General features: G+C 42.8%; 39 protein-coding genes, 5 tRNA genes, 3 rRNA genes and 2 pseudogenes (2 of these 49 only partly in view). 35 read left to right on the top strand and 14 right to left on the bottom strand.

Translation table 11 applies throughout. The features are described 5' to 3' along the window. From ACP8HI_RS20805 to ACP8HI_RS20745, 13 genes are all read left to right on the top strand, one after another. Window positions 1–2,651, top strand: partial view of an SNF2 helicase associated domain-containing protein gene (locus tag ACP8HI_RS20805; protein ID WP_438348058.1) — the 3' portion only. The gene continues 565 nt to the left of window position 1, outside the view; only the last 2,651 of its 3,216 coding nucleotides appear in the window; the start codon falls outside the window, past its left edge; the stop codon is at window positions 2,649–2,651. 220 nt (window positions 2,652–2,871) lie between these two features. Further along, window positions 2,872–3,885: a LacI family DNA-binding transcriptional regulator gene (locus ACP8HI_RS20800; RefSeq protein ID WP_438348057.1), complete on the top strand. Its 1,014-nt coding sequence runs from the start codon at window positions 2,872–2,874 to the stop codon at window positions 3,883–3,885. Between the two features lie 205 nt (window positions 3,886–4,090). Beyond that, on the top strand, window positions 4,091–5,494 hold the full coding sequence (locus ACP8HI_RS20795) for an ABC transporter substrate-binding protein (protein ID WP_438348056.1): 1,404 nt from the start codon (window positions 4,091–4,093) through the stop codon (window positions 5,492–5,494). A gap of 81 nt (window positions 5,495–5,575) precedes the next feature. After that, window positions 5,576–8,548: an extracellular solute-binding protein gene (locus ACP8HI_RS20790; protein ID WP_438348055.1), complete on the top strand. Its 2,973-nt coding sequence runs from the start codon at window positions 5,576–5,578 to the stop codon at window positions 8,546–8,548. Continuing rightward, complete coding sequence (locus tag ACP8HI_RS20785; protein WP_438348054.1) at window positions 8,545–9,432, top strand: carbohydrate ABC transporter permease; 888 nt, start codon at window positions 8,545–8,547, stop codon at window positions 9,430–9,432. The genes ACP8HI_RS20790 and ACP8HI_RS20785 overlap by 4 nt, the downstream gene beginning before the upstream one ends. Before the next feature lie 16 nt (window positions 9,433–9,448). Further along, complete coding sequence (locus ACP8HI_RS20780) at window positions 9,449–10,321, top strand: carbohydrate ABC transporter permease (protein WP_438348053.1); 873 nt, start codon at window positions 9,449–9,451, stop codon at window positions 10,319–10,321. A gap of 11 nt (window positions 10,322–10,332) precedes the next feature. Beyond that, on the top strand, window positions 10,333–12,372 hold the full coding sequence (locus ACP8HI_RS20775; RefSeq protein WP_438348052.1) for a YIP1 family protein: 2,040 nt from the start codon (window positions 10,333–10,335) through the stop codon (window positions 12,370–12,372). Continuing rightward, the gene (locus tag ACP8HI_RS20770; protein WP_438348051.1) at window positions 12,359–14,611 is read left to right on the top strand and encodes a DUF5696 domain-containing protein; all 2,253 of its coding nucleotides are present in this window, start codon (window positions 12,359–12,361) and stop codon (window positions 14,609–14,611) included. Before ACP8HI_RS20775 ends, ACP8HI_RS20770 begins: the two co-directional genes overlap by 14 nt. Next, window positions 14,611–15,471, top strand: a complete 861-nt coding sequence (locus ACP8HI_RS20765; RefSeq protein WP_438348050.1) for a carbohydrate ABC transporter permease — start codon at window positions 14,611–14,613, stop codon at window positions 15,469–15,471. The genes ACP8HI_RS20770 and ACP8HI_RS20765 overlap by 1 nt, the downstream gene beginning before the upstream one ends. A gap of 13 nt (window positions 15,472–15,484) precedes the next feature. Beyond that, window positions 15,485–16,420, top strand: coding sequence for a carbohydrate ABC transporter permease (locus ACP8HI_RS20760; RefSeq protein WP_438348049.1), 936 nt, complete (start codon window positions 15,485–15,487; stop codon window positions 16,418–16,420). Window positions 16,421–16,433: 13 nt separating this feature from the next. Beyond that, a complete protein-coding gene (locus ACP8HI_RS20755; RefSeq protein WP_438348048.1) occupies window positions 16,434–17,306 on the top strand; it encodes a glycoside hydrolase family 16 protein in 873 nt (290 codons plus the stop codon). 20 nt (window positions 17,307–17,326) lie between these two features. Continuing rightward, entirely contained in the window at window positions 17,327–19,309 is a 1,983-nt protein-coding gene (locus ACP8HI_RS20750; RefSeq protein WP_438348047.1) for a glycoside hydrolase family 2 TIM barrel-domain containing protein, read from the top strand. Window positions 19,310–19,376: 67 nt separating this feature from the next. Continuing rightward, complete coding sequence (locus tag ACP8HI_RS20745) at window positions 19,377–20,348, top strand: acetylxylan esterase (protein WP_438348046.1); 972 nt, start codon at window positions 19,377–19,379, stop codon at window positions 20,346–20,348. A gap of 233 nt (window positions 20,349–20,581) precedes the next feature. Here the strand turns inward: ACP8HI_RS20745 and ACP8HI_RS20740 are convergent, their stop codons facing one another. Genes ACP8HI_RS20740 through ACP8HI_RS20725 form a run of 4 tightly spaced genes read right to left on the bottom strand, consistent with a single transcriptional unit; the run spans window position 20,582 to window position 22,491 of the window. Continuing rightward, a complete protein-coding gene (locus ACP8HI_RS20740; RefSeq protein WP_438348045.1) occupies window positions 20,582–20,887 on the bottom strand; it encodes an MGMT family protein in 306 nt (101 codons plus the stop codon). A gap of 17 nt (window positions 20,888–20,904) precedes the next feature. After that, window positions 20,905–21,471 carry a DUF4825 domain-containing protein gene (locus ACP8HI_RS20735; RefSeq protein ID WP_438348044.1) on the bottom strand — a complete coding sequence of 189 codons (567 nt, stop codon included), beginning with the start codon at window positions 21,469–21,471 and terminating at the stop codon, window positions 20,905–20,907. Next, window positions 21,461–22,144 carry a permease prefix domain 1-containing protein gene (locus ACP8HI_RS20730; RefSeq protein ID WP_438348043.1) on the bottom strand — a complete coding sequence of 228 codons (684 nt, stop codon included), beginning with the start codon at window positions 22,142–22,144 and terminating at the stop codon, window positions 21,461–21,463. The genes ACP8HI_RS20735 and ACP8HI_RS20730 overlap by 11 nt, the downstream gene beginning before the upstream one ends. Window positions 22,145–22,158: 14 nt before the next feature. Next, a complete protein-coding gene (locus tag ACP8HI_RS20725) occupies window positions 22,159–22,491 on the bottom strand; it encodes a PadR family transcriptional regulator (RefSeq protein ID WP_438348042.1) in 333 nt (110 codons plus the stop codon). A 251-nt stretch (window positions 22,492–22,742) separates the two neighbouring features. Between ACP8HI_RS20725 and ACP8HI_RS20720 the strand changes: the two genes are divergently transcribed. The 5 genes from ACP8HI_RS20720 to rnhA all read left to right on the top strand — a co-directional run bounded on the left by ACP8HI_RS20720 (window position 22,743) and on the right by rnhA (window position 30,280). Beyond that, the gene (locus ACP8HI_RS20720) at window positions 22,743–24,401 is read left to right on the top strand and encodes an ATP-binding protein (RefSeq protein WP_438348041.1); all 1,659 of its coding nucleotides are present in this window, start codon (window positions 22,743–22,745) and stop codon (window positions 24,399–24,401) included. Between the two features lie 222 nt (window positions 24,402–24,623). Beyond that, window positions 24,624–26,384, top strand: coding sequence for a CHASE2 domain-containing protein (locus tag ACP8HI_RS20715; protein ID WP_438348040.1), 1,761 nt, complete (start codon window positions 24,624–24,626; stop codon window positions 26,382–26,384). Continuing rightward, a complete protein-coding gene (locus tag ACP8HI_RS20710; RefSeq protein ID WP_438348039.1) occupies window positions 26,381–27,997 on the top strand; it encodes a FecR family protein in 1,617 nt (538 codons plus the stop codon). The genes ACP8HI_RS20715 and ACP8HI_RS20710 overlap by 4 nt, the downstream gene beginning before the upstream one ends. 51 nt (window positions 27,998–28,048) lie before the next feature. Further along, entirely contained in the window at window positions 28,049–29,539 is a 1,491-nt protein-coding gene (locus ACP8HI_RS20705; protein ID WP_438348038.1) for a stalk domain-containing protein, read from the top strand. A gap of 75 nt (window positions 29,540–29,614) precedes the next feature. After that, window positions 29,615–30,280 (top strand): ribonuclease H, encoded by a 666-nt coding sequence (gene rnhA, locus ACP8HI_RS20700; RefSeq protein WP_438351926.1) that lies wholly within the window; start codon window positions 29,615–29,617, stop codon window positions 30,278–30,280. A 117-nt stretch (window positions 30,281–30,397) separates the two neighbouring features. On the opposite strand, the gene ACP8HI_RS20695 is transcribed toward rnhA, so the two are convergent. Both ACP8HI_RS20695 and ACP8HI_RS20690 read right to left on the bottom strand, forming a co-directional pair. Then, entirely contained in the window at window positions 30,398–30,775 is a 378-nt protein-coding gene (locus tag ACP8HI_RS20695; protein ID WP_438348037.1) for a hypothetical protein, read from the bottom strand. A 133-nt stretch (window positions 30,776–30,908) separates the two neighbouring features. Beyond that, window positions 30,909–31,784 carry a cation diffusion facilitator family transporter gene (locus ACP8HI_RS20690; protein ID WP_438348036.1) on the bottom strand — a complete coding sequence of 292 codons (876 nt, stop codon included), beginning with the start codon at window positions 31,782–31,784 and terminating at the stop codon, window positions 30,909–30,911. Window positions 31,785–32,382: 598 nt separating this feature from the next. Here ACP8HI_RS20690 and ACP8HI_RS20685 point away from each other — a divergent pair. The 8 genes from ACP8HI_RS20685 to ACP8HI_RS20650 all read left to right on the top strand — a co-directional run bounded on the left by ACP8HI_RS20685 (window position 32,383) and on the right by ACP8HI_RS20650 (window position 38,209). Next, window positions 32,383–33,940: ribosomal RNA gene (locus tag ACP8HI_RS20685) — 16S ribosomal RNA — on the top strand. A gap of 395 nt (window positions 33,941–34,335) precedes the next feature. Next, window positions 34,336–37,266, top strand: a 23S ribosomal RNA gene (locus ACP8HI_RS20680). A gap of 210 nt (window positions 37,267–37,476) precedes the next feature. Continuing rightward, window positions 37,477–37,593 (top strand): 5S ribosomal RNA (rrf, locus tag ACP8HI_RS20675). Together the 16S, 23S and 5S rRNA genes with 5 tRNA genes alongside form the textbook arrangement of a ribosomal RNA operon. 120 nt (window positions 37,594–37,713) lie before the next feature. Beyond that, window positions 37,714–37,788 (top strand) — tRNA-Glu (locus tag ACP8HI_RS20670). A gap of 18 nt (window positions 37,789–37,806) precedes the next feature. Further along, window positions 37,807–37,883: transfer RNA gene (locus tag ACP8HI_RS20665), tRNA-Met, on the top strand. 39 nt (window positions 37,884–37,922) lie between these two features. Beyond that, window positions 37,923–37,998, top strand: a tRNA-Phe gene (locus ACP8HI_RS20660). Between the two features lie 30 nt (window positions 37,999–38,028). Continuing rightward, window positions 38,029–38,104: transfer RNA gene (locus tag ACP8HI_RS20655), tRNA-Thr, on the top strand. Window positions 38,105–38,136: 32 nt separating this feature from the next. Next, a tRNA-Lys gene (locus ACP8HI_RS20650) sits at window positions 38,137–38,209 on the top strand. Window positions 38,210–38,378: 169 nt separating this feature from the next. On the opposite strand, the gene ACP8HI_RS20645 is transcribed toward ACP8HI_RS20650, so the two are convergent. Genes ACP8HI_RS20645 through ACP8HI_RS20635 form a run of 3 tightly spaced genes read right to left on the bottom strand, consistent with a single transcriptional unit; the run spans window position 38,379 to window position 41,565 of the window. Beyond that, the gene (locus tag ACP8HI_RS20645; RefSeq protein WP_438348035.1) at window positions 38,379–39,341 is read right to left on the bottom strand and encodes a 2,3-diaminopropionate biosynthesis protein SbnB; all 963 of its coding nucleotides are present in this window, start codon (window positions 39,339–39,341) and stop codon (window positions 38,379–38,381) included. Beyond that, complete coding sequence (gene sbnA / locus ACP8HI_RS20640; protein WP_438351925.1) at window positions 39,338–40,321, bottom strand: 2,3-diaminopropionate biosynthesis protein SbnA; 984 nt, start codon at window positions 40,319–40,321, stop codon at window positions 39,338–39,340. The genes ACP8HI_RS20645 and sbnA overlap by 4 nt, the downstream gene beginning before the upstream one ends. Further along, the gene (locus tag ACP8HI_RS20635; RefSeq protein WP_438348034.1) at window positions 40,321–41,565 is read right to left on the bottom strand and encodes an AMP-binding protein; all 1,245 of its coding nucleotides are present in this window, start codon (window positions 41,563–41,565) and stop codon (window positions 40,321–40,323) included. The genes sbnA and ACP8HI_RS20635 overlap by 1 nt, the downstream gene beginning before the upstream one ends. Before the next feature lie 157 nt (window positions 41,566–41,722). Here ACP8HI_RS20635 and ACP8HI_RS20630 point away from each other — a divergent pair, with 157 nt between their 5' ends. The 5 genes from ACP8HI_RS20630 to ACP8HI_RS20610 all read left to right on the top strand — a co-directional run bounded on the left by ACP8HI_RS20630 (window position 41,723) and on the right by ACP8HI_RS20610 (window position 47,534). Next, window positions 41,723–42,523, top strand: a complete 801-nt coding sequence (locus tag ACP8HI_RS20630; RefSeq protein ID WP_438348033.1) for a YheC/YheD family protein — start codon at window positions 41,723–41,725, stop codon at window positions 42,521–42,523. 263 nt (window positions 42,524–42,786) lie between these two features. Then, a complete protein-coding gene (locus tag ACP8HI_RS20625) occupies window positions 42,787–44,277 on the top strand; it encodes a glycoside hydrolase family 43 protein (protein ID WP_438348032.1) in 1,491 nt (496 codons plus the stop codon). Window positions 44,278–44,349: 72 nt separating this feature from the next. Beyond that, on the top strand, window positions 44,350–44,643 hold the full coding sequence (locus ACP8HI_RS20620) for a zf-TFIIB domain-containing protein (protein WP_438348031.1): 294 nt from the start codon (window positions 44,350–44,352) through the stop codon (window positions 44,641–44,643). 210 nt (window positions 44,644–44,853) lie between these two features. Further along, the gene (locus ACP8HI_RS20615; protein ID WP_438348030.1) at window positions 44,854–45,081 is read left to right on the top strand and encodes a DNA-binding protein; all 228 of its coding nucleotides are present in this window, start codon (window positions 44,854–44,856) and stop codon (window positions 45,079–45,081) included. 149 nt (window positions 45,082–45,230) lie between these two features. Further along, a complete protein-coding gene (locus ACP8HI_RS20610) occupies window positions 45,231–47,534 on the top strand; it encodes a stalk domain-containing protein (protein WP_438348029.1) in 2,304 nt (767 codons plus the stop codon). Window positions 47,535–47,645: 111 nt separating this feature from the next. Here the strand turns inward: ACP8HI_RS20610 and ACP8HI_RS20605 are convergent, their stop codons facing one another. From ACP8HI_RS20605 to ACP8HI_RS20585, 5 genes and pseudogenes are all read right to left on the bottom strand, one after another. Beyond that, window positions 47,646–49,160: a sensor histidine kinase gene (locus ACP8HI_RS20605; RefSeq protein ID WP_438348028.1), complete on the bottom strand. Its 1,515-nt coding sequence runs from the start codon at window positions 49,158–49,160 to the stop codon at window positions 47,646–47,648. Then, entirely contained in the window at window positions 49,157–49,843 is a 687-nt protein-coding gene (locus ACP8HI_RS20600) for a response regulator transcription factor (RefSeq protein ID WP_438351924.1), read from the bottom strand. The genes ACP8HI_RS20605 and ACP8HI_RS20600 overlap by 4 nt, the downstream gene beginning before the upstream one ends. A 136-nt stretch (window positions 49,844–49,979) precedes the next feature. Further along, entirely contained in the window at window positions 49,980–50,801 is an 822-nt protein-coding gene (locus ACP8HI_RS20595) for a hypothetical protein (RefSeq protein ID WP_438348027.1), read from the bottom strand. A gap of 305 nt (window positions 50,802–51,106) precedes the next feature. Next, a pseudogene (locus ACP8HI_RS20590) lies at window positions 51,107–52,270 on the bottom strand (right-handed parallel beta-helix repeat-containing protein); the annotation flags it as partial. An 84-nt stretch (window positions 52,271–52,354) separates the two neighbouring features. Continuing rightward, window positions 52,355–52,969: pseudogene (locus tag ACP8HI_RS20585) on the bottom strand (family 16 glycoside hydrolase); the annotation flags it as partial. Between the two features lie 365 nt (window positions 52,970–53,334). On the opposite strand from ACP8HI_RS20585, the gene ACP8HI_RS20580 reads away from it, so the two are divergent. The 4 genes from ACP8HI_RS20580 to ACP8HI_RS20565 all read left to right on the top strand — a co-directional run. Beyond that, the gene (locus ACP8HI_RS20580) at window positions 53,335–54,135 is read left to right on the top strand and encodes an HAD-IIA family hydrolase (RefSeq protein WP_438348026.1); all 801 of its coding nucleotides are present in this window, start codon (window positions 53,335–53,337) and stop codon (window positions 54,133–54,135) included. A gap of 42 nt (window positions 54,136–54,177) precedes the next feature. Further along, window positions 54,178–55,377 carry a sn-glycerol-1-phosphate dehydrogenase gene (locus ACP8HI_RS20575; RefSeq protein WP_438348025.1) on the top strand — a complete coding sequence of 400 codons (1,200 nt, stop codon included), beginning with the start codon at window positions 54,178–54,180 and terminating at the stop codon, window positions 55,375–55,377. A 46-nt stretch (window positions 55,378–55,423) separates the two neighbouring features. Further along, window positions 55,424–56,602 (top strand): acyl-CoA dehydrogenase family protein, encoded by a 1,179-nt coding sequence (locus ACP8HI_RS20570; RefSeq protein WP_438348024.1) that lies wholly within the window; start codon window positions 55,424–55,426, stop codon window positions 56,600–56,602. Between the two features lie 126 nt (window positions 56,603–56,728). Beyond that, window positions 56,729–57,671, top strand: partial view of an Ig-like domain-containing protein gene (locus ACP8HI_RS20565; RefSeq protein WP_438348023.1) — the 5' portion only. The gene runs 1,433 nt beyond the window's last position; the window shows 943 of its 2,376 coding nt (coding positions 1–943); the start codon lies at window positions 56,729–56,731; its stop codon lies beyond the right edge, outside the window.

The following is a 57,671-nucleotide window of genomic DNA, read 5'->3' as shown; positions in this document are numbered from 1 at the left end:
ATGTATTCTCCAACAACTTTACGTATGATCCGGAGATCCACAGCTTTACCAAAGAGAATGATGAAGTGATTCAACAGCTCCTTCTTATGGATAACAGTGAAGAGATGTATCGTCAATCTTCAACCTATAGTGATCGGATCGTGATGATACCTCCATTGTACTGGGACAAGTTGTTGCAACTATTATGTGAGGCTCCTAAGGTGAAAATGGCACAGGGTGATAGAGTGGTCGATGGGATACATATATCCGAGGGGGGAATTCCGCTTCAGTTCGAATTTAACCATTCTCGAATGGATGGGTATCACTTGGATGTTGAAGGGTTGGATAGCATTACTGTCATGGAATCTTACGGAGTCATCCTGTTCCAAGGAAGGTTAGTGAAGCTGCCTTTGGACGAATGTAAGCGACTTGCTGAACTCAAGCATATGATTGGGAAATCCCACAAGCAGATCATCCAGATCCCACAGGAGCAACTTGATCCTTTTATGGAAAAGGTCATCCCTGGACTAATGAAGCTTGGGAGCGTGCATATTGCAAAGACTGTTTCCGAACGGATGGTACGGACTCCTCTTAAGGCTAAGCTGTACTTGGACCGCGTGAAGGATCGATTGCTGGCAGGATTGGAGTTTCAATATGGCAGAGTCGTGATTAATCCTCTGGATGAGGAGAATCGCCAACCGCAAGGGGATCATATTATCCTTATACGGGATGGCGAACTTGAGATAAGAATCCTCGAACTTATGGAGAAAGGCACATTTGCGAAGACGGAAAAAGGCTATTTCTTGGCTGATGAGGATGCCGAATACGAATTTCTATATCATATCGTTCCGCAACTGGAGAAAATGCTCGAAGTATATGCTACCACCGCTGTGAAATCGAGAATTCACACAGGTCTTACGGCTCCAAAGATCGTTGTAGATATGGATTCAAGACATGATTGGTTAGAATTCAAGTTTGATATCGAAGGGATTCCTGAGACGGAAATCCGTAACCTATTGAAGTCGTTGGAGGAAAAGCGGAGATATTATCGTTTGCCGAATGGTGCTTTAGCTCCACTAGAGGGTGAGAAGTTTCAAGAGATTCTTCATTTCATGAATGAAATGGGTATCGGTACAGGGAAAATGGTAGGCTCTGAGATCCAGATACCTGTCGTTCGTGGGCTTCATATGATGGATGACCAGAATAAAGGTAAAGCCGTTAGATTGGGAAAATCATTTCGTAGACTGCTTGAGAATATGCGTAATCCAGATCTGCTGGACTTTCCCGTTCCTGAAACACTGAGTAAGGTACTTCGGGATTATCAGCAATATGGTTATCAGTGGATGAAGACGCTGGCTCACTATCGATTCGGGGGGATATTAGCAGATGACATGGGGCTTGGAAAGACATTGCAAAGTATTGCATTCATCGTCTCCGTACTGCCTGAGATTAGAAAGGACAAGATCCCAGCAATCATTATCGCTCCTGCTTCCCTTGTCTACAATTGGAGGAATGAACTGAAGAAATTCGCGCCAGAAGTTCTCACAACCATCGTTGATGGTACGCAAGAAGAACGCAGTCGTGTGTTAAATGATGTGTCAGGAGTAGATGTGATTATTACCTCATATCCGCTGTTACGTAGAGATTTGGCGCAGTATATTGGAGCTACGTTCCACACGCTGATTTTGGACGAGGCACAGACCTTTAAGAACCATAATACCCAGATCGCTCAGACAGTTAGAAGAATTAAGGCGCGACATCGTTTTGCACTTACGGGAACGCCCGTGGAGAATTCGATTGATGAGCTGTGGTCAATCTTTGATGTTGTCTTCCCGGAATTATTCTCAAATAAAAAAAGCTTCGCTAACTTAACCCGCGACAGCATAGCGAAGCGAATTCGCCCGTTTATACTGCGACGTCTAAAGAGCGATGTATTGAAGGAACTGCCAGATAAGATCGAGTCTGTACAGATTTCTGAACTGCTACCGGATCAGAAGAAACTATATGTAGCTTATCTGGCTGAGCTGAAGCATGAGACAGTGAAGCATCTGAACGAGAATAGCTTCCAGAAGAATCGGATCAAGATTCTAGCTGGTTTGACGAGGCTTCGCCAGTTGTGTTGTCATCCCGCTCTGTTTGTCCAAGACTATGCGGGTAGCTCGGCTAAATTCGAGCAACTCATGGAGACGATCGAGGAATGTCGGAGTGCGGGCAAGCGGATATTAGTATTCTCACAATTCACGGAAATGCTAGGTTTGATCAGTCGTGAACTAAGTAATCAGGAAGTATCCTATTTGTACTTGGACGGTAAAACTCCAGCTTTCGAGCGGGTAGAGCTGTGCAACCGATTCAACGAGGGTGAGCAAGACGTGTTCCTGATCTCATTAAAGGCAGGCGGTACAGGTCTGAACTTGACTGGAGCAGATACAGTGATCCTCTACGATCTTTGGTGGAATCCTGCCGTGGAAGAACAGGCCACAGATCGTGCACATCGTATGGGACAGACGAAGGTCGTGCAAGTCATTCGTCTTGTGACTCAGGGGACTGTGGAAGAGAAGATGTATGAACTTCAGCAGAAAAAGAAGAACTTGATTGATGAAGTTATTCAGCCAGGTCAACAAGCGTTGTCCGCTTTCTCTGAGCAAGAAATTCGGGAAATCTTGATGATATAACGATAAAGTGAATATCTGGCAGAAGGCTTTTTGAGGAATGCCTTCTGTCAGCTAAAAACTAATCTATAAAATAGTTCTTGTAGATGAACATCAGAACAGAAAAATAATAATTTCCAAAAAAGAGTATTGAAATCGATTTCATTTCATGATATATTTCAAATGAGGTAAATGAAAGCGCTTTTGAATTAGACTAAAAATGAAATGCAGGGGTCGAATTGTAATGGATATTAAAATTATTGATGTAGCAAAAGCAGCAAATGTTTCTCCGACGACCGTCTCTAGGGTATTGAACGATAATCCGCTAGTCAAAGCTAAAACTAGGGAAAAGGTGTTAAAGGTTATCGGAGAATTGAACTATGTACCTCATGCGGCGGCTAAAAACTTACGCCAACAAAAGACGTTGACTCTGGGTGTCATTGTGCCAGATATTATGGTTTCTTACTACACTAATTTAGTTAAAGGCATTCAAAATAAGGCGTACGCTGAGAAGTTCAAGGTAGTCATTTGCGACACACAAAACAACAAGGATATTGAATTGGATTATCTTCAATTGCTATCCAACAGGAGTATCGATGCTATGATCTTGACAGCGTCTATGTTATCCAATCAAGAGGTAATGGAATTTGTCGATCGGGGGTATCTGATCGGTTCAATTGGGCGGGGTATCGTGCTACCAAACACATGTAACGTTCAAACGAATACGGTGCAAAGTGCGAAGCAAGCGGTTGAGCATCTCATTGAGCAGGGGCACACAGATATTACATTTATTAGCGGCTATACGAACGCGATAGATAGTTTAGATCGTCTCGAAGGATATAAGATGGCGTTAAAGGAGCATGGCATTCCATTCCGTGAGGAAAGTGTAGAAAATGGCGACTTCAATAAAAAAGGAGGCTATGCGGCTATTAAGCGTCTTTGGGCCAAAGGTCTTCATTTTACAGCCGTATTCTCAGCGAATGATGAGATGGCGTTAGGTATTTACGAGGCCTGTTTGGAAGCGAATATATCTATCCCTCAGGATCTTGCTGTATTTGGTGTAGATAATGAGAGAGTTTCAAGGTATCTAACGCCACAGTTAAGCACCATTAATCAATTAAAGATTGAAATGGGCTATGCCATTGCGGATATGATGATACAACAAATTAAAGGTGAACTTCCGATAGATCATAATCGTATAATCGTGATCGACTCTCAATTACAGATTCGTGGTTCTTCTAATTATAAGAGAGTGTAATTTTTAAATTCTACATATATTTCACTGCGAAACGAGCTAATGCTACCTAAGGGCGTGTAAGCCGTTTACAGTTTGATTAGATAGCATCCAAATTGACTTCATAGAATGTTTGTTTAAGACATTTATGAAATCGATACCAATCTATACCTGACTCCGGGTACATGTAAGTGTATCAATATAAAAATGAGGCAAAGGGGATACCAAAATGAGAAACAGAAAAATGTTCATTGTATCACTGGTATTGTTATTGGTCGTATCTGTATTAGCTGCTTGCTCAGGTGGCAATACGCCGGCAAATGAAGGTGCGGCACAACAGCCGGCAACAGAAACGAAGGAACAAGAAAAAGAGCCTTCCTGGAAAGATGAAAAGATTACACTGAAATTTGCAAGCTGGGAAGATAAAAGCTTGGAAGCCAAGTTGCTAGAGGCCTTCACAGAGAAATACCCTAATATTACTGTCGTAAAAGATGAAACCATTAACTGGCCATGGACCGACGCTTTAACAGCTGCCGCTAGCGCTGGCAATTTACCAGACGTCTTTTGGCTGGAGAATGTGCCGGTGGGTGTAGAAAATGAATGGCTTCTCGATCTGACACCTTATTGGGATGCTGATGAGGAAACGCAAGCCATCTATTCGAATGTTTCGAAACAAGCTGTTTATGGAGGCAAGCGGATGGCATCACCTACATTCCAGTTCATCATGGGCGTCTATTTAAACAAGACGTTGTTGGAGAAGAACAACATTCCACTGCCAAGCTACGATTGGAAAATTACGGATATGATCGACATTGCTAAGAAAGTTTCAAATCCATCAGAGCATATTTATGGAATTGGAGGACCATGGGGCAACTTGTCTTTTGATGAGCATTGGCCAATGGCTAATGTTGAGTCCCTAGGTTATAACACGTTTGACGGAGAGAAATTCCATTTCACCGACCAACAATGGATCGATGGCTATAATCAAAAAATAGAACTTCGTAATTTAAAGGTCGAAGAGCGGATGACCAAAGAAGAGAAAATAAAGGTGTTTGGAGATGAAGGTGCATGGCCGCTTCAGAAAGGTCATGTTGCAATGGGGATCGACGGTTCATGGAATATGGAATCGCTACCAGCAGAAATGGAGAAATCCGGGGCTGGATTGATGGACTTCTATCCGTACCCTGGTGGTGATGCGGGACAAAGAATGCCGGTTGTGCTTGACTATATCGGTGTATCATCCACAACAGAGCACCCAGAAGCCGCTTATGAACTAATGAAGTTCATGTCTTGGAGCAAAGACGGATGGTTGAAGCGTCTTGAGATGTACAAAGAATTGGGAGTAAGTGTTGATAAATTCCCGATTGCTGATTTTCCAGAAGTCTGGGCAGTCATTGACGGAGAAATAAAGCTAGAAGGAATGAAAGCAGCACTTAAACTGCTTGATAATGCAGTTCCAGACTACAATAAGACGCTACCAGGATTTAGGGAGTACAATGTCTGGGCGAATGATGAGCAGAAAATTGCGGAGAAATTCACAAATGGTGAATTGAAGCCAGCGGATAAAGCGAAGGAACTGGAAGATAAGGCGAATGAGTTTGTTAGCAAAGCGATGGAACGATTAAACCAATAATCTTCTGACTGTAGGTGCGTGGGATCAATCAACTTCTTCGCACCTACAGCATTACTAAGAAGTATAGGCAGGGAAGAGACAATGAGAAAAAACTATCAAAGATTGCTAATAGCTATAATGATCACAACTCTTCTTGTCAGTGGGCAGATCGTCCCGCTGGTACAAGCGGATTCGGTTCAAGCGGACTCGTCTCAGCCAACATCAACAGCAGGCTCGTTTCAGCTTCTTGAACAAAGTTATACGAAGAAATTGCAGGAATGGTCAGATGTCCCCATCATTCAAGAAACACAAATGGTAGTTTCACCTAGCAAAGATAAGGATAATGTTGACCTGAAGGTTCTTCAAAAGGATAGCTTTGGATACAATGCAGAAACAGTGCGTTTAGATAAGAATACTAAAACTGAATTAGAAGTCTATGTCGATGAAACTGGATTATATCAGTTAGCCTTTGATTATTACATTATGGATGACAGTATATTGCCTACTGAAGGATATATACAAATTAATGGAGAGTATCCGTTCTATGAGAGTCGACGAATTCTGTTCCCAAGTCTGTGGGAGAACAAATCGATATCAGAACAATGGGATAGGTACGGTAATGAACTGCTACCAGGCTCGCAGAAGGTGAAGAAATGGCAAACAGTGTACGCCATGGATGCAAGCTACTTTCATATGGAGCCTCTTAAATTTAAGCTTGATCGAGGGAAAAATTCGATTACGATCGTCAACACCAAGGGAGAAATGCTGCTTGGTAATGTGACAATAGAAGCCCCTACTGAGGTAGAGGCGTATCGTAACTATGTAGAATCTCAACCAGTAGTAGATGGAAGTTCGAAGAAGGTGGAGGAACTACTAATCATCGAAGCGGAACAACCGCTGTACAAGAATGATTCATCTATTCGGGCTGCATCCGCAAGAGAGAGTAGACTCACCCCCTATGAAACAGGGAAACTTCTACTTAATATCATTGACCCAATATCCTTCAAACAAGGGGGGCAGTCATTGAGCTGGGAGTTAGATGTACCGCAGGACGGGTATTATCACATTTCCTTTAAATACATGCAAGATTCGTTATATGATTTACCCGTTTTTCGTCGGATTGAGCTTGATGGAGCTGTACCTTTCCTTGAAATGGACAATTATGCCTTCCACTTCACGAAGAAGTGGAGAAATGAGACATTGGGAGACGGAAAGACACCCTATCAATTTTATTTGAAAAAAGGTAAACATACTATTGCTATGACGACTAATCTATCCAATATGCGTCCACTAGCTGAAGATATCGTTTCTAAGATGAAAGAAATTAGTCGTATAACACTAGAGATTAAGAAGCTTACAGGTAATAAAAGCGATCGGAATCGGGACTGGAACCTTCTCGAATATATGCCCGAACTAGATCAGCAACTCTTGAGTTGGGCAGACGATCTAGATCAAAGATATGCTGAAATAGGCTTACTTAACCCGAAGGTTGAAGAGATTGGTGAGATTGTTAATCTTAAGCTAGCTGCTAAACAGCTACGTTCACTAGCGAAAGAGCCTGATAAACTTCCAAATAGGCTAAATTTATTTTCCGAAGGAACAGCTTCAGCATCCCAGCTACTCGGTACACTGTTGCAAAGTATTTCGGAGTCACCGCTTGCCTTGGATCGTATTTATGTAGCTCAGGAATTAAAGTTACCATCTTCTAATGCGGGATTGTTCGAGAAGTTGTGGGAAATGGTTAAACGATTCTTTCTTTCATTCGCCAATCAATCCTATTCAAGCTCTTCGAAATCTGAAGGTGAGTTAGAGGTTTGGGTGAATCGACCAAGACCCTTCGTGGAGCTTATGCAGAAAATGATTGATGAGAAGTTTACTCCCAATTCGGGTGTTGCCGTGAAGCTATCTATTATGCCAGATGAGAATAAGCTCATCCTCGCTAATGCATCGGGAACACAGCCAGACGTTGCTCTAGGTGTTAGTAATTGGATTCCTTACGATCTTGCTATTCGTGGAGCGGCATTAGATCTACGCCAATTCGAGGGTTATTCGGAAAGCATCAAGCAATTCTCCAAAGGAGCTATCATTCCGTTTTCCTTCGAGGACGGTGTATATGCGCTTCCCGAAACGCAAAACTTCTGGGTGCTATTCTATCGACAAGATATTCTAGACTCGTTGCAACTAAGCCCGCCAGATACTTGGGATGATGTCGTCGAAATGTTACCCGAGTTGCAACGGCTTGGCATGAACTTCTATGAACCGTTAGCACTTTATAAAGGTTTCAAGCCATTTAATGCGACAACGCCATTTATCTATCAATTTGATGGAGAGTTGTTTGATGATAGTGGCATGAGCACCAGTATTGATAGTGAACAAGCGCTTGAAGGCATGAAATTTATGACGGATTTATTTACAATCTATAATTTGCCACAGGATGTACCTAATTTTTATCATCATTTCCGATATGCGACCATGCCAGTCGGCATATCCGACTTCAATACTTACATTCAATTGAAAGCGGCTGCGCCAGAAATTGCAGGTGCGTGGAAGATTGCGCCACATCCTGGTGTGGAGAAGGCTGATGGGACAGTTGCACGCTGGGCACCAGCAGGTGGGCAGACAGGTATGATTTTTGAAGGAACAAAGTATGCGGAAGAGTCTTGGGAATTCCTTGATTGGTGGTTATCAACACCGATACAGGTTGAATTTGCGAATCTCATGCAGACGAATTTCGGCATGACCTTTATGTGGAATACGGCTAATCTTGAAGCACTCGAGCAGATGTCTTGGCCGGAAGAAGACAAAGAGGTAATCGCAGAGCAATTCAAGTGGGTTCGAGAAGCGTCTCGTGTTCCAGGAGCTTATATGGTTGAACGAGAAATTAGTAATGTGTGGAATAGGGTTGTGTTCAACGGAGACAATCCGCGGACAGCTATTGATGATGCGGTAGTACGTACAAATCGCGAGATTCTTCGCAAAATGGAAGAGTTCGGATATTATGCGAATGGTCAAATGATTAAGAAATATCCGGTTCCAACCATAACAACGATAGACAAGTGGGTTGAGAAGAGATGAAGACACGTAAATGGAATGAAGCTTACCTGTTTCTAACACCTTATATTTTATTGTTCGGTACATTTATCGTTATTCCCGTTATGGTGGCGATGGGGCTTTCCCTGACGTATTTCAATACCGTGGGAATGCCAGAATGGATCGGATTCAAAAACTATATTGATCTATTGACGCATGATGAGATCTTTATGCAATATGTACTGCCTAACACAATTAAGTTCGCATTAATTGTAGGTCCGGGCGGATATATTATCGCGTTTCTGCTTGCGTGGATGCTGTCACAAATTCCTAGCAAGTCACGGACAATACTTGCACTGATCATCTATTCCCCATCCATGACGATGGGGGTCGCGATGTCAGTTGTATGGACGATTATATTCAGTGGTGATCAAGCGGGATATGTCAACTCTCTATTGCTCAATATGGGGCTCATTAATGCACCTATTCAATGGCTGCAATCGCCCGATTATTTAATGACAATTATGATTATCGTATCCTTATGGAGCAGTATGGGTGTAGGTTTCCTGGCGATGCTTGCAGGGGTTCTAAACATTGACCAAACCATCTATGAGGCAGGTTACATTGATGGCATCAAGAATCGATTCCAGGAAATTATATATATTACGATTCCTTCGATGAAGCCACAAATGCTGTTCGGTGCAGTAATGGCTGTCGTCACCACGTTCCAAGCTGGTGAAATCGGCGTTCAGCTCTCGGGCGGGAACCCGACACCACAGTATTCAGGTCAGTTAATAGTCAACCATATTGCGGATTACGGTCTTATTCGCTATGAGATGGGCTACGCGAGCGCTATATCGGTTATTTTAATTATCGGTATTTATATGTTGTCAAGACTTTCTTGGAAACTATTCGGAGAGAAAGAGTAGGGGGGGTGCAAGCACAATGTCTTATCAAGGTACAAAAATAAATCCAGCGAAATTTCAGCGAGGTCAATTGAAATTTTACGCGATTCTTATTCCATTAGCTCTTTTTATGATGCTACCGATCGTCTTTATTATTTCACATGCATTTAAACCGATTGATGAGCTGTTTGCATTCCCGCCACGCTTTTTCGTGCAGAAGCCAGTGCTCGATAACTTTCGAGATCTGTTCTTTACGACATCGACATCGGGTATTCCATTCAGTAGGTTTATATTCAACAGCTTAGTAGTTACTATACTCGTTATGTTCTTATCTGTATCGATTAGTGCTCTAGCCGCATATGCGATGGCTAAGATGAAATTCAAGCTAAGCAAAGTGATGTTTGAGGTCAATACGCTCGCTTTAATGTTCGTACCCATTGCGGTGCAAATTCCACGTTATTTGGTTGTAAATGAAACGGGAATTTTAGACACGTATTTAGCTCATATTTTACCTCTTCTAGCGATGCCAATCGGGTTATTCCTGTTGAAGCAGTTTATTGACCAGGTACCTGAGGAGCTTAAAGAGGCAGCCATTATTGATGGTGCGAGTGAATTCACAGTTTTCCGAAAAGTTATGGTACCGATTATCAAGCCAGCCCTTGCTACGGTTGCGATCCTTGCTTTCCAAGCGGTGTGGAACAATGTGGAGACGTCGAATTACTATGTGAATGATGAGAGCCTAAAGACATTGTCTTTCTTTATGAGCACGATCGTATCATCTTCTGGAAATACAGTTGCTGGTCAAGGGATGTCGGCTGCCGCTTCTCTGATTATGTTCGTTCCGAACCTGATCATCTTCATTTTGCTACAAAGTAAAGTTATGAATACGATGGCACATTCAGGCCTGAAATAGAGGAGACAATCATGAGAAAACAATTCGGTAAGATATTGTTGCTTGTTCTCGTCGTCTTCCTATGGACCTGGCCCTCATCTGTAGTATTGGCAGAGGCGCCTTCCAAGACTTATACGGAAGACCATAACAGGCAGTTCGTTCGAACACAGGATGCTTATTATCCAATAGGTTCAATTAATCAAGTGGGAGGGATGGAATTTTCCGATCCTTCCGATATCTTTATAGATGCTCACGATTATATTTATGTGGCGGATACGAATAATAGCCGCATCGTCATCATGGATGATGAAGGAAACTTCGTTCGTACGATGGGTGAGAGTGTACTGAAGACACCGACAGGCGTAGCTGTTGATCATCAGGGTTCTGTATACGTTGCCGACGGTGGGATAGGTCAAGTTATAAAGTTTAGCGTGGACGGTGAGGTGAAGCAAACGTTCGATCGTCCAGACTCCCCACTATTTATCAAGAGTAGTCCGTTCAAACCGTTAAAGGTAACGGTAGATAAGCGGGGTAATGTATACATCATTAGCGAGGGTACGACCAATGGAGTCGTTCAGATGAGCTCGCACGGCGACTTTCTTGGGTATTTCGGAAGCAACGAGTCCCAAGCAAGCTTACGAATGATGCTAGAACAGTTTATTTTCACTGATGCACAGCGAGAGAAGTTATTCCAGAATATACCCCCTTCTACAACAAACATCGCCATTGATGAGAAAGGGCTAATTTATACAATTACGCAAGGAGATGAAGGTAAGTCTGTTAAACGGTTTAATATTTCGGGGTTTAATCTACTTCCAAGGAATATGACGTTTGATCCGAAATATACAGATATCTTTGTTTCTCAGAGAGGGAATATGTATGCGATTAGCCAAAATGGATTTATTTATGAATTTGATACTGAAGGAAATCTACTGTTCGCTTTCGGTGCACCAGATGATGGCAGATCGCGAATAGGCTTATTCCAGAATGCAGCGAGTATTGCATTGGATTCGCGGGACAATATTTACGTTATCGACAAAGAAAGAAATAATATTCAAATTTTTGAGCCAACTGAATTTACGAATCTTGTTCACCATGCGCTGGAGTTATATAAGGAAGGGCATTACATTAAGAGCCGTGATCCGTGGATGCAGGTGCTGAGACAGAATAATCTGTTCGACTTAGCTCATAAGGGTCTAGCGGACGCTTATTACAAGCAGCAATTATATACTAAGGCGATTGAGGAATATAAGATTGCCAATGATAAAGAAGGGTATTCAAATGCCTTTTGGGAAGTGCGCAATCTATGGCTTCAAAAAAACCTAATATCTGTGTTATATGTACTAGTATCATGGTTTGTACTACGTTTCCTACTGCGATGGCTACATCGTAGAACAAATATGCTGGAACCTCTACTTCGAGTGAAACGAAGATGCTTGTCAGCGACGTTTGTTCGTCAATTATTATATGTATTCCAGTTTATAAAAAATCCCTTTGACGGATTTTATGGTATTAAGGAGGAGAAGAGAACTTCCATAGGGTCGGCTACATGCTTATACGCTATCTTCTTCCTAGAATATATATTCTCGTTGTACTATACAGGGTTTATCTTTAATCAAGTGGAACCCTCCAATTTAATTCTACTTCAGGAAATTGCGAAGGTCTTTGCACCATTCGGGCTTTGGGTTATCGCGAACTACTTGGTGAGTACAATTAATGAAGGCGAAGGTAAATTTTCAGAGGTGTATATTGGAACTATTTATTCTATGGCGCCATATTTACTGTTTAGTCCTATCATCGTCATTGTCTCGAACGTACTGACCTATAATGATATGTTCCTTTTTAGTTTCTCGAATACAATTATTATCGTTTGGTGCACGATACTCATGTTTATGATGGTAAAGGAAATTCACGATTTCACTGTAAAAGAAACGATTCGTAATATTCTGACTACTTTGTTTGGCATGCTGATGCTGAGTCTAGTGTTATTTATCGTGTATGTATTACTCGATCAAGTGTACGATTTTGTTTATTCTGTCATACGGGAGCTGATGGTACGTGCGGAACTCTAAATGGATCAAGTCTATAGTAACAGTCTGCATCGTATTGGCGACCGTAACTATAGCATGTTTTATATTCGTGAATAGGGGGCCTGCTGTAGAGAATACAGAATTAGTACTGGATTCTCTACAGCAGGAGGTATTCTTGGATAATGAAGTGAAGGGAACAACGTTGTCATCTTCGTACCAGAAGGTGGCGGAGAGTGATCGACTGGAGCTCCGACTTAAGGAACAGAATCTTTCTATTCAAGTTGTGGATAAATCAACGGGATATATATGGGACTCTGAAATTGTCGATACGGTTTCCAATGAATCATGGAGAAACTTCATGGCCTCTGGATTGTCATTACAATATTTTGAAAAAGGAAAAGCAAACTCGACCAGAACTGATCTCGTCTCACAGACGAATAAGTCCATAAAATTTGAGCCGAGCGAGAATGGATTTAAAGCCATTATTCGGTTAAATGATTTGAAGCTTGGAATGGAACTTCATGTTGGGCTGGAGCAGGATCAGCTGGTCGTCCATATTCCACAGCAAAGCATTATTGAAGGCGATCAATTTAAGCTTGGATCTGTTTACGTCTATCCCTTCCTTGGTGCTACCCAAGCGGATGAGAAGGATGGATACATGCTTATCCCTGATGGACCTGGGGCATTGATCCGACTTGCAGATAATAAAGGTAAGTTTAAAATCCCCTATGAAGCAAAAATATATGGGGTGAATGAGGGAATAGAGACGGTTACTTCGGATGTCTTTACGAACGCACCGAATACTGTACAGTATCCGATATTCGGTATTGTGCATGGTGAAGGAGAGAATGGATTGTTCGGTATTGTGGAGAAGGGTCAATACAATGCGAAACTTCTAGCGTACCCGAACGGTGTCAATACGTCATATAACTGGACAGGTGTACAGTTCCTATCCCGAGAATCCTATCAACAGCCAACGAGCAGATCCATGGGGGGAATTGTTGTTTTCGAGAAGATGAGACACCCAGAGGACATGCAGATTCGCTATACATTTCTGAATGGGAAGAACGCCAGTTATACAGGTATGGCTAAGATGTACCGAAACTATCTAGTGGAAAAGGATATTCTTATGAAGAAGGAAGAGAGCGTTGCAGCGATTCCGATACAGGTAGATGTGCTTGGAGCTGAAACAGAGAATGGGATGCTCTCGAAACGACTTATTCCACTAACGACTGTCACACAATTAGAAGAAATGCTGAAGGACATGAGAAATAGTGGCATTGGGAGTGTGAACGTTGTCTTTAAAGGATGGAACGAAGGTGGTTTGTCTGGAAGTAGTCCAACTCCTGTCAAATATGAGAAGAAGATCGGTTCCAGCAGTGACTTCGAGCGACTGGATGCAGAAATCTCAGAACAGGGTGGGAAGCTTCATCTATATAGTGATTTTACAGTAGCTTATGAAACCTCTAAACGATTCTCTGCACAGTCGGATGCAGCTAAGAGAATAGATAAGTCGCTACTAATCTTGCCGACGTACAGGCAGGTATATGACAAGATGTATTATCTATCTGCTGAGAGTACAAGTAGGATTGTTCAACAAAATATTAAGAAATATACAGATCAGAATATATCAGGCGTGGCTGTAGACTCAACGGGTTCAGTGTTGTTCTCCGAAATGGTTGATGGGGATACATCCAGTCGTAGCGATACAGCAGAAACTTATTTGGCTACTATGAATGAGCTCTCAAAGGCTATCCCTTCTGTATTGATGTATAAAGCGAACGATTACATGCTTCCTTATGCGGATCAATTATTAGATATTCCGCTAGAGTCCTCGCAGTATATTTATATTAGTGAGACGGTACCATTCGTGCAGATGGTGTTGAAGGGATACAAGGACTATTATGCACCTTATAGTAACTTTTTTGCTAATCCGCAAACGAATTTGCTGCGTATGATCGAAACGGCATCGTTTCCGTCATATTACTTGACTCATGAGTCTTCCTATAAGCTCAAAAATACGAATTCCAATGATGTCTATACTTCCTCCTATGAGGATTGGCGCGAGCCTATGGCAGAAACCTATCGAACTCTAAATGAAGCGTTACAACCAGTAAGGAATGCTTCGATGGAAGATAGAGTAGTGCTCGGAGATGGTATTGTACAGGTGATTTACGATAACGGAATCAGTATTGTTGTGAACTATACGAACCATGACTATCGCAGTGGGAATATCAGTGTGCCGGCAAAAGGCTTTCAAGTAATCGAGGTGAACCGCTGATGGCTAAAATTAAAATAACGAATAAACGTAGAAAACAGATCATCGGGCTAACGTTCATCTCACCGTGGATTGTGGGGTTTCTCATCTTTACATTATATCCGATGGTTCACTCGATGTATCTCAGCTTCCATCAAGTGAAGATTACACCGGTTGGGATCAAGACAATATATATTGGTCTGGAAAATTATAAATACGCCTTTTTCTCAGATCCAGTCTTCATAGAAAAGGTATTGAAGTATTTACAGGAGATGGTACTTAATATACCGATTATTATCGTCTTTTCTTTAATCATCGCTCTTCTGATCAACCAAAAAATCAAATTTCGTGGGATCTTTCGAACGATCTTTTTCCTTCCGGTGATCATTACGAGTGGCCCGGTTATTAACGAGTTACTAAGTCAAGGAGCCACTTCGATCCCGAACATTGAACAGTATGGCATGTTCACCATGATAGAGAATAGCTTGAATCCGTTTGTGGCTGCGCCAATTATGTACTTGTTTAAGCAGATCATTATGGTTTTGTGGTTCTCTGGTGTACAAATACTTATCTTTCTGGCTGGCTTGCAGAAGGTCGATCAATCACTGTATGAGGCAGCTCGTATAGATGGAGCGTCTCCTTGGGAATCGTTCTGGAAGGTAACACTTCCGATGCTTATGCCGCTTGTCATTGTGAATGTCATTTACACGATCGTTTACGTCTCGACGTTTGCATTGAATGAAATCATTATTCTGATTAAGAATAATATGTTCAGTACGATAACGGGCTTCGGTTATGCTACTGCGGTGGCGTGGATTTATTTCATTATTATTACGCTCATGCTTGCAATCTGGACTGGATTGCTCAGCCTGAAGAAACGGTAAGGAGGAGAACGCCATGTGGAAAAGACAAACGATGGACACAGCTATCAAGATTCGAAAGCTGATGTTTGGAATGGGAGAGAATGACGGATACGTGTTTAAGGCGTTGGTGTATCTCCTTCTCATCGCGATCGGTTTCGTTTATTTATATCCTGTGCTCTTTATGCTGGTTAACAGCTTCATGAGCTTGGATGATTTACTTAATTCTATGATTAAATGGGTACCTTCCACGCTGTATATTGAGAATTATACTAAGTCGTGGCGAGTTCTGGATTATGGGAATACGCTAATGCAGACCATTCTTGTGGCTGGACTTCCAGCGTTATTACAAACCATTTCATGTGGAATTATCGGATATGGTTTCGCGAAATTTGAATTTCCATTCAAGAAGCTACTATTTCTCTTGATGTTAGCAACGTTCATCATCCCATCACAAATTACGATGATGCCAACCTATCTTCTTTTCAAGAAATATGCACTTCTGGGTTCGTTGGAAACCTTTATTTACCCGGCCTTATTGGGGCAAGGGTTGAAGAGTGCTTTATTCATCCTTATCTTCTACCAGTTCTTTAAGACCATTCCGACAGTTCTTGAGGAGGCTGCGGAAATCGATGGCGCAGGTAGTTTTAAAATATTTTATAGAATTGCTGTGCCGATGTCTGTACCGGCCATCATTATTGTTTTCCTATTCTCATTCGTATGGTACTGGAATGAAACCTATTTAGCTGGTCTTTACTTCGGAAATGAACTGACGATATTGCCGCTTGAGCTACAGCGATTCACCGATAGTTACAATAAGGTGTATCCGCCGGGAAGTCCAGGAAGTCAGTTGAATGAGGCAGTTAGACTTGCGGGTACGCTCCTGACGATCGTTCCACTACTCATTTTGTATTTCGTCCTGCAACGATGGTTTGTTGAAGGCGTAGAGCGTTCTGGTATAACGGGAGAATAATAAAGGGGGGCGTATGCGAATTATCAGTAGGACAGTGTGTAGTGCAATGATTTTCATCATATTATTAATGGGGTGCAGTACAATAGACAACCAGACAACAATCCTACAGGAAAAGAACGGCTGGAAGCTCGTATGGAATGATGAGTTTGAGGGTAAAGAAATTGATACGATGAAGTGGCAGCACGAAACGGGTGGCTGGGGCTTTGGTAATAATGAAGATCAATTTTATACCAATGATTCAGCTAATTCGTATATTGATAACGGAAAGTTAGTGATTAAGGCTTTGAAGCAGGAGCATGAGGGGAAACCGTACACTTCAGCGAAACTGATCACGAAGGATAAGGCAGATTGGACCTATGGTCGATTTGAATTTCGTGCGAAATTACCCATTGGACAAGGAATGTGGCCAGCGATTTGGATGATGCCGACGGATATGGATAAATACGGTGGATGGCCAAGTAGTGGTGAAATTGACATTATGGAATCTCTCGGACATGCACCAGATCAGGTGCACGGTACTTTGCATATGGGTAATCCTCATTATTATAAAGGGGGACAAATGAAGCTGAACGAGGGATCGTTTGCTGAAAAGTTTCATGTGTTTGCTCTGGAGTGGACACCCACCGAAATGAGATGGTATGTCGACGATAAGGAGTATTATCATACATCCTCATGGTTTACGCGTAAAGATGAGAAAGCGAACAATGAGCCGGGTGCTGCACCCTTTAATCGTGAATTTTATATACAATTAAATTTGGCAGTCGGTGGTAATTGGCCGGGGTATCCTGATGAAACAACGATCTTCCCACAAACATTTGAAATTGATTATGTTAGAGTCTATCAGCCTGACCATGGCAATTATGATTTAGATCATGAACTTAAATAAAATACCGGGATGTGAGTAGGATGATTCAAACCACAATGGAATTACGTGAAATTGATGGCTTGTCGGTGCCTTTTCAGAATGGCATACCGGTACCATCATTTGATGCACAGAAGCGTTTGACGCTTAATTTAGCTGGCATATGGAAGAAAGAAAGATTCGCGGCCGATCACCAATTCTCTTTATCGGAGCGCAATGATCAATGGTTCGATCGCCTGCGTGACGAGGCTAGAGGTCGGACGGAGGTTCATTTCAATGATGAAGATTGGCAGACGCAAAAGCTCCCATCTCCTGAGAATGAGATTCGGGGTTTGGAGGAAGCGAATTCTAGTGAAACGTATGAGGATGGTGTTTGGTATCGTAGAACGTTCAATCTAGAGTCTGAATGGGAGAATAAGTCTGTAACAATGCATGCACTCTCCATTAGCTATGTAGCAGATGTATGGATGAATGGACATTGGGTTGGATATCATGAAGGTGGATTTACACCGTTCGCATTAGACTTGACTCCCTTTGTGAAGATTGGTGAGCCTAATACCATTGTACTTCGTATAGATAATCCTCCATGGGGTAGTCGTGCCGATATAATACCTGCGACGGCAGGTACAGATTTCTTTAACTACACGGGCGTGATCCATGATTTATATATCATTGGAACATCCCACTGTCATATAACTAGAGTAGATATCGTTCCACTGGATGTGGAGGGACGTGTGAAATGTAACATCATCTTGGAGAACCGTGGTCCTATTGCAATGGAAGCCATCATTGATGGTGAACTCTTCGACGTTAATAGTGAAGGGGAAAGATTCATGAATTCTCCATTCGCTACAGATATTATTGAGTCTAGGACAGATTGGGATGGCAAACTATCATGGTCAGTTGTACTAGAACCCTATGAGACTAGAGCAGTTGAAACGGTCGTGCAAGTTCTACAGCCTCGCTTATGGGCATTTTGGAAGCCGGAGTTGTATGTGGCGCAATTTACCGTTACCAAACGAGGAGAACTCAGTGATCTCACCTCGTTTGATCAGTTCGCTACGCAATTTGGTATTCGTACGATTACAACTGAGGGAACGAATCTCCTCTTGAATGAACGACCGATATTTCTGAGCGGAATTGCTCGTCATGAAGAGTGGCCTGATACAGGACGTTCTGCAACTTGGGAGAGAATACGTGATGATCTTGTTCAAATGAGACAATTGATGCACGTTAACTTCGTACGGACTGCACACTATCCGAATCATGTGTACACAGCGGTACTAACGGATCGATTAGGTCTTGCTACAGTTAGTGAAATTCCGCTATGGCAGTTTACTCGCGAGCATTTCGAGATTCAGGAGGAGAAGCGACTATCTGATCAAATGTGGCGTGAGATGATATTTTCCCAGTTCAACCGCCCATCGGTTATTATGTGGAGCACGCAGAATGAGTCTGTTGAAGTCGAGCTCCGTACTAAATATAATAAACGTCTTGTGAAGGACCTGAAGGAGAATTACGCAGATGGCCGTCTGACTACGCAGAGCGCTGCGGCAGATCAACCAGGTCCGCACGATCCTTCCATGGAACCGCTTGACCTGGCGGGATGGACGATGTACTTCGGGATTTTCCACGGTAGCACGTACTATGATGGTACGCGTGATTTTCTACAGAAGGCGCATGAGTTATGGCCGGACAAGCCTGTTTGGAATACCGAATTCGGTCACTGGTCCTCGGATGGTGATTCCATGGCGGCAGAACAAGTCAAGACATACAGCGAAACACTTCAAGCATTAATGGAGCGGGCTGTCATCTCGGATGACGGTGAAGCTACCTTGAATCCAGAAGGCTTTATTGTCGGAATTGACTTCTGGATCATGTATGATTGGTACGTGAATCATAACAGATGGATTGATACATTCGGTATTTGTCATATGGACAGAACGACGATGAAGCCTGTCGGGGAAAATCTAAGCCAAGATTATAAGAAATTCACTGCATTTGAGGGCGGATTTATTAAAATATAACAATTCTAGTCCCATCTGCCTCGGCTAATACGGCGAGGTCATTTTTTTGAAGGAGGATATGGTAATTATGGGCTATATGGAAGATGTAACGAAGGATTTGTATAACTACCTTCCCGCATTGACGAAGAAAGAAGACTTTGATGAATTTTGGGAAAAGACGATCCAAGAAACCAAGTCTATTCCGCTCCATGCCGAAAGGAACTTGGTTGATTATCCGAGTACTCATGTTAAGGTATATTCTATTTCATATCACGGGATGGATGATACGAGAATTAATGGGTGGTATATTGTTCCTACCTTCGTGAAGAAAGATAAGTATCCATGCTTGATTCATTATCATGGTTTTACTGGAAATAGAGGACAACCATCGGATTTCATGCATTGGATTAGTATGGGGATTGCGGTTATTTCGGTGGATTGCCGTGATCAAGGAGGCATAACGGGTAACCGTGCACCTTCTAATCACGGGTTTGCACACAATGTTGCCAGTAAGGGCGTTCTCGATAAAGACGAGTATTATTACCGTTTTGTGTATATGGATTGCTTGAAGGCAATTGATTTCGCATGTGAACAAGAGGAAGTCGATGTTACCAAAATTATAATAGAAGGAGTAAGTCAGGGAGGGGGACTTGGAATGGCGGTCTGTGCCTTGGATGACAGGCCTATACTTGCCCTGGTTGACGTACCGAGTAGTAGTAATCTAGTAAGTCGTGTTGAAGGATATCATGGTGCCTTTTCAAGTGTCGCTGAATATCTTAAAAAACACCCGAGTCAAACGAATTTGGTTCTAGATAATTTGAGCTATTTCGACACTATGAATATGGCTGATAGAATCAAGTGCAGGGTTCTTGCCTCCGTAGGCTTGAAGGATGATGTATGTCCTGCTCAGATGTACTTTGCAACGTATAACCGAATTGTTGGAGAGAAACAAATAGAGATCTATCCTTTTAACGGTCATGAGGGTGGGGAATCCATTCAAACCGAAGTGAAATTGGAGTTTCTGAAAAGGTATTATCCTGATTGGTTTGTACTACGGTAGTTTCCAAGTAAGTTGTCACAAAACAGTTGAGTATCTAAAACATTAAATGTAAGCCAGTGAGTTAAATCCTTGATTTGACTCACTGGATTTTTTATCATGGTTGGATAACTGACAAGCTAGCGAGGGGGGAAGTTCTGCATATTCACGGTCACCGCAGCTGTAATAATACGTTCTTCATGAATAGCAATATGTATTTTATATTCATAGAAAGTGGATTCGGGTGTTAGGTAAGCCTATCCATCATAGCGATAGATGGATAGGTCAACCCGTCCGTTTCCGTTTAGTTCAATACCTTCTTCCTCTAGTAATGCCTTTTGAAGAAAGCTTGATTCATCATCACGAATGGCTATTTCACCCTTGACGTTGATCACTCTATGCCATGGAAGATCATACTTATCGCTCATTACGTGTAGAATTCGGACCACCTGTCTAGCACCGCGTGGACTTCCGGCAGATGCGGCGATCCCGCCGTATGTCATAACCTTACCTTTGGGGATAGCTCGTATAATTTCAATCACTTGTTGCGTAAATGGCTGCATTAGGATCTCCTATTTTCTCAATTTGGGATGATAAATATCGTATTCATACAATCCGACACATAGTGGTCATCAGTAAGTTTGCTTTGAACTAGCTCACGCCAAGACGCTTCATCGGTTAGGGTAGATAGGTCATCCACTCCATACCACTGTGCAACAGCACTGCGCGTAACTTTATAAGAGACCCCATCAAAATTAAAGTGGATGGCTTCAAGGTTATCGATTAAGGAAAATGCTGCGGTAGCATTGTATATTAAGGATGTCTCTAGGTACTTTTTATTCATATTCGAGAAATCTTCTTTGAAATTGATTTCTAAAGTGAATATGTCAGGGAACTGTTGAAATGATTTGTCTATATTACTTAAGGGTAATGAGCCGATCAGATTCATGTTATTTGAAGCATTGCCCATATACTTGTTGCGATATTTCAAAATGGATGTCACATCATGTGTTAGTGGGTCTTGCTGATCTTCAGCATATTCTTTCGCATTCTCAGCACGCTGTGGTATAACAATCCCCTGTACGATTCCAAATGAAATCACGCCGACAAGCAACAAGCAAATGATTACGATGTTCCTAGTCTTCATAAGAGACACCTACTTCATATTTATGTAAAATCCCCAGAACGCTATTGAACAGTAATGGTATGATGATGGAGATCATAGGTAAAAGAAATGGAATAGCTGTGACAGCAAACTGATAGGGCCCATCGATGTGTATAGGTCTCATAAACCAAATATTGCTTCCGAACCGAAGTGCAGTTGTAGTCGTGATGGATACCACCATAAAAATCCCCCAAATGTTCCATACCATTCTTCTATATCGTAAGAACGATTCTACAGGGAAAGTAGAGATTTTGTTGAGCCAAAGATCTCGCTTGTTTCTATTTAAAAGTAAGAAGACGACACCTAGTATAATAACGATCATGAATAGGAATAGGCTAAGTGGTCTTGTTGTACCTAAGATTCCAAGTGGTATAGTCAATATCCACGCGAGTAGAGTATACATTAAAGAGATCTGTACGAGCTCCATCTGAAATCGGTGGATATATACTTGTGGATTACCATCAATTAAACCGTCGATGGAATCCATATGATCTATAGCAATGCTAATGGCTTGGTCCATGGCCATTCCGCTTTCTGTTAAATCTGATACTTTAGCTTCGAGGTTCGATACAATCTCATATTTCAACTCTTTAGTTTGTTTGTTTTGTTTGTATCCTGAGAATAAATGTTCGACGTGTTGCTGTAACCGATTCATAAGGGTTCCTCCTATTATTCTATAAGCTGGTCAATTAAATCTTTGGCAATCTTCCAAGCTGCAACATTGGCTTCATACGTTTCAATGCCCAATGGGGTCACCGTATAGTATTTACGTCTGCCTCCTTGACTCTCATCACCCCAATAGGAAGCGATTAGTTTCTGTGTTTCAAGTCTCTTTAAGCTGCTGTAAAGCGAGGGTTCTTTCAATTCATAATGACCCTGACTATATTTGGCGATTGCCTTTATTATTTCATATCCATAGTTATCGCTCTCGCTGAGAACACGAAGAATGATGGTATCTACATGTCCACGGATTAATTCGGGACTAATATTGCTGCTGGTCACATTTCTCACCTCTAGATTACAATGTATCGCAGATTACTATGCGTGTCAATGTAGTCTATCGGAATATCTAAAACGCATGCTGGAATAGCAGAATGGGTGATATATTCTCACAGTTGTTTTATTTTTGAATAAAATACGTATTTTTATGGTATTAAATGTAACTACTTGCTGAAAATGAGATAGAGAAAAGGAAACTTTCAGAGTAGAATAATGGATAGTATTCAATTTATAGTCATGTTTGATGGATTGTCATGCGAAGTACGACAGGGGCTGACTATCGGTCTCTTGAAAACGATAAAATAAAGGATGAGACGATGATCTGGGAATCGAAGCAACAATGTATACAATCAGGGATCGATCCGAATTTGCCGCCCGTGTTTCACACACGTTTCTCGGAGGTGGAGTTAAAGGCGCAATTGCACAAGTATAGCGAACTCTTGGATATCATAAGCATATTTGTGAACAAGTTACTTTCTACAATGCAAGGGGATCCGATACTTATTCTAGTTACCGACAATGAAGGATACATATTAACATTTAAGGGGGACCCTGCCTCCATAGCAAGAGTACAAGGATCAGGGGTTATCGAAGGAGTACAATTTAGCGAAGAAGTGGGAACGAGCTCCATTGAATTAAGTCTTCGATACAAACAGCCGATTCAGTTATTAGGCGAGGATCATTTCCATACTATGCTACAGCGCTCGGCTTGTTATTCAGCGCCAATTCACAGTGATGGAGAAAGACGGATCATTGGAACATTGAATTTAATGACAGATATAGAATTTGCTCATCCACATTTTCTAGCATTGCTAAGTGCAGTGACTGATTCCGTCGAGCGTGAGATGATGTTGCAGAAACAGAATAATCAACAGCATATATTGAACCAAGCATTGTTGGAAACGAATTATTACGGTTTAATCGTTACGGATGCACTTGGGAGGATTATAGAAATAAATGAAAAGTGTCTAACTATTCTGCAATTGGAGGATAGAGATAAGAGAGAATTCATCCATTCTTCTGTGTTTGATATGATTGCTATTGGGCAGTATTTCCATCGTGTCATAGACGAACATAAGGCATGTGTTGGAATGGAACTATCTCTGCAAGTACAAGGTTCGATTCAATACTATATATTAGATGTGGTTCCTATTTATGATTGCATACAAACGTTAATACGCGTGGTTGGGAGCTTTCACAATATTACCGAGATGAAAAAGACAGAGGAAATGTTACGAAATACAGAAAAGTTAATCTTTGCTGGTGAAGTGGCGGTAAGCATTGCCCATGAGATTAGAAATCCCCTTGCAACGGTCAAGGGATTGATTCAGATATCAGGTAAGGATTCAAAGCTACTTCATTATGACCTTATCATGTCTGAGCTTGAGAGAATGAATTTAATTACAAGAGACTTCATGATTTTGGGTAAACCGCAAATGGTCCAATTTCAAGCAGATTATTGTCATACGATACTAGAAGAAGTGTTGAGTATATTTAATATTCAAGCGGGTATGAATGATATCTCGATTGTGTATGAGATCATTCAAGATATCCAAATCCAATGTGATCGGAACCAGATTAAACAGGTGTTTCTGAACATTTTGAGCAATGCTAAGGAGGCTTTACCTTGTGGAGGTGAGATCCGGATCTCGTTAGAGATTGAAGGAGATTTCCAAAGGGTCCGAATCCGTGACAATGGAGAAGGCATGACAGATGAAGTATTACAGAAGATAGGGGAACCGTTTCACACAACCAAACAAGATGGAAATGGTCTCGGCATGACAATTGTCTACAAAATACTGACGTCACATGGAGGTCATTTGGATATAACGAGTGATGTAGGTGTCGGGACAACCGTTGATATTTACTTTCCGCTAAAAGATGAATCTAGCTCCAATAGTTATGTGATATAAAGGTAAACATAGCCTGGGAAATAATATGCGACAAAATAAATTAATAGTTTGAGATAATATGCTGATTTGCTAGATTCTTCGTATATAATGGTAAATAATAAGTCGAAAAGACGACATGTTCTGTTAGCGAACGAAGAATGTTGACCGTCTGTCTCATTGCAGAGAATAATACAATTTTAAAGAGTGTGAGTTGGAATAATATAGATGGAGGTGCTATTCGGATTGAAGCTAAAGCTCGTACATGCGATGGCTTTACTTACAGCCCTTGTCTGTATCCTAATGTACAGAGGAGCCCTCGACTCGGTTGATAACTTCTTTGAGGACCGGGTGATGCAGCATGAAAGCGCTGTGGATACTCGAATTGCCATTATCGCGATCGATGACCAGAGTCTTGAAGATCTCGGGAGCTGGCCGTGGAGTAGGAGTATCCATGCAGGGTTAATAGATACACTTACGCAGGGCAATCCTGCTGTCATTGCTTTTGACGTCACATTCCCTACGCGTTCAGATGATATAGAGTCAGACCATGCATTCGAGGATGCAGTATCCCGTGCCGGGAATGTTATTCTGCCTGCATATGGAACCTTTGCTCCGTCTGCTAAGCCAGGGGATATCGAAGCATTGGGTCTATCTGAGCCTTACCCTGAACTGAAGGAAGCGGCAGGGGCTGTAGCTCATATTAATACGATGCCTGACCGAGATCACGTTGTACGTAAGTCACTATACAGCTTCAATTATGATGGACAATCTATCCCAAGCTTTGCGTGGTCTGTTTATCAAATGTACATGGAAGGTACGGGTGAGAGTGCGAACCCGGAGAAGCTTCCGCTAGATGACTTTGGTAGATTCCACATTTCGTATTCAGATGCTCCGCAGGAGTATGAGGCGATTCCTTATTCTGCGGTGCTTAGTGGAGAGGTTCCGGCTGAATATTTTGAGAATAGAATTGTTCTGATTGGTCCTTATGCTGTAGGATTTAAGGATGATTATCTAACACCACTTAGTGGAAAGGGTACATCATATGGTGTAGAGATCCATGCTAATATTGTGCAGGAACTACTAGATGGTGATTTCAAAAAAGTGCTAGATTGGAAATGGAATGTAGCCATATTACTAGTTACTGCGGTGATTGCCTATTATTTGTTCCGTAGATTGAAGTTGTTATACTCTTTTCTTGCTGTGGCTTCCATTATCGGGGTTTTTATGATGGGAGGTAGCTATATATACGGTAAAGGGACGATTATTTCACTAGGATATGTCATACCTTTTCTAATCGTTAGTTGTATTGTCGTCATTTGTTTTCGATATGTTCAGGAATTGTTGGAGAAGCGCAGGGTTACGGATATTTTCGGTCGATATGTTGCCCCACAGGTCGTTAATCAAATATTGAAAAGTGGGGATGAGGGCTTGAAGCTGGGCGGAAGTCGCCGTGAACTGACCATTCTATTTGTAGATATTCGTGGGTTTACGACACTATCTGAAATAACGGAGCCAGAGGAGATTGTCGAAATTCTGAATGAGTATCTCGATCTGACGGCGAATTGTATTTTTCAGTATGATGGGACTTTGGATAAATTTATTGGGGATGCGACGATGGCTATATTTAATGCTCCGTTAATGCTAGAAGATCACCCCATGAAAGCCGTGCAGGCTGCTTGGGCGATGAAGGAAGGCTCTGTGGCAGTCGAAGAGAAGTTGATCGCGCGGTTTGGATTTGGGGTTAAGTTCGGGATAGGCATACATACGGGTCCAGCCGTATTTGGTAATATTGGGTCAAAAACTAGAATGGACTATACTGCGATCGGAGATACGGTCAATACGGCGGCTCGTTTAGAGAGTTATGCGAAGCCAGGGCAGATTATTATAAGTGAGGCCACCTACGAAGCGGTACAAGAGAAGGTTACAGCCACTTCCCTAGGAGAAATTAAAGTGAAAGGCAAGGAACAAGGAATATCCATATATGCATTGGAGGGATTGAAATGAAGCTTATAAAGCTGTTGTTAACGATGATATTAGTAGTTGTTACGGCATTACCTTCTGTTGCTGCTGCAAAGGACTCGGACAAGGCTGGGAAAATAACAACGGTTACCGGCAAGGCTGAGGTAAAGAAGAGCGGTGGGACGAAGAAGTTCAACGCATTTAAAGGGATGGCTATTACGCAAGGAGATACTATTGTTACTGGAGCTAACGGTAAAGTGAGTATGGATCTTGATAATGATAAAGAGGTCACGATTGGCCCTGAAACGACACTTACGATAAGCCAGTTGGTCAAGAGCGCCAAAGCGCTTGAGGGCAAAACGAGTTTAAAACTACATAATGGACAAGTCATCATTACAGTGAAGAAGAAGCTACAAGGGGATTCTCGCTTTGAGATTGAGACACCTACCGCGATCATGGGTGTGATGGGTACGCAATTCGTCGTAGGATACGTAGGCGGAGAGAGTTATGTTGCTGTGCTTGAGGGAATTGTCGCCCTTACTCATGCGGATGGAAGTCCGGGGCCACAGATACTTCCGGACGAACAGCTTCTTCTGAATAAAGACGGAGCAGGCGAGAAAGAACCACTTGATCTAAATGATTTACCGTTGTTTGTGCTTGAGAAGTATTTGGAAGAACTTCAACAGATGAATGATGGTAAAGAAGACCTGAAGAATACATTGAAGCAGCTAATTGAAAAGAAACAACAGCAAGCCGCTATTGATGCGGCTAATAATTCAGAACCTGCGGTGCGACCGACCATTATTTATAATGAAGCATCTGCGGGGGATGGTGCAGGTGGAGGTTCAACACCAAGTCCGACCCCAACGCCAGATCCGACACCGAATCCGCCGGACCCGGTAGATCCAACGCCAGATCCAACACCAGATCCAACACCAGACCCAACGCCAGATCCGACACCAGATCCAATCCCGGATCCAGTGGTGGGAATTCCTGAGTTTGAGTCGATGGACTTTTCTGACAACAAGTATTCTTATATCAAGAGTGCTAAGAGTTTTAGTCTGCCATTCAGTACGAATATTGCGTTCAATGATGCTATCGGAGCTCCGGATAAGCAAGGGGTTATAGTTACTGTGCTAGGTGGAAGTTCCCTTCCTAATCCAGTAGTAGATATCACTACTCATGGGAGAATGTTGACGATCACATTGGAAAGTGATATTGAGATTAGATCTGTTGTCATGATAGAGATTGAAGCTGACACATTGATGAATGCCGATTATGGTAATATACAAACGGATGCTGTGGACCTGTTTGAATGGATGTTCGAGCCAGGAGTAGACCCAGATGAGATCAGCGTAGATGCTAATGGCTTAGCGGACCAAAGTGAAGTTACCCTTTATACACTAGGTTATGCAGTTGGAGATTTCCAGTTATTCAATGAAGTTACCCAAGTTACTACTACTCTTGTAAGAGGTGAGGGTGGAGGGGCTGGTTATGATTATGAGATAAACCCAACGAGTACGACAACATTTGTGTTTAAGCTCTCGGATTATTTACTAGATGGATTGGATCCAGGTCCATATTATCTTTTCATTCCATTGCTGGATGATAGTGGGGTTGAAGTGGAAAGAATTATGGTCTTTATTACTAGGGGGTAAACTTCAAATACAGATACATTACAATATAACGCCCAAAGAGGAGGTTAACAGATGAAGAAACATTATATATCTATAACATGTGCATTCGTACTTCTTGCATCGGCATTTATTACGACAGAGTCAGTGGTAGACGCGCAAGTGTCAGTAACATCGAAGACTACTAATGATAGTGTTACAACAGTGAACGCCAAAGGTAACGCTGTCGCATATGCAGCTCAGAACGTCAACCAACCCTGGGGGATAACTGCCGCCTCTGATGACAGCATCATTATTGTTCAGTCTGGAAGTGGGCAAGTAAGTAAATGGACCAATGGGAAGTTGGTCTCTATAGCAGGACAGGATCAAAGTGGTTATTTCGATGGAATAGCTTCTAAAGCCGCTTTTAGTCAACCCACGTTCACGGTAGTTGATAGTAAGGGTACGATCTATGTCAGTGATACGGATAACCATGTGATTCGCAAAGTGAAAGATGGCAAAGTATATACGTTGGCTGGAAATGGGACCGCTGGTTATAAGGATGGCAAGCTGGGAGAGGCGCAGTTTAATGCGCCCGGAGGATTGAGTGTCGACGCTAAAGATAATCTGTATGTAGCGGATACGCTTAACCATGTCATTCGTAAAATTACACCGGAGGGTATAGTCACAACTTACGCAGGAGTTACTGGACAAACAGGTGGCTATCAAGATGGACTACTTGCGGGAGCACGGTTTAATGAACCTATGGGACTTGTTTTTGATGAAAAAGGGAAACTGTATATAGCAGATAGCGGCAACCAATTAATTCGCCTAATTGACGGGGACACAGTGGAGACATTTGCGGGTAAATTGACGGAAGTTGATCCGATAACGGGATATATGGCGGGTGGATATCGAAATGGAGAGAAAGCAGAAGCTCTATTTAATCGACCTCGTGGTCTTGCTTACAAGGACGGCGTACTGTTCATTGCGGATAGTCTAAATCATCGGGTTCGTGCTGTGCAGCCTGATGGCAGAGTTCTCAACATTGCCGGACAGAGTAAGCCAGGTAATGGGACTGGTGCTGTGGAGGAAGCGATGTTCAATCAACCTTCTGCGCTAGCATTTGTAGCAGGGAAGCTATATGTGTCGGATACAATGAATAATAGTGTGAAAATATTGAATGTTAATCCTAAAGCATTACAATCGGTGCGCAGTGAAGAGGATTTGCTCGATGCAACCGAGTTGTCTCCAACAGGTGATGATATGCAAGTATGGCTGGATGGGCGGCAGATATTGTTTCCGCCTACAACGAAGCCGTTTCAGAATGTGGACGGAATATACATTCCGGTGAGGACTATGTTTGATTCTTTGGGAGCACAAGTGAAGTGGTTCGAAGTAAGTAAGGAAGTGCGGGTCGCCAAGGATGATTGGAACCTTGACTTGAAGCTTAATACAGATCAGGATATACTGCTCCTTCATGGATCAATGTATGTAGAAATATCACATTTAAGAAAAGTGGACTCATTATTGTTAGCTTACGACGAAGAAAGCCGTGCGATTGTGATCGATAGTGGAGCTTTTTAATAGTCGTCAATAAGTATGGATGTAAGTTAGGATAATGGAGAAGTTGAAGGTTTGAATGTTGAAGGGATGAATATCGTGGCAAAGCAGAAGTATTATGTAGTATGGGTTGGGAATACGCCCGGCATCTACACGAAGTGGCCTGAATGTCAGTCGCAAGTAGCCCAATTCAAAGATGCTAAATTTAAGTCATATGACTCTCAAGCAGAGGCAGAGCAAGCTTACCGTGATGGTTGGAAACAGCATTGGGGCAAGAAGAAGCCTGAAGGTAAAGCTCTGTCTGGGACATATCAATCAAATAAATCGCCCTCTCCAAAGTCGAAAGCTTCAATAGAAGCAATTGATTATAATAGCATCTCAGTTGATGTTGGAACTAGAGGGAATCCGGGTCCTATTGAGTATAGAGGTGTGGATACGCAGACTGGAGAGGTTATATTCGCACAGGGACCTATTCCCAAAGGTACGAATAATCTCGGGGAGTTCTTAGCTATCGTCCATTCTTTAGCGTATTTGAAAAAAGAGGGAAGTACAAAGACCGTTTACAGCGACTCAAGAACAGCTTTGAAATGGGTGAGAGAAAAGCGAGTTGCGACAACTTTAGAGCGTGATGAATCGACTAAGGAAGTATGGAGTTTGGTGGATAGAGCGTTACATTGGCTGGAAACTAACCAATACGATAATCAGGTGCGCAAGTGGGAGACGAAAGAATGGGGAGAGATCAAGGCCGATTACGGGCGTAAGTAAGTCTAGTGGAAAGATCAAAGGTGTCCGTCTAATTCTCCTTGCAGAGACGAATACTACCCTTTAAGAAACAAAAGGCACTGCCAGCTTGTGGGCAGTGCCTTTTGTCATAGTAGATGTTTACTGAATACCGTGCACACTGTTTGTAATCAGATGTCTAACTTCCGATTTCTGTTCTTCATATTGTTGAAGAGTTAGACTTCCGCTAGCATAACGTAGATCCAATTGTGATGTTAACTCCGAAACTTGTAAGTTAATGACCTTTTGGACATCGACATCATTATTCTGAGCAAGATCAGCTAGTGTACTACCATCATATAGTGCATTATATAATTCATCATTAGAAGAAAGTTTAAGAACATGAAGTAAGTCATCTTTGTCTGGTGCCGTAACATTCAGCGACTTTGTGACTGGATTTGCACTTGCCTGACTATTCCAGGAAGCTCCACCGATCGTTATAGCGATAACAAAGGAGCCGACTATAATGATTTTTTTCATTATTTACCTCGTTTCCAAATATGTATTTCAGAATATGATTTTTGTGAACAACATCGTATAAGGTTTGTTGTGTAATGTAATTATATCTATCTAACCTTAGGGCTACATTAAAATAGGTTTAAGATCGGATAAATCAATCTTCTGTTTCGGTAGGTTCAATATGAATATTTACATGTGAAATTTTATGCACAATCATCATACGATCCTCGACTTCCTCGGAGATGTCATGACTTTCCACGACATTTAAGTGACCATCTACCTCAATAGTAACATCGACTAATATATTATTTCCAAGGGTTCGTGCTTTGATATCTTTAATGGACTCCACACCTGAAGTGCCAGCGATCGTTTCTTTTATTTTATCAAGTTCTGTTTCATCAAATCCATCGGTTAAGGCGTGAGTAGCATCTCTAAAAATATCCCAGGCTGTTTTACAAATAATGATCCCTACAAGAGTTGCAGCTAAAGGGTCTAACCAAGGTAAGCCAAATTGAGAGCCGACAATCCCTATAAATGCACCAATACTAACAAAGGCATCCGAACGGTTATCTTGAGCTGCTGCATTAATCGCGTTACTATTAATTCTTCTAGCAAGGCGAATATTGTATCGGTATACCAATAGCATAACTAGAGCACTGAATAAGGCCGTCCATGCAGCAATCATACTGGGGGTACCTATAGTTGGTTGGAAGAACTTCTGCACGGCTTGAATTAATACTTGAATTCCGACAACGATCATAATGAAGGAAGCTATCAATGCAGCCACGGTCTCAGCACGGAAATGTCCATACTTGTGGTCATGATCGGGTGGTCTCCGGGAAATCTTTAGTCCGATAAGAACGGCGAATGAGGCAATGATATCTGTTGTATTATTAAGTCCATCAGCAAGTAGTGCTGCTGATCCAGAAGAAAGACCAATAAGTAATTTAAGAACGGAGAGACATACATAAGCAATAATACTTACCCATGCGCCTTTTTCTCCTTCTTTAATTTCGCTGTAAGCATCCAATTTCCGATACCTCCGAATTTTATAGTCTCTAGATCATACTGGATACGTAGTGTGTGGGTCTAGAGAAACAGTATTGCCCTTGCGCTTAAAAATAGTACCTTAACAACTTATTTAGTAAGGGTGAAACCTCTCTCTATTGAAGAAACACATTCTTGAGATAATTCTACCTATATACATTAGGAGGAGAAATCTTTATTGAAGAGAGATAATTTAGGAGGGAGAGCATTTGTCAGTAATTACAACTTGCTAAGGCGGAACTAGAAATGGTATATTCTTATTCCGGTCATTCAATCAGTATTTAAATGAATCGGCAAGCAAATGTTTGGACGAAAGAAAACGAAAATAAAGCTTGCGTTATCAAACATCACATGATATGATATAAAAGTTGTCACCGAGACACACTGGTGATTAACGAAAGAGAAATTGATCTTTGAAAACTGAACAACGAGTGAGTGGTTTTCACGAAAGTGAGAACAAACAAATGAGAAATCATTTGGATTGAGAATGAGTAATTCTCGTCAGTATGTTTCAAAATGAGCATAATCGCTCTTTTCATGATTGGTTCCAAATCACTGCAAAGCTGATTTGAAATCAATCTCTATTGGAGAGTTTGATCCTGGCTCAGGACGAACGCTGGCGGCGTGCCTAATACATGCAAGTCGAGCGGAGATTTTAGAAGTGCTTGCACTTCTAAAATCTCAGCGGCGGACGGGTGAGTAACACGTAGGTAACCTGCCTGTAAGACTGGGATAACTATCGGAAACGGTAGCTAATACCGGATAACTTATTTCTTCACATGAAGAGATACTGAAAGGCGGAGTAATCTGCCACTTATAGATGGACCTGCGGCGCATTAGCTAGTTGGTGAGGTAATGGCTCACCAAGGCGACGATGCGTAGCCGACCTGAGAGGGTGAACGGCCACACTGGGACTGAGACACGGCCCAGACTCCTACGGGAGGCAGCAGTAGGGAATCTTCCGCAATGGACGAAAGTCTGACGGAGCAACGCCGCGTGAGTGATGAAGGTTTTCGGATCGTAAAGCTCTGTTGCCAGGGAAGAACACTTGGGAGAGTAACTGCTCTCAAGGTGACGGTACCTGAGAAGAAAGCCCCGGCTAACTACGTGCCAGCAGCCGCGGTAATACGTAGGGGGCAAGCGTTGTCCGGAATTATTGGGCGTAAAGCGCGCGCAGGCGGTCATTTAAGTTTGGTGTTTAATTCCAGGGCTCAACCCTGGGTCGCACTGAAAACTGGGTGACTTGAGTACAGAAGAGGAGAGTGGAATTCCACGTGTAGCGGTGAAATGCGTAGATATGTGGAGGAACACCAGTGGCGAAGGCGACTCTCTGGGCTGTAACTGACGCTGAGGCGCGAAAGCGTGGGTAGCAAACAGGATTAGATACCCTGGTAGTCCACGCCGTAAACGATGAGTGCTAGGTGTTAGGGGTTTCGATACCCTTGGTGCCGAAGTTAACACATTAAGCACTCCGCCTGGGGAGTACGGTCGCAAGACTGAAACTCAAAGGAATTGACGGGGACCCGCACAAGCAGTGGAGTATGTGGTTTAATTCGAAGCAACGCGAAGAACCTTACCAGGTCTTGACATCCCTCTGAATCTACTAGAGATAGTAGCGGCCTTCGGGACAGAGGAGACAGGTGGTGCATGGTTGTCGTCAGCTCGTGTCGTGAGATGTTGGGTTAAGTCCCGCAACGAGCGCAACCCTTATATTTAGTTGCCAGCACATTATGGTGGGCACTCTAGATAGACTGCCGGTGACAAACCGGAGGAAGGTGGGGATGACGTCAAATCATCATGCCCCTTATGACCTGGGCTACACACGTACTACAATGGCCGGTACAACGGGCTGCGAAATCGCGAGATGGAGCCAATCCCAACAAAGCCGGTCTCAGTTCGGATTGCAGGCTGCAACCCGCCTGCATGAAGTCGGAATTGCTAGTAATCGCGGATCAGCATGCCGCGGTGAATACGTTCCCGGGTCTTGTACACACCGCCCGTCACACCACGAGAGTTTACAACACCCGAAGTCGGTGGGGTAACCCGCAAGGGAGCCAGCCGCCGAAGGTGGGGTAGATGATTGGGGTGAAGTCGTAACAAGGTAGCCGTATCGGAAGGTGCGGCTGGATCACCTCCTTTCTATGGAGAATCGTTTCCTGAGACGGAAACATTCGAACACGGTGACTACGGTCACCGTAAGACTTTACAATGTAAAGTCGCACACTCACTCGTTGTCAGTTTTGAAAGAGCAATCTTTCAAACCGTTATTTCTCTTGTAGAAATGACTTTGATCCTTGAAAACTAGATAACGAACGAATTTGTAAGTTAGAATGAACATTCTTTTATATGTACGTTTTGTTAACTTGTTAACGAAACAAAGTGTAAAAGTAGCAGCGAGTATTCGATTTATCGAGTACAAGCTAACATGTACGTGCGAATTTGATGTGATGATCGATCCTTTGGAAGTTTGTTTCAACCGTTTACGGGGGAAATAAGCGGACAACAGAGCGAGCAGTGCAACAAATGAGCAACGCGGTTAAGCTACTAAGAGCACACGGAGGATGCCTAGGCACTAGGAGTCGATGAAGGACGTGGCGAACAACGAAACTGCCTCGGGGAGCTGTAAGCAAGCTTTGATCCGGGGGTGTCCGAATGGGGAAACCCGGCTGTGTTAATACGCAGTCACTCTTACCTGAATACATAGGGTAGGTAGAGACAGACCAGGGGAACTGAAACATCTAAGTACCCTGAGGAAGAGAAAACAATAGTGATTCCGTCAGTAGCGGCGAGCGAACGCGGATTAGCCCAAACCAAGGAGCTTGCTCCTTGGGGTTGTGGGACGTCTCACACGGAGTTACAAAGGAATATATTAAGCGAAGAGGTCTGGAAAGGCCCGGCATAGAAGGTAAAAGCCCTGTAGCTGAAAGTATATTCTCTCCGAGACGTATCCCGAGTAGTGCGGGGCACGTGAAACCCCGTATGAATCCAGCAGGACCATCTGCTAAGGCTAAATACTCCCTAGTGACCGATAGTGAAACAGTACCGTGAGGGAAAGGTGAAAAGCACCCCGGAAGGGGAGTGAAATAGAACCTGAAACCGTGTGCTTACAAAAAGTCAGAGCCCGTTCTATGGGTGATGGCGTGCCTTTTGTAGAATGAACCGGCGAGTTACGTTCCCGTGCAAGGTTAAGCTGAGAAGGCGGAGCCGCAGCGAAAGCGAGTCTGAATAGGGCGAATTTTAGTACGTGGACGTAGACCCGAAACCGAGTGATCTACCCCTGTCCAGGGTGAAGGTGCGGTAACACGCACTGGAGGCCCGAACCCACGCATGTTGAAAAATGCGGGGATGAGGTGGGGGTAGCGGAGAAATTCCAATCGAACTCGGAGATAGCTGGTTCTCCCCGAAATAGCTTTAGGGCTAGCCTCGGAATGAAGAGTCGTGGAGGTAGAGCACTGATTGGGTGCGGGGCCCGCAAGGGTTACCAAGCTCAGTCAAACTCCGAATGCCATGTACTTATATCCGGGAGTCAGACAGTGAGTGCTAAGATCCATTGTCGAAAGGGAAACAGCCCAGACCATCAGCTAAGGTCCCCAAGTGTGTGTTGAGTGGAAAAGGATGTGGAGTTGCACAGACAACCAGGATGTTGGCTTAGAAGCAGCCATCATTGAAAGAGTGCGTAATAGCTCACTGGTCGAGTGACTCTGCGCCGAAAATGTAACGGGGCTAAACACACCACCGAAGCTATGGCTTGATACATTAGTATCAGGGGTAGGGGAGCGTTGTATAGAGGTTGAAGGTGTACCGTGAGGAGCGCTGGACACTATACAAGTGAGAATGCCGGTATAAGTAACGAAAAGATCAGTGAGAATCTGATCCGCCGAAAGCCCAAGGTTTCCTGAGGAAGGCTCGTCCTCTCAGGGTAAGTCGGGACCTAACGCGAGGCCGAAAGGCGTAGTGGATGGACAACAGGTTGAAATTCCTGTACCACCGTAATCCGTTATGAGTAATGGGGTGACGCAGTAGGGTAGTGACGCGGACTGATGGAATAGTCCGTCTAAGCAGTGAGGCTTGTGTGTAGGCAAATCCGCACACTATAAGGCTAGGCTGTGATGGGGAGCGAAAATTATAGTAGCGAAGGTCATGATCTCACACTGCCAAGAAAAGCCTCTAACCAGGAGAAGGTGCCCGTACCGCAAACCGACACAGGTAGGCGAGAAGAGTATTCTAAGGCGCGCGGAAGAACTCTCGTTAAGGAACTCGGCAAAATGACCCCGTAACTTCGGGAGAAGGGGTGCCCCGGTAGTGTGAATAGCACGAGGGGGCCGCAGTGAAAAGGCCCAAGCGACTGTTTAGCAAAAACACAGGTCTGTGCGAAGCCGTAAGGCGAAGTATACGGGCTGACGCCTGCCCGGTGCTGGAAGGTTAAGGGGAGTGGTTAGGGGTAACCCGAAGCTATGAACCGAAGCCCCAGTAAACGGCGGCCGTAACTATAACGGTCCTAAGGTAGCGAAATTCCTTGTCAGGTAAATTCTGACCCGCACGAATGGCGTAACGATTTGGGCGCTGTCTCAACGAGAGATCCGGTGAAATTTTAATACCTGTGAAGATGCAGGTTACCCGCGACAAGACGGAAAGACCCCATGGAGCTTTACTGCAGCTTGATATTGGATTTGGGTACGATCTGTACAGGATAGGTGGGAGCCTGAGAAATAGGAGCGCAAGCTTCTATGGAGGCATCGTTGGGATACCACCCTGATCGTATCTAGGTTCTAACCTAGGACCGTAAACCGGTTCGGGGACAGTGTCTGGTGGGCAGTTTGACTGGGGCGGTCGCCTCCTAAAGAGTAACGGAGGCGCCCCAAGGTTCCCTCAGAATGGTTGGAAATCATTCGAAGAGTGCAAAGGCAGAAGGGAGCTTGACTGCGAGACCTACAAGTCGAGCAGGGACGAAAGTCGGGCTTAGTGATCCGGTGGTACCGCATGGAAGGGCCATCGCTCAACGGATAAAAGCTACCCTGGGGATAACAGGCTTATCTCCCCCAAGAGTCCACATCGACGGGGAGGTTTGGCACCTCGATGTCGGCTCATCGCATCCTGGGGCTGAAGTAGGTCCCAAGGGTTGGGCTGTTCGCCCATTAAAGCGGTACGCGAGCTGGGTTCAGAACGTCGTGAGACAGTTCGGTCCCTATCTGTCGTGGGCGCAGGAAATTTGAGAGGAGCTGTCCTTAGTACGAGAGGACCGGGATGGACGCACCTCTGGTGTACCAGTTGTTCCGCCAGGAGCATAGCTGGGTAGCTACGTGCGGACGGGATAAGCGCTGAAAGCATCTAAGCGTGAAGCCCCCCTCAAGATGAGATTTCCCAATTAGTAAGACCCCTTGAAGACTACGAGGTAGATAGGTTGGAGGTGGAAGCGCAGCAATGTGCGGAGCTGACCAATACTAATCGGTCGAGGGCTTATCCTAACAAATGTTTAACGGTTGAAGTGTATACTTCATACTTTCTAACACAAATTCGTTCGTATCTAGTTTTCAGGTGATCAAACATCTGGATAAGCTGCTGGTCCTTTATGAGGACTGATATTTTCTTGTAGCGATTAATAACGTTATGAAATTCATTCACACTAACGTGATGAACCGAATTTCTCACGGCAGCATTTGTTCCACAAATGCATGTTTGGTGGCGATAGCGGAGGGGTTCCACACGTACCCATCCCGAACACGACCGTTAAGCCCTCCAGCGCCGATGGTACTTGGACCGCAGGGTCCTGGGAGAGTAGGACGTCGCCAAGCATAAGAACCACAAATGATGTGGTTTTTTTTGCCTGAATAACATAGATACTAATAGAGGCTATTGGCTCAATTGGTAGAGCGTTCGACTATTAACAATTATTACAGGTTCGAGTTTCTTACGGCCCGTTGGTCAAGTGGTTAAGACACCTCCCTTTCACGGAGGTATCAGGGGTTCGAGTCCCCTACGGGTCACCATTTTAATATTTTTAATGACGCGGGGTGGAGCAGCACGGTAGCTCGTCGGGCTCATAACCCGAAGGTCGCAGGTTCAAATCCTGCCCCCGCAACCAATTATTATTAATTGAAAAATTGAAGTTAATCTCATATATGGCTCGGTAGCTCAGTCGGTAGAGCAGAGGACTGAAAATCCTCGTGTCGGCGGTTCGATTCCGTTCCGAGCCACCATTAGTATATCCTTGTAAGTTGTATAGATGCGCCGTTGTAGCTCAACTGGTAGAGCAACTGACTTGTAATCAGTAGGTTGGGGGTTCAAGTCCTCTCGACGGCACCATAGCTTCAAATGCTATATTTCAAGCCATTTATGGGCCATTAGCTCAGTTGGTAGAGCACCTGACTCTTAATCAGGGTGTCGAAGGTTCAAGCCCTTCATGACCCATTATTTCTATCAACTGCTTTATTGTTTCAAAGGTAAAGACCCTATACTAGGGTCTTTTTTTATTTTCTAAGTTGATTGCGAAGGTCTAATCGTTAGGCGCGGATTGAATCAATCCGCGCCTAACGAGAACTGTAAACTAGCTCAGATAGTTGTTGGTAGTAAACTTTCACTAGAGGGAAATACCTACACCTAATCGTTCCGCTTCCCTCAAGTAGTAAGTAGCTATGGCAATATCAAAGGCAGCAAGTCCCATGGGATTAAAGAAGATCGTATCATTCCGATCAACACCAGCGAAGCCATTCCTACATACCATATCCGTCAGCGTGAACGTTGCATCTCGTGTCAACCCGTGTTCGCGGTGAAGTTGCTCGATATCTGTATTCTCTCGACATACCTCATCCCAATCGTCTACGAGAATGGCCCGAATGTCTTTGACGCTGTTAGATAAATAATCTCGAAGCGAAACGTTAAGCAGTAGTGTTCCAGCCGGAGGTGATTCGTCAATATAGCGTTGTGCAGATACCGTACAAGTGGTGAATATATCCGAATGACGGTAGACATCTTGCCAATTCTCCGTTATTTCGGTTATCGGACGACATGCAGGATCGATGGTTGTCAGGTCGATACCCTTGATGTCGTAAAGTGAGATCTGAGCAAGTCTACTTCCTAGCTCACTTGCGCACATTGATGCATGGAGGCGTCCAATCGGACCCCAGCCTACAATACCCAATCTTATAGATTCGAGCTTATGAACAGAAGTATAATGCTTGAGAACGAGTCCACTTACGGCTGCTGTCCGCAGACCGCTGAGCAGACCACTTTCGATGAAAGCTAGCGGCCTTCCGTTGCTGGGATCATTCAGGATCATGGTACTGTGAGCACGAGGTAGACCTTTTCGTAAATTATCGGGATAGCTTGCAATCCATTTGATTCCGCACATCTCGGTATTACCTCCAACGAAGGCGGGCATGGCAATAATTCGTTGCGATGGGTCACGAAAGCGTAAGTAAGGTTTTAATGGTTGTTCATATTCTCCTCTATCTATTGTAGAAACAGTACTCTCGATAACCTCAATAAGCTTAGTCCAATTTATGCCGATGGCTTTAATATGATCATCATTTAAATATTTCATGACTCATGATCCTGAGGATCGGTATCTCTTATACCTATTTCGCGTTCGACCCACGTATCGTCATAAATGGTATCCGTATAACGATCACCGCGGTCAGGTAGAATGGCCACACATACGGAACCATCAGGAATAGATGCCACCATTCTCTGAATAGCAGCGATGACCCCTCCTGATGAGGCGCCAGCCATTATGGATTCATGATGAACTAGATCACGACAACCTAGAACGCATTCCATGTCGGTCACATGTATGACCATGTCCGCCACATCGGGACGATAAAGGGCTGGGACGATGCCTGCGCCCAGACCAGGGAATTGCCTCGAACCCCTTTTTCCTCCAAATAAAATACTACCTTTTGCGTCAACAGCTACAATCTTCGTGTGTAAGTTATTGTTACGGATATATTCCATACAGCCCCGGATCGTACCACATGAGCTAACCCCGCAGAATAGATAATCTACTTTGCCTAGCATGTTCGCAATTTCTGGCATCGTCGTAAGCTCATGCGCAAGATAATTGTCGGCGTTCCCATATTGATTAGTCCAATAGCTATTCGGGATATGATGAAGAAGTTCGTTAACCCGCTGTATACGTGCCGGTAGAAACTCCCCTGTTAATTCATCCTTTTCAGTTACGAGATTAATTTCCCCACCGAAGCTACGAATGATCGCTTTGTGCGCTTGCGTTGTTCGCGGATCTACGACACAGATAAATCTCAGACCCAAATAACGACAAATAAGAGCAAGACTAATGCCAAGGTTTCCTGAACTTGATTCAATAACCACGGAGTTCTCACGGAGATCGCCACGCTTTATCGCTTCACGAATCATATTCAGGGCCGTTCTGTCTTTAATGCTTCCTCCTGGATTCATCATTTCGAGCTTGCCGAATACGGTGAAGGGTGCTTGTTTGAACAACCTCCGAAGTGGGATTAATGGTGTACATCCAATGGTACGAAATAATCCTTCATCAATGTTCATCACAACACGTCCTCCTGAGTGTGAATTCTCTTTAATTTAATTGTATTTCTGTGCTGGGAATCGTCGAAGAATCCTTGAACCACTCGGATTTCCTGCAACAATCCATTCTGGATCATGATTCGGATCTCGGGAATCTGCTGTGAAATGTCCTGCTGTATCGCTTCAAGCACGAACATATCCAAAGGACCTGTGTTGTTAATGATTTGTATGGTCAGTTCATTATTCGTCGAAATGACCCGAATACTTGCATCATGAACGTGTCGATATACGGCAACTTCGATGTCATACAGACTGATCTTCTCACCATGTTTAAGTTCATTTCCAATTCTTCGAGTGATACTTTGAAAGCTCTGTCTCATCTGTCCGTTAACCATCTCGGATTGGAAATCACGCACAACATCATATGTGACGAATCGGAGTGCGGGAAATAGTTCTCTAACCGTAGAAGTGAGTACGAGCACGGATTCATTCTCTGCTAATACATCCGTGACCTGCCCCACCCCTTGAGCAGTTAGACCTTCAGCGATGATTCCTTCAACGATTATATAACGATCGACGGTATGATCGTAACGAGCAATAGTTCCAATCTCAATGGATCCGTAGGTATCTGTTATATCATCTGGATCTAGCTCCATTCGGTCTGCTACTTGTTGTTGCCAGGCAGGAGATGCTACTTCACCAACAAGAATAATCTTGCGAATCCCATATGCTGTTGGATCATTAGATGACAATAGGATACGCTCAAGAATAGAAGGCATAGTGTATAGCACGTCGGGTCTGAAGACAGTAAGTCTCTCTAAATGTTGTTCGATTGGAAGTTGAAAAGATACCGTGTCGACTTCCAATCCAAGCTGAGCGAATAGTACTTTGGCAGTAGCTGCCGCATGTCCTGTGCCCATGTCGATTAACACTCTAGTGGCTGGGTAACCATTTAGAATAGTGTCCATAACACAGGCTTTAATCCGAATATATTCATTTTCATCATGATTCGAATAATATATATTTTTTCTAAGATTACTGCTGGTTCCTGAAGTCTGATAGCAATGATGGTTCCTGTATTGTTCAAAAGGGTGATCTGGAATGTAGTAATATTTCTCTAGCACAGTCGATGTCAAAAGAGGAAGCTCTTCTAGATTGTGTGCAGTTGTAAAGCGGTTATGAGATTGGGAACCTAGAGACTTATACCACAGAAATCGATCGAAAGTATGTTGAATATATTGCTCTACTTCCTGAGTAATAAGCATTATTTATCCTCCACGAGTCTTGATGCTTTACTTTATGTAGATTAGCCTATGCAGGTTCGTATGAATGCAAATAAATATGGAGCGTATTCTTCACCTATGTAATCTGACATCCATAAGTTAGTAGTAAGGAATGTTTATTATGAAGGGGAATCTACTCATGAATGGAACAAGGAAATATGTGTCTAGTAAGCTCATCAAGACAAAAGTCCTGCTGCAAAACCCTAAATTGACTCCTTATATTCCTCAAACTGTGGGATTAACGATCAGTAGGCTTTCTCAAATGCTGAAATGGTACCAAATGGTATATATCAAGCCCGTCTGTGGTTCGCGTGGCATTGGGGTCATCAGAATTGAACAGTGTGGATCTACGTATCGTTACCGGGATGGCATTCGAGAATATTCCTTTCGTACATTTCAACAAATGTACGTATGCATTCAACGTCGAATAGGGAACAAGCCCTATCTTGTACAACGGGGTATTAAGATGTTGAAGTATCGTAAGAGACCCTTTGATTTTCGAGTTATGATACAAAGGAGTAAGAAGGGTAAGTGGGATTGTACAGGTATAGCCGCACGGCTTGCTCATCCCAAGAGAGTGGTCACTAATGGAAGCCAAGGGGGTACAATTTATGCCGCAGATGAATTGCTGTCTAAAGTAACGGAGCCCAAGAAGGCGGCACAACTTATCGATGAGATGACTAGTATTGGGTTGATGACTGCCAAAAAATTCAATGATTCTTATCCCGCAATGAATGAGATTGGATTAGATATAGCCATTGACCGTCATTTGAAAATCTGGATTCTAGAGGTGAATACGAAACCTGATCCGTGCCCGTTCACTAAGCTATCTGACTCAGCAATGATAAAGTCTATTGTTAGCTACGCTAAAGCTTATGGCAGGGTGTATGATTTAAACTGCACGAAGGCTAGAAGGGCTATATCTATCACCAAAAGGTAAACATGTGAATGAGCAAGGTCTAGATAGAATCGTTTTCAAGTGGAAAGACAGCAACTCTGCATAGGTTGCTGTCTTTCCACTTGTTAATTGATGATTGATTTTTAAGAAGGAATAATGCTATTGTTAATAAATATGCATACAAATTAATTCCTATATTAACGTTAGGTGTAATTATAAGAACAACAGCATTTTTTTAGTGAGTACTTCGAGAGAATATCCTATTAGCGCCTATTTTCGACATTAGGGGAGGAGAACTGAAAAGTATGAATAATCGATTTTATCGGACAATGCCTACAACATTAATCATCTTCATCTGTACATCGTTGGCGCTGAGTGCGGTTCTTACAGGTTGTAATAATGATGTCAAAAAGAACGAAAGAGAGGTTATTCCTATGTTTACAGAAGCATCTGTGCATGATCCTTCCATTATAAAAGTGGATGATATGTTCTACGTATTTGGTTCACATCTAGCAGCGGCTAAGACGAAGGATTTAATGAACTGGGAACTCGTTGATTCTGGCGTGAAGAATACGAATGTAATGATTCCGAGTGTAAAGGAAGAATTAAAGGATGCATTGGCTTGGGCGGAATCGGATACACTATGGGCGGCAGACGTTATTCAGCTAGCAGATGGTAAGTTTTATATGTACTATAATGCTTGCAAAGGGGATTCTCCGAGATCAGCCATGGGAGTGGCAGTAGCTGACCAAGTGGAAGGACCTTATAAAGATCAAGGAATCATTCTGAAATCCGGTATGTGGGGTGAACCTAGTGAAGATGGGACTATCTATGATGCACTAGTGCATCCGAATGTGGTAGATCCCGATGTCTTTTATGATAAGGATAATAATTTATGGATGGTGTATGGTTCTTATTCTGGGGGGATATTCATCATGAAGATGGATCCTGTAGCAGGAAAACCACTTCCAGATCAAGGTTACGGCAAGAAACTATTGGGAGGAAATCATAGTCGAATTGAAGGACCATATATGTTGTATAGTCCAGAAACGAACTTTTATTATTTATTCCTATCCTTCGGTGGTCTTGATGCGAATGGAGCATACAATATGCGTATGGCTCGCTCTGAGAATCCGGATGGACCGTTCTATGACGCAGAGGGTGTTGATATGGTTGATGCCAAATCAGATGCTAGTATGCCTTTGTTTGATGATCTTACTATCGAGCCTTTTGGTGTAAAGATGATGGGTAACTATATGTTCAATAGTCTGAATGGTGATCTGGCTGAAGGGACTTCAGGTACTGGCTATGTATCTCCAGGGCATAACTCAGCGTACTATGATGCGGAAGCAGGCAAGTATTTCTTGATCTTTCACACACGCTTTCCTGATCGAGGTGAGGAACATGAAATTCGTGTCCATGAAATGTATATGAATGCAGAAGGATGGCCGGTTGTGGCTCCATACCGATATGCAGCAAATACACATGAGCAGACAAAGTTTAATTCGAAGGATATTGCAGGTGAATATAAATTTATAAATCATGGGAAGGATATTACTACTGATATCAAAGAGTCTACTTCAATTACACTTTCCAAAAAGGGGCAAATATCCGCTGATGTCAATGGTACGTGGAAATCTACTAGCGATGCTGGGGTTCAACTATCAATAGATGACGTTATCTATGACGGTGTATTTTCAAGTGAATGGGATTCGGCTGCGGAGAAGCAAGTTATAACATTTAGTGCGATGTCCAAAACTGGAGTGAACGTCTGGGGAAGCCGAGTGTTGGATTGATGTATTGATTGAAACCTGATGTATTCATTTCCGTATTAGTAGACATACTAATACGTTAGGAGGGGACTGCGAATGAAATGCCCAATATGTCATGATGTAAGGATGAGAGAAGTGGACAAGAATGGTGTCCATATAGATGTTTGTCCAGATTGTAAGGGCGTCTGGTTGGACCGTGGAGAATTAGACAAACTAATGTCGGGTGTACGTGAAGTGCGCCAAGAATACAATGAATGGCACCGTGAAGATGATAACGAAAGATATGAAGACCATAGAAGAGATGATAATAGAAACTCTTCAGATGATAGAAATTATAAACATAAAAAGAAGAAAAACTCAGTTCTTGATATGTTAAGCGATTTATTCTAAGGCATACTTGTACAATAAGACCCCCAATCCTTGCGATTGAGGGTCTTATTGTACAATCATCACTTTTTCGATAGAATATGCGCTAAAATGAACGTGATAAAGCAAAAGGAATCACTTAAGCGCACACAAGAGTGCTAGATCATGGTATAATGAATATATCAGTCCAGTGTAGATCATCGATTGAGGAATAAGAAAGGTTGATGATATAATATGCAAGAATTTGAAGATTGGAATCAGAAAGTAAAGAAAACCTTTAATGCTACTAGCAATGAAGCGGTGTTAACTGTTACCGAAGCGGGGAGCCGTTTAGGTCTCACGAAGGATCAAATGAAAGTATATGTAGAGAAGAACAAACTAAATAAAGTTCCGATTATGAGAAGTACCCATAGATATCTATTGCTCAAAAGTGAAATCGAGCAAATATTAGAGAAAGCTTAACATGCACGCTCCTGAATGATAGGGACAAGCTAAGACACCGGCTGAGGTGTCTTTTGTCTTTTTAAACACAAATGGGAAACTTTTGGTTGAGTTATTACGTCTTAGATACTAAGATGAAATAATAATGAGATTTAGGGAGGTTTACATGCATGAAGAAGATGTTGTCTATTATTATGTCCAGTATTCTCGTGATTTCTGTATTGCTTCAAACGCAAGTGCAGGCAGCTGCTCCAATCGGAGTGTATATTAATGGGGTTAAGTTAACTTCGGATCAGGATCCAATTCTAGTATCTGGTCGAGCTTTATTACCTTTGAGAGCGATTTTTGAAGCTCTTGATGCGAGTGTAGATTGGAACCAGCAGACGAAGGTCGTAACAGCGACCAAAGATGGCAAGACGATTGTCCTGAAATTAGGTGTGAAGACAGCGACGATCAATAATACAACGGTAAGTTTGGATGTTCCTGCTCAGAATATAAAAGGAAGAGTATTAGTTCCTGTTCGTTTCGTCAGTGAAGCACTTGGTGAAGTGGTAGATTGGAATTCTTCTACCCAAAAGGTGACAATTACAACAACAACTAAGGTCAATCCAGTATCCTATATCAACACGAAAGTTGTTGGTCAAACGGGAGATGGTCGCGACTTGCAGGTAAGCTTTTCTAAGGCAACGATGGAATCTGGAGTGAATGAATATCGTGTTTTTGTCGTGAAATCGGCCTTATCATCAACCTTTAATCTTGCAACAGCCTTGTCGAATAAGAATTATACTTCGGTTCCAGTTCAAGGCAAGGATATCACTGTAACGTTAGCCTCTCAAGCTAAAGACGTGAGTGGAGAATTGATTAGAGCCAATCAATCTTACGTTGTGTATGTACTGACTGTGGGCAAGGGATCCGTTTCAAGTGTGCTCTCTAATGCATCCTCAACAGTGAATATATCCAATAGTTCCTCTGTAGCAGCTGTAACCAATATGGTAGCTAGCGATGCGAGTGACTATGGCGATGGGCGCGATATGTTGGTCAGTTTTAATAAAGTGGCTGATGAATCGAAATTAGGTTCCTACCGCATATTGGTTGTCAAATCGAATGATGCAGGTAACTTTAATCTAACTAAAGCTAATGCAGTATCGAGCTCTAACTATACGACAGTCAACAAGAAAGGAACTAATATTAGTCAGGTACTAGCATCCAGTGCAAGAGATGTTGACGGTGCGACCATAAGGAATGGCGTTAACTATCGAGTATTTGTCTTGTCAGTTGGAACAGGGAGCTCTGCAGGGAAGAATGCGTTGTCTTCTTATTCATCAATGATTACCTTAGCTGTAAATACGGATGTTAATGCTGTCACGAATATTGGTGTGACAGATGTAAGTGACTATGGTGATGGTCGCGATTTACGAGTTACATTTAATCGCGTAAGTAATGAATCGAATATTAATCATTATCGCATTATGGTTGTGAAATCAGGTAATGCGGGTAACTTCAATCTGTCATCAGCTAATGCGGTATCCAGTTCTAACTATACTTATGTTTCTAAAACGGGAAGCAGTATCAGCCAAGTTCTATCATCTGGTGCAAGAGATGTAGATGGTACAACGATTAGGAATGGTACGAATTATCGCGTATTCGTCTTGTCGGTAGGCACGGGAAGTTATGCCAATACGAATGCGTTATCTTCTTATTCCTATGAGATTAAGTTAGATAGTAATTCAAACGTCAATGCTGTAACTGGTATTGGTGTAAGTGACGTAAGTGATTACAATGATGGTCGTGACTTACGCGTGTCATTTGATCGTGCCAACGATGAATCGAACATTAGCCATTACCGTATTATGGTTGTTAAATCGGGTAATGCAGGCAGCTTTGGTCTATCATCAGCCAACGCTGTATCGAGCTCTAACTATACCTATGTTTCTAAGACGGGATACAACAATCTCAGCCAAGTGCTTGCTTCTAATGCAAGAGACGTCAATGGTGATCTCATTAGAAATGGTGTAAGTTATCGAGTATTCGTCTTGTCTGTAGGAACAGGGAACTATGCCAATACGAATGCACTGTCATCCTATTCGAATGAAGTTACCCTTTCGGGTGCTCTAGTAGCAGTAGCTCCTGTGACTGGTGTTAGTGCAGTGCAGAACGTGGAGGGTTCAGGTTGGACAGTTAGTTTTACTAAGCCGGGGATTGAGAGTAATATTGATTTCTACGAAGTGATGATTGTACCATCAGCGAGAGGATTAACTTTAGCTGATGCAAACAGTTACAGTGTCACTTCCGCAGTTTATAAAGTGATCTATAAGGCAGATCCCACCAATGTAGTTATAAATATAGATTCTAAGGATGTTACTGGTGCTAAGCTCCAAGCAGGCCAAGAATATTCTGTGTATATATTATCAAGAGCCAATGGGGCAAATGCCAATGCGCTATCAAATCAACCTGGGATTATTAGATTCCCATAATGATCTAGAATTATTTAACTGAACTATTACGCCAAACAAGCCTTGGATCACATTCCAAGGCTTGTTTTCGTATTTAATCGTGCGTGCCACTAGCTTCTAGTAGATCATTAGTTATGTCATGACATGTAGAGTGGTAATAGGTAATTCAACAATGAATGTGGCTCCATATCCGGGCTTGCTATCAACACGGATGATTCCGCCATGAGCCTCAACAATGGACTTTGTAATGGATAGTCCTAGACCTGCTCCACCATATTTACGGGTTCGGGATGAGTCACTACGATAGAAACGCTCGAATAAATGTGTAAGATGATCCTCATGAATACCGGGGCCATTGTCTTTGATCGCAAGTTGCGCCTTGTTGCCTACAGTGACAAGAGTGATCATAATATTTCCGGTCTGCGAATCAGTATGCTGAACAGCATTTTGGAATAAATTCAAGATAACTTGTTTTATTTTATCCGGATCGTATATACCTTGGACTTCGCATGTTAAATTGATATTAATGCTACGGTCACCTGCGAGAATCTCAAGTTGTGGCTCCATTTCTCGAATGAGTTCATCCAAGGCTATCACTGTTAACTGAAGCTGAGGAGAGCGGTCCATCTTAGCTAATAACAACAGATCCTCTACTAACTTATTCACTCGTCTGGACTCTCCATACATACTGTTCAAAGCACCGTTAAGCTGTTCAGGATTGGCAGCAGCACCACGGAGTAGCACTTCCAAGAAGCCGTGTATTGAAGTCAGAGGTGTTCTCAGTTCATGTGAAGCATCTGCAATGAAACGTCTCATTTGTTCGCGTGCCTCTTTCTCCGCTTCGAATGAAATCTCCAGCCGTTCTAGCATCCCATTAAAAGAAATTGACAATCGTTCAACTTCCTCTTGACCTTGGTGAACGGGAAATCGTTCAGCTAAATTCCCCACATCGGTTAATTCAACCGCTTTGACGATATTGGATAAAGGAACTAACGTACGAAGAAGAACAGGTAAATAAAGGGCAGCTCCAGCGACTAAGGCAATGGCTGACAAGCTGATAAATATGAGTAACTGGTGTATCACTTGTTCTTGTAAGGGCGCTGTGTTCATACCCATTTGAAGAATGCCGTATGAATCATTAGGTGGTCCCATAGATCTGAATACAACTAATTGTTCAATACCGTTCTTATCCTGGACAATCTTGTAAGTCGTGTCCTTATTAGGATTGGATACCTTTAGGATAGATTCATATTCTTCTGTTGAGAGAATAGGTGAGATATTGTTATTACTTCCGGAAACATCAGTATAGACCCCAGCAGAACTTATCCAAGCTAATGATATATCCGGCATGAAGAGGAAGGCGTCTCCACCTGGAGGATTGATGAGACGGGCATTATTAGGGTTACTACGATTTGGGAGATCCCCAGAACCCACCTGCATAAAAAATTCCCGTGGCATCGACTGCATTTGTGCTTCCATCGTTTCTGCTTGTTTCCGATAGATGAAATTCTTCATCACGATAAACTGTAACAATCCCACCAATAGCAGAAGAATAGCCATAATTAATAGTGAGCGGGTTAGAAGCTGGAATCGAAGAGATTGAGGGGCGAGTATCCGTTTCAATCGGGCAACCGATGCCCTAATCATGGTAGATCAATTCGGTATCCGGAACCTCTAAAGGTACGAATGAGCCGATGCTCCTTATCTTTCAACTTTTCACGCAGAGAACGAATATACACTTCAACAATGTTGTCCTCTCCTCCAAAGTCATAACTCCACACAGCGTCTAGAATTTTAGCCTTACTGAGTACGATACCATGATTAATGACCATAAACTTTAGAAGCTCATATTCTGTGGGTGAAAGCTCCAACACTCTTTGTTCATAAATAATTTCTTTTCTTCGATCGTCAACTTGGAAAGGACCTAGAATGACTTCCCCTAATAAGCTCGGAAATTGATTGCGTAGCCGTGCTTGAATTCGAGCCAATAGCTCATCGAAACTGAATGGCTTGACCATGTAATCGTCCGCTCCAAGAGTGAGTCCCTTGACCCGATCATCTATTTCGTCTTTAGCTGTTAACATAATAATAGCTACAGTAAATCCAATTTTCTTAATCATTCGACAAGCTTCAAATCCGTCAATGCCAGGCATCATAACATCAAGAATGACAACATGGGGCTGGAAGTCATATGCCAAAGTGACGGCGCTCATTCCGTCTGGAGCCGTTTTCACTTCATAACCTTCGTTGACCAAACCAATTTCTAGAAATTCTAATATATGAGGTTCATCATCAGCAAGCATGATTCTTATACCTTTAACTGTATTCATCATTTCACCTTCCCTGTGGGAGATTCATCTGTTCAACTTATTATCCACTTTCATGCTGAAATTACGCTGAATGGTTACTGAACGTTAGCTTAATCATAACATGGGGCTAAAAGTATGATAAGCGTGAAACACTCCATCAACCTGCTGAAGGGACTTGAGTCTTGACCTTCTTTATAGTCTCGCTAATTTGTTGTTCGAGGGACAATACCTTTTGTTTATGTTCTATGACCTTCTGAGCGTGTGTATTTAATGCTTCAAGGGATTTCAAAGTGGGGTTTACACTACCATTCTTAATCGATTGCTTGAAGGTTGCAGTTTCAGTAGTGAACTTCTTTTGAGAAGTGCTGGCTGCATTTTTGGCTGCTTTGATCTGTACTTTAAGCGGAGCTATACCATCAAGTACTCCGCGAAGTTTCTTCTTTGTTGTAGCAGTATTAGTCTTGGCTTTTGTGAGTAGACTTTCTTTGGTTCGTATATCTGAACGTGCTAACTGAACGGCTATCTTCATGCTTTCACTTTGGGATAGAAGAAGTTTGTAGAAGTCTTTATTATTTAGCTTCTTTGCCGCAGCCTTTTGTAGATTGAGGGACTCCTGCATGCTAAATAGTGGCTTATATCGATCTCTTGTTTGTGTAAGCTGCGTTTGCAATGTGGTGAGTTTATTTGAATCAATAAGTTGTATTTTCTTTTTTAATAAGATTAATGCTTCTTCATTCACGTAGTGGAGATCTTTGATCTTATTGTCCCAATCCTGACCCTGCTGTTGCAGCTTAAGAACATTGGAATAACGATTGTTCATCATTGTGGCAGTTGTTGAATTGGTGGATGAAGTCATCTTATCGAAATTGGTCTTTGCGGAAGCTGTTAATTCGAAAGGTGCAGCCAATACCGACGTGGGGAGAAGGGTAACCAAGATAAAGCTAAGGAATAATACGGCTAGTCTCTTAATCATAGTCATCGTTATAACCTCCTGAAATAAATGGATAAACAAAAAGCACCTGTAAGAAAGGCATGAATAGGCCTTTCTTACAGGTGCTTCCTGTTTCCGAATTAAAAATACGAACTAATTCCCACAAATATACATGATATCTAATGAGGAGTCAACTAAGCAACATACATCATAAAGAATGATTTATTAAGTAGCTATCCGTCTGTCGAAGAATAGACAATCCTTATCTCATATGCATAACGTAGCGCCCGATGATCGAAAGATTCTCGGCCATGGGATGCTACATCTTTTTAAATGCTAACGGTTATGAGGAACTACCTTGCCCCAATATTAGTACCGTTTGGAGTACCCGCTCCTTTTAAGTCACTACCACTAACGAGACTTAGGAAATTGCCAAGGTTCGGAGAACCATCTGCGTTTCGGGTTACTGTGGGAGTTAGGCTGGCAAAGTCTGCTGAGCTTGCGATGAGCCCCTTTGCGTTTACACTGTTGTTGTTTTTCCACCATACATTTGTGTTCTGCACATCAGTTCCACTAGTCTTGTCGCTCGAAGAACCTACGAAGGATAAGTTATTGGTGAACAAATGGGTTCCAAGATCAAAGGCAAAGTTGCTTTGGCCGTTACTCCAGGAGGTGTTATTCTTCATTTGAATCGTACCGGGATTACTATTGTAAGTGAATCCGTGTTTTTTGTTCTGGTATGCGATGTTGTTCTCGACAATATGATTGACCGCAATTTTCTCTCCGCCGAGCTTAAATCCGTTACCGTCACTATTTGACGTTGATGATCCGTTGGAAGTCTGCCCATTATGATGAGCAATACTATTTCGGATAGTGACAATTCCAATGGCGCCTGTCTCAGTCTTGGAGTATAAATCCCAACCATCGTCAACGTTATAAGCGGCGATACAACCGTCGAATACGTTTCCTGGTCCCACGGTTAGTTTGGCTGCGAAACCATCTGCATCCTCCCCATTATCGGTATCGTAATTATCATGAGAATAAGAGTTGAGAATGAGATTATTACTTGGCCAGTCACTGTATCCAGCTGTGGAAGCATACCGTCCGAGTTGAACCCCCGTATCCCGATTATGGTGTGTCTCTACATTCTCAATTCTATTGTTGTTACCACCAATGTAAATACCATTGTCTCCAGCGCCCATTACCTCAAGACCTTTAACCGTCCAATAATGTCCGAACAGCTGTAGTCCTCTATTCGTTGAAGCAAATGCTTGCGAAGAGAAATCAAGAACGGGTATTTCGCTTCCGTAGGCGACAAGGTTCTTATTGGCATTGGAAGTCCCATTGTTACCCCTTTCTATCGTAACCGTGGATGATAAGCTGTATGTTCCTCCACGCAAGTATATCGTTTTTCCTGCTGCAATTTGGGCAATAGCAGAATTCAATGTGGTTGGACTTGAAATGGTGCCGGGGTTACTTGTTGAGCCATTGGGTGCAACATACAGATCACCCTCTGCCGGTTGGGGATTTGGATCAGGTTCTGGTTCAGGATTAGGATCTGGATCTACGGGTGGGGTTATTCCTCCGTCTGTTACCATGACATTATCGAATTTCGCAACGGTCTTGGCAGATACTAATCCTATAGCACCAGAGGATAGGCTTGAGTCGGTCGCCGTCAATTGGAGTTGGTCATTCACATACATATGGATAGTGTTCCCAACCAATTCGAGCTTTACGTTATACCATACACCAGTAGATAACGTATATGCTTTGGAGATAAGCGTTGATGATGACCCGCCCACCTTCTTACGGATTTCAAGTTGACCCCCATCTTTGTTATAGAGAGAGGCAGCATAATAATTGTTGCCATCCTTATAACGTCCTGCTACATAGGTGCGATTAGTGCCGTTGAAATTATCTATCTTAACATCTGCATTTACAGTGAAGTCGCCCCAAGATTGGCTCCCTGCTGATGTCCGTCCTTCACTTGTACTCGATTGAGAATAGACATAAGAGCCACTATCTTGTATAACTGACCAACTGCCAGTCGTTGGAGCCCAGTCATTAGCATCACCGTCGTTGAAGTTATCGCTAAAAGGTGTAGCGGCGGCTACAGCACCCAACGTGAATAATGGGATAGCAAGGGATAGGCAAAGAGCTGAAAGAGTCGTTTTTAGCCAAATTTTATAGTTCTTCTTTGCGGTGTTCGATTTCATAATGATCTCCTCCTTATTGTTCGGACTGATCTTCACTATGCTTAGAACATGGTTGTGATTTCTCGATCTGAATGAAACTCGCGCCACCTCCTTGATGAAATGTAATCATCCCAACAGATAGCTTGTACGAGAACGAATCATGATGAAAGATGGGGGTTAAGGCAATCTTAGTGAATAAAGGGGATTACAACAATAATCATTTTTACATATATTAAATTTTAATGTATTTAAAATCCAATAAAAATCAGTAAATAGGGTCAAATCTTAATTGAAATTAGTTTCTAGAAATCTCAAAAAATGAACGGAGAAATTAGAATGATATATAATAGAAGATAGGAAGATTGAAAACTGAGGTGGATAACAATATGTTAGAGAATATTGATGGGTACGTGATAGATCTAGATGGAACAGTATATAAAGGCAAGCAGGCTATTGATGGAGCATTGGATACCATTGCTTACTTGAAATCAAAGGGTAAAAGAATAGTATTCTTAAGTAATCGTGGCAATATATCGAGAAAGATGTGCCATGATAAGCTACTTGGAATGGGAATCAAGGTTCAAGAGGAAGAGATTCTGTTAACGTCTACTGTGACAGCTAACTACTTAAGAAACCATGATGAAGGTTGTCGGGCATGGGTTCTGGGAGAGCAAGGATTACGAGATGAGCTGGAGTTGGCAGGGATTAAGCTAGCAGAGAAGCCGGAATCAGCGGATTGGCTAGTGATCACATTGCATGAGACTGTTACGTACAAGGAATTGAATGAGGCCTTTCGGGCTGTACGTCATGGAGCGCGGATCATAGCTACGAATGCGGATAAGACTTTTCCAGGTGATGAAGGAGATTCGATTGATGTTGCGGGAATGATCGGAGCGATAGAGGCTTCGACAGATCAGAAGGTAGAGGTTGTTATTGGCAAGCCTTCAAGTCTAATGGCTGAAGCGGCACTTGAGGCGATTGGACTGCCGGCTGAACGCTGTATGATGATTGGAGATAGTCTGGTATCAGATATAGGACTCGGCAAGAATGCAGGAATGATGACTGCACTCGTATTAACAGGTTCCGTGAATAGAGCAGAAGCAGAAGCTAGTAGTGTAACACCGGATATGATCTGGAGTTCACTAGCTGATGTGATAGATATTTTAGAATTAGAACAAGTTAAGTGATTCCATACTAAATAGAAGAGAGATGATCTTATGACAGATATCATGAGTCGCATTAAACAAGCTGCCCCTGAGCTCGATGAGAGTGCACTGAAAGCTATTGAAATGGATTTGGTCATTGAGAATGAAGCGATTTATAAAGTTGCAGCCTATCTCGAAAAGAAAATAGTTCATAAAGTCATCATTGTTGCTGATGATATCACCTATGAGATCGCAGGGAGAACGCTAGAGGAAACGATTGATCGTGTTGGGATAGCTAATCGGGTTACGATCATTAAGCCTAATTCTCAGGGAGATGTTATCGCGGATGAGGCTTCCATTATCCAGTTGATCATTGATATTCAACAATTCACTCCTGACATCATCATCGCTGCAGGTTCAGGGACCATTCATGATATTTCTCGATATGCCGCCTATACAACCGGTATTCCATTTGTATCCGTACCTACTGCACCTTCCGTAGATGGTTTTAATTCCAAGGGAGCACCGATTATTCTGCGTGGAGAAAAGAAGACCATTCAGGCGATTGGACCCGATGCTATTTTTGCAGATCTTTCGATTCTGACACAAGCACCTAGGGCAATGGTAGCGGCAGGATTTGGGGATATGATCGGAAAGTACACATCATTATTCGACTGGAAGTTTGGAAGTATCGTTGCGGGAGAGCCTTATTCTGTCGCTGTGGCGGATATTACTAGAAATGCGTTACAGTCCTGTGTTGAGCAAGTGGAGCGTATTGCAGAGCGGCAAGAAGACGGTATCCGTACTTTAATTAGCTCATTGATTGAATCAGGTCTAGCCATGCTTTTATTTGGTCAATCCCACTCCGCTTCCGGAGCAGAACATCATTTGTCCCATTATTGGGAGATGGAGTATATTCGTTTGGGTAAAAGACAGCTATTACATGGTGCCAAAGTAGGCGTAGCATGTATCCAAATCTCTAGACTGTATCACCAACTTGCAGCTTCGCCATTTGCGGAGGAGTTCAGTGCAGATGCTACTGATAAAATCCAAGTAGAGCGCATTGCAGCCATCCATGCTCATTGGGAAGAAATTCAACAGGAAGTAGCGAATATTCCTGACGCGGAAGTATTGGCTAGTCTTTTACATCAGGTAGGAGGACCTATCGAACCAACAGAGCTTGGAATAGAACAGGAGCTATTGGACCTTAGTCTCAGAGAGGCGCATCATGTTCGTATGAACCGCTTTACGTTGTTAAGAGCGCGAAATGAGTTGACTAATTAAGTGGTCGCTTGAACGAAAGCTTAATATATGAGGAGGTCACCTATAAATGACACAACAGCAGTCATCAGATTTTTGTATACGTAACGAAAGAGAGGCCGAAATAGCCTTACTTGCGGATCAACTAGCTATAAAGTTCGCAGAGCGTGCACCGAAACATGATAAGGAAGGTTCATTTCCCTTTGATAATTTCAAAGATCTGCGTGATGCGGGGTATTTGAAACTAACGGTACCGAAGAAATATGGTGGGGAGGAATTATCTCTCTATGAAATGTTATTAGCGCAAGAAAGGGTTGCTCGTGGAGATGGTTCAACTGCCTTAGCAGTTGGCTGGCATATGGCGCTTATTCTGAGTCTTCGATTTACGAATCGTTGGTCTGAGGAATTTTTCGCACGTTTCAGTGCGGAAGTGGTTCAAGATGGCGCTGTTATTAACCATTTTGCTAGCGAACAGGCAACAGGGAGTCCGACCCGAGGGGGCAAACCTCAGACTACAGCGGTGAAGGTAGATGGGGGATGGTCCATTAGTGGACGTAAAACGTTTAGTACGCTTAGCCCGATTGTTGAACACTTTACGATCTCAGCAGGGATCGAGGGTAATGATGAGGTAGGGGAGTTTTTTGTTAGGAAAGGACCCGGATTTAGCTTGGAAGAGACTTGGGATACACTAGGTATGCGTGCTACAGGTAGCCATGACGTTATTCTAGATAACGTATTTGTCCCCGACGAAGAAGTGATCAGCTTATCCATGACAGAGAAACAACGACAAATGAAAGATGATGGCGGCGGATCGCTTCTGCATATTCCTGCATGTTATATCGGTATCGCTTATGCTGCTCGCCATTTCGCAGTGGATTTCGCCAAGAACTATAAGCCGAATAGTCTGCCTGGACCGATCGCGGAGCTTCCACGTATTCAGCAACAGATTGGGGAGATGGAGGCTGATCTCATCACGGCACGTACACTGTTATATTCTGTCGCTGATCGTTGGGATCAAGATCCAGATGGACGTATAGCGCTTAAGCCAGATTTGGGTCTGGCTAAATATATCGTAACCAACCATGCCATTCGTATCGTAGATAAAGCCATGCGAATCGTAGGAGCAAGTAGCCTTTCAAGGAATCTACCACTGGAAAGAATGTACCGTGATGTCCGTGCTGGACTACATAACCCTCCGATGGATGATATTGTTCTACAGGTCTTGGCTAAGCGTGCACTTCAAGAATAGGGAATATAAATATCCCGAATTCCTAATGTTTTTGTCTTCTATTGCCGATAGTTAAAGTAACTAAGAAGATTTGAAAAAGAGAACTGGAGGGAAATAACATTGTATATTAGATTTAAAAGGTCCCTAATGATGTCATTAATCCTAATTATAAGCTTGGCTAGTGCGGGGACGTCCTGGGCAGCTGAAACACCGAACTTGATTAAACTTGAAATTTCCAAGAATGAATTATTTCTTGAAATTGGTGGGAAAGAAACACTAACCGTAACAGCCAGTTACGACAATGATACGAAGAAAAATGTGATAATCACGAACTGGGTGAATAAAGACGATACCATTGCAACGATATCTAATGGTACGGTGACAGCTAGAAAGGAAGGTACTACCACCATAACTGGTATTTATGGTGATAAAGAGACTGAAAAAATTGAAGTAAATGTCAGCAAAAAGGTGAAATCTCTAACGAAGAGCGTACAAAGTCTTGAGCTTCGTAAGAATGATAGTAAAAAAATTGAACTAGAAGCGACTTACGTTGACTATGTTGGATCCGAGGTCGTTACGGATAAAGCAAATTGGTCCTCTAGTAATGATGATATCGCTACTGTTATAAATGGTAACGTTAAGGCTCAAAGTGCAGGAGTAGCGACGATTACAGCTTCTTATGGGAACCAGACCGTTACATTAGAAGTAACGGTGGAGAATGTGAAACGACTGGATCTAGGTGTGGATCGGATATCATTATTGATAAAAGATCCAAAGGATCCAAAGGATTCACAGACCGTTACATTGACAGCTACGTATCCTGATGGATCTCAGAGAGATGTGGCTGAAGATGCGAAATGGACAACAAGCAATAAGAATGTCGCAGATGTGATTAAAGGTAAGATTACTGCCTATGGAGCAGGAACGGCAACCATAACAGCTAGTTATGGCGCGGAGACAGTAACCCTCGAGGTTGATGTTGATAAGACACGTAAATTGGTAGTTGATATACAGAATGTATATTTGAGTCTTGTTACTGGGGGTAATGCTTCACAACAGCTCGCTTTAACAGCTGTATATCCTGATAGTC

Source organism: Paenibacillus sp. FA6, assembly GCF_051550225.1.
Taxonomy (GTDB): Bacteria; Bacillota; Bacilli; order Paenibacillales; family Paenibacillaceae; genus Paenibacillus_AQ.
The sequence above is the reverse complement of the archived record's forward strand: the minus strand, read 5'-3'. Positions and strand labels throughout refer to the sequence as shown.

Bases quoted from the DNA above. Each gene is read 5' to 3' on its own strand.
- ACP8HI_RS20760 (WP_438348049.1), top strand. From the start codon at position 15,485: ATGTGGAAAAGACAAACGATGGACACAGCTATCAAGATTCGAAAGCTG.
- ACP8HI_RS20745 (WP_438348046.1), top strand. From the start codon at position 19,377: ATGGGCTATATGGAAGATGTAACGAAGGATTTGTATAACTACCTTCCC.
- ACP8HI_RS20710 (WP_438348039.1), top strand. From the start codon at position 26,381: ATGAAGCTTATAAAGCTGTTGTTAACGATGATATTAGTAGTTGTTACG.
- ACP8HI_RS20735 (WP_438348044.1), bottom strand. From the start codon at position 21,471: ATGAAGACTAGGAACATCGTAATCATTTGCTTGTTGCTTGTCGGCGTG.
- ACP8HI_RS20645 (WP_438348035.1), bottom strand. From the start codon at position 39,341: ATGAAATATTTAAATGATGATCATATTAAAGCCATCGGCATAAATTGG.
- ACP8HI_RS20720 (WP_438348041.1), top strand. From the start codon at position 22,743: ATGCGAAGTACGACAGGGGCTGACTATCGGTCTCTTGAAAACGATAAA.
- ACP8HI_RS20750 (WP_438348047.1), top strand. From the start codon at position 17,327: ATGATTCAAACCACAATGGAATTACGTGAAATTGATGGCTTGTCGGTG.
- ACP8HI_RS20730 (WP_438348043.1), bottom strand. From the start codon at position 22,144: ATGAATCGGTTACAGCAACACGTCGAACATTTATTCTCAGGATACAAA.
- ACP8HI_RS20780 (WP_438348053.1), top strand. From the start codon at position 9,449: ATGTCTTATCAAGGTACAAAAATAAATCCAGCGAAATTTCAGCGAGGT.
- ACP8HI_RS20630 (WP_438348033.1), top strand. From the start codon at position 41,723: ATGAATGGAACAAGGAAATATGTGTCTAGTAAGCTCATCAAGACAAAA.
- ACP8HI_RS20580 (WP_438348026.1), top strand. From the start codon at position 53,335: ATGTTAGAGAATATTGATGGGTACGTGATAGATCTAGATGGAACAGTA.
- ACP8HI_RS20755 (WP_438348048.1), top strand. From the start codon at position 16,434: ATGCGAATTATCAGTAGGACAGTGTGTAGTGCAATGATTTTCATCATA.
- ACP8HI_RS20595 (WP_438348027.1), bottom strand. From the start codon at position 50,801: ATGACTATGATTAAGAGACTAGCCGTATTATTCCTTAGCTTTATCTTG.
- ACP8HI_RS20610 (WP_438348029.1), top strand. From the start codon at position 45,231: ATGAAGAAGATGTTGTCTATTATTATGTCCAGTATTCTCGTGATTTCT.
- ACP8HI_RS20795 (WP_438348056.1), top strand. From the start codon at position 4,091: ATGAGAAACAGAAAAATGTTCATTGTATCACTGGTATTGTTATTGGTC.
- ACP8HI_RS20785 (WP_438348054.1), top strand. From the start codon at position 8,545: ATGAAGACACGTAAATGGAATGAAGCTTACCTGTTTCTAACACCTTAT.
- ACP8HI_RS20800 (WP_438348057.1), top strand. From the start codon at position 2,872: ATGGATATTAAAATTATTGATGTAGCAAAAGCAGCAAATGTTTCTCCG.
- ACP8HI_RS20695 (WP_438348037.1), bottom strand. From the start codon at position 30,775: ATGAAAAAAATCATTATAGTCGGCTCCTTTGTTATCGCTATAACGATC.
- ACP8HI_RS20705 (WP_438348038.1), top strand. From the start codon at position 28,049: ATGAAGAAACATTATATATCTATAACATGTGCATTCGTACTTCTTGCA.
- ACP8HI_RS20615 (WP_438348030.1), top strand. From the start codon at position 44,854: ATGCAAGAATTTGAAGATTGGAATCAGAAAGTAAAGAAAACCTTTAAT.
- ACP8HI_RS20620 (WP_438348031.1), top strand. From the start codon at position 44,350: ATGAAATGCCCAATATGTCATGATGTAAGGATGAGAGAAGTGGACAAG.
- ACP8HI_RS20790 (WP_438348055.1), top strand. From the start codon at position 5,576: ATGAGAAAAAACTATCAAAGATTGCTAATAGCTATAATGATCACAACT.
- ACP8HI_RS20600 (WP_438351924.1), bottom strand. From the start codon at position 49,843: ATGAATACAGTTAAAGGTATAAGAATCATGCTTGCTGATGATGAACCT.
- ACP8HI_RS20625 (WP_438348032.1), top strand. From the start codon at position 42,787: ATGAATAATCGATTTTATCGGACAATGCCTACAACATTAATCATCTTC.
- ACP8HI_RS20740 (WP_438348045.1), bottom strand. From the start codon at position 20,887: ATGCAGCCATTTACGCAACAAGTGATTGAAATTATACGAGCTATCCCC.
- ACP8HI_RS20775 (WP_438348052.1), top strand. From the start codon at position 10,333: ATGAGAAAACAATTCGGTAAGATATTGTTGCTTGTTCTCGTCGTCTTC.
- ACP8HI_RS20765 (WP_438348050.1), top strand. From the start codon at position 14,611: ATGGCTAAAATTAAAATAACGAATAAACGTAGAAAACAGATCATCGGG.
- ACP8HI_RS20575 (WP_438348025.1), top strand. From the start codon at position 54,178: ATGAGTCGCATTAAACAAGCTGCCCCTGAGCTCGATGAGAGTGCACTG.
- ACP8HI_RS20570 (WP_438348024.1), top strand. From the start codon at position 55,424: ATGACACAACAGCAGTCATCAGATTTTTGTATACGTAACGAAAGAGAG.
- ACP8HI_RS20635 (WP_438348034.1), bottom strand. From the start codon at position 41,565: ATGCTTATTACTCAGGAAGTAGAGCAATATATTCAACATACTTTCGAT.
- ACP8HI_RS20605 (WP_438348028.1), bottom strand. From the start codon at position 49,160: ATGATTAGGGCATCGGTTGCCCGATTGAAACGGATACTCGCCCCTCAA.
- sbnA (WP_438351925.1), bottom strand. From the start codon at position 40,321: ATGAACATTGATGAAGGATTATTTCGTACCATTGGATGTACACCATTA.